Below are 57,671 nucleotides of genomic sequence, written 5' to 3' on the forward strand. Positions count from 1 at the left end.
ATTCTACATTTTTATGCCACCACTGAGTGTAGTCTTTTCCCGTTAGTGATTGAGCAATTGACTTAATATCATTGGCATTAAATGGTTTGGGCAAACGATGTTGCTTGTAAAGTTCACGATGCAGCTCGCTATAACCTGCTTTCATCCTAGAGTCACTTAATAGCTGAAAATCAAAAGCAAGTGAGGCAATAAAACCCTCTGAATAAATACTAACACTGTGGTTATGAGCAAAGTCACCGGGCATCGCTATCCAGCTTTCATGGCTTGATTCCGCGACTGATTGCACATGACGACCAGGCTTTTTGGTATGGCTATCAATGCGCCTAGCTAGATCTTCAAAAAACTCTTTATGAGTGATTAAGCCTGCTTGTAATAATAATTGGCTTTGGAAATAGCTTGTTGAACCCTCTGAAATCCATAATAAATCAGTATAATTTTCACGTTGGTAATCATACTCAGCAACGCCCTCAGGGCGGTACGCTTTAACATTCCATGTATGAACGAACTCATGAGCTGCCGTTTTTAGGAAACTCAAATATTGCTTTCTTGGAGCAAAGGAAAAGCGCTTACGTTGAATCACTGTCGAGTTTAAGTGTTCAGTAGCTCCACGAGCATCCGTCGTCGCATGTACCATAAAAACATAGTTATCAAACGGGTAGCCTTGCCAAATGTTTTGGCTCGCTCCAACCATCTGCTGTAAATCTTTAGCCATTTGAGGAGCATTGTAATTTCCCTCGCCCCAAATCACTAATTGATAGTCTTTACCGTCTTCTTCGAACTCAAATAGCTCGCTAATCCCCGTTTCAATGGGAGAGTCAACCAGCACATCATAGTTTTCGGCCACGAAGTGGTGCTCACCCTTGCGCTCCATTCCAGCATAAGATTTCCATTGTGATGGTACAGTTAACGTCACTGAGATATCTTCATCACGACGTTTGGGGTCATACATAAATACACCAGTTGCATCTAAATATGCATGACTATCATCAATATGGCGCGAACGTAAGCCTAGTTGATTGGCGTAAACAGTATACGAAACCTTGATTTCACCTTGTGTTGGATTATCAATTGTCCAACTCGCTTTATCAGTGTGTTGCCAAGACAAAGGGGTCCCTTGAGCATCTGTAGCACTGAAATGTCTAACGCCGTTAGCTAAGTCCAATATCTTATACTTACCCGTTCGCCACGCGGGCATCATCACTGTTGAACTGCCCTCACCACTGGCAGGTAAAGTCATACTAACTTTCCCTAAATGATGCTCTGGGGTTGATAAGTCAACATGGTAGTCGACCGTTGCATAAGCTTGGCTAGATGCAAAAAGTAGTGCTAATAAACTAATTTTTTTATTCATGCTCATTTTAAAGTCTAAGAAATAGAAACATGTCATATCATATACTATTTAAGACTAGATTCCTTCTCTTCAATTTATACACTCTATCTGGTTAGCTTTGTTAAAAATTATGATCAAGGTTCGACTTTTGATGATTTTTATCAATATGATGGCAATAAAACTAATGCATCAGTACGCTACACAAGATATGCTATGAAGTGTAATTTTTTCGATTTAGGTAAGTGGATAAATGCTGATACAGTTTTTCAATGAAATCATTCGACTGAATCAAGGTCAATGTAAAGCATTAGATGAAGAAATGCTTAGACTTCTTGATAACATAAAAGCACAGTCCTATCCTGAAAACGACTTCACTGAACAGCAATTTGCAGCATTAACTCAATTACAAAAAAAGTTAACTAGACGCTTGGAATCACAAAGTGATCAATTATTCTCTGACGTTGATAAAACCACAAAATCGACAGTCCTCTCTACAGAACTACAGCAGCATATCCAACAACAAAGCGATGAGTTTTCACAACAGTTCCAATCAATTAATAGTTCAGCACTGATAAAGCAAATGTCTTTAGTGATCAATCAATATCACCGTATTATTGATGAACTCACACAAACTAGTGCAAAGAGTAAGTTGCAGCCGGAGTTAGTCCAACGGGGTAAACTTAAACTGATCGAGTTAAGTAATGACACTCACTTAAACACCCCTTTTAGATCACAATTACAGGTGTTATCAACCTCTTTTAACAACATCAGCACAACCGATGCGCTCTTTGACAGCTTTGAGCAATTGTTAGTATTAATCATCAAAAGCATTAATAATGATAAAGAAGCGTCTAAATACTTTTTAAAGAGCCTAAATGTTGCATTAACGCACGTTCGAGACGCCGTCACTGACTCAATATCCCTTGCCGAACAATCTGCCGTTACAAGAGCACAATGGGATAATTCATTGTTAGCAACGGTAAATAAGTTAGATAGCACTGTTAAAGAGGCTGACTTACAACAAAACTTACAACTAAAAATTGTTGATGATATCGATTGTATTATTGACTCAATGAAACAAAAAGAAGCATTCGATAATGCTGAGCTTGAAAAGTACAATCAAAAGTTCCACGAAATGGAACGTAAACTTAAGTCCGTTGAAGAAGAAGCGAATCATTACAAATCTCAACTTGATGAGCAACGTTTACTTAACCTTCAAGATAGCTTAACCAAATTACCAAACCGTGCCGCATTAGATCAACGCTTGAAAAGCGAATACACCAAAGCGATACAATATAACCAATCTCTGTGGGTTGTTATTGTTGATATCGACCACTTCAAGCGGATTAATGATAATTACGGTCACCCTGCCGGTGATAAAACACTGCAAGTGATCGCATCTACCATCAGCCGCTCACTACGAGAAAGTGAATTTATCGCTCGCTACGGTGGTGAAGAGTTCGTTATTTTAATCCCTAAAGCAAGTCACACCGCATTAACTGAAATTCTCAATCGCGTTAGGAGAATTATCAAGGCAATACCGTTTCAGTTCAAACATGAGCAAGAAAAAGTATCGATTAGTATTTCGCTCGGCGCAACCAAGGTGCAGCTAGACGATGACGGACCTGAAGCAAGCTTTGAGCGGGCTGATAGAGCACTTTACCGAGCTAAACGTGAAGGGCGAGACCGCGTTATCATCGACTCATAACGCCCCTTCTTTTGCTCCAAATAACCTCCCGCCTTCGCTATGCATGCAATCAGCTATAATTAGAGAAGCGAAAGCCGGAGGCTTTATGATAATAAAAATTAGCCCAAGAGGAAGTCTTGAGCAACTCTCTCAAATAGAAACTGCTAAGATTCAAAAAAACGCCAGTTCAAGGTATTATCAATTATATAGAAAATGTGCGTTAGCGATTCTTTGTTCAGGAATCAAGTGTGATGACGCCCATACAATTCTCACACAATATCCAGACTTTGACATTAATGTCATTACAAGAGAGCGCGGTGTTCAGCTCGAACTGATAAACCCTCCACAGCAAGCATTTGTTGATGATGAAATCATTATTGGTCTACAAGAGCACTTATTTTCTGCGTTACGTGACATTGTCTATTTAAGTGACCACTACTATATCGATCCTCACTCCCCTGATTCCAAGAGCCAAATAATCACCAATCGAGTCTTCCGTGGCCTACGCAATGCAAAGTTAATCACCGATCCAATCGATCCTAGTATTGTCGTGTGCTGGGGAGGCCACTCTATCAGTGATGCTGAATATCAATACACTCGTGATGTCGGTTATGAGTTAGGGTTGCGTCACTTAAACATTTGTACAGGCTGCGGGCCCGGAGCCATGGAAGGCCCTATGAAAGGAGCCACTATTGGTCATGCCAAGCAACGTGTTGAAAAGCCGCGCTATATCGGTTTAACGGAACCATCGATCATTGCGGCTGAACCACCTAACCAATTAGTTAATGAGTTGGTCATAATGCCCGATATTGAGAAACGATTAGAAGCATTCATTCGAATAGGCCATGGTATTATTATTTTCCCCGGAGGCCCGGGTACGGCTGAAGAATTATTGTATTTACTCGGAATTTTATTAGACGCTAACAACGAAAACTACCCTTTCCCCTTAGTACTTACTGGACCCAAAGAGAGCAAAGATTACTTTGCTAGTATTGACCGCTTCATTAATGATACCTTAGGTAAGCAAACCAAACAGCTATATCGCATCATTATTGACGATCCAAAAAAAGTCGCTCGCGTAATGAAACAAGGAATGCTGCAAGTCCGAGACTATCGAAAACAGCGTGATGATTCCTATCGATTTAACTGGGGGTTAAACATCCCTTTAACCTTTCAAACGCCTTTTATTCCGTCGCACAGAGCTATGTCACAGCTTAAATTGGATCGAATGCAAAGCGCACAAGATTTAGCTTCAAACTTGCGTTGTGCATTTTCCGGAATTGTTGCAGGAAATGTAAAATACGATAGTATAAAAGCCATAAAGCAACACGGGCTCTTTCAACTCAGTGGCGACCCTGAACTAATGAAGAAAATGGACCAATTACTCAGTGCGTTTGTGGCACAAAATCGAATGAAGTTACCACATACCGATTATCAACCTTGCTATGAAGTATTAAAATAATTAATGACCAATACCCCACAAAATTACTCTCAGTGTAGCGCTAAGCCAGAGCCGTCACAATCTCGGCACGGTCACTCAACGCATCTAGTCGTCATCGATGCATTAAATTTAATTCGCCGAATTGATGGCGCTCTGCGAGGTTTTAAAAACCAAGGTTCTTTAGATAAAGAACAATTAATTGGCTTGACCAAACAAGCATTATCTAAACTCATCAGAGGGCATCAACCTACACATATTGCCGCAGTGTTTGACGGAGATGGTAACAATTGGCGTAAACAGCTATACCCTGAATATAAAGCAAATAGAAAACCTATGGATCCGTCCCTCGCCGCTCTATTACCTGAGATTATTCAACAATGGCAACAACTCGGTGTCATGTCACTAACGACCGCGCATGAAGAGGCCGATGATCTGATAGCGACACTAAGTTATAAAGTGACTAAACACCAAGGCCGCTGCACTGTAGTGTCCACCGACCAAGGCTTCTACCAACTACTACCGCTAGGTGTCGCGATATGGGATCACTTCGCAGGGCACTGGATAAACCAACAAAATATCCAACAGAAGTTTTCAATTTCTGCGATACAACTTCTCGATTATTGGGCAATTGTGGGCCAAAGTGGTAATAAAATCCCTGGCGTCGCAGGAATGGGTCCAAAAGCTGCATTAACTATCCTGAAGCAGCATCAAGATTTAAAAACCGCTTTTTCAATCACTCAAGGGCAAGACAAGCAGTTGCTCAAGTTGCAGCAAAATAAACATCAAGCACAATTGAGTTATCAATTAGTCCGCCTAAAACAAAATATTAGTTTAGGAATCAACCTACAACAGTTAAGATATACAGCTAAATAGCTACCTTATGAAGGGACCGCAACCAGTATGACACAGCAAAAGGAACAGTCTCTTGTTCCCGAAATATTGCAACACCAGCAGCAGTTAGATCATATTCTAACGATCTCCACGCGCGATGTGTCTTCGGTCAATAGTAAGAAATTAAATGCTCATTTAACTATTTTCAGTGATTGGCTATGGCACTTAGCCCCCGATAATATTGATGCCGCTCTCGGCTTTTTACTTCACCAAACACAGCCTGTATCAGCGGCCTGCGACACAGCTTTTAAACGAGCAGTCATCACCAGAAAGTTAGCCGAACAATTAAAGTATCATGCTTACTATGCACAAAACCTCATCAAAGCTTCCTTGATACTTGATCTGGGACTGAACCTCAACGGGGTTAACCTCAGTGAAAAACTGCGTGCCCATCAAGCCTTAACAACACAAGAAAAGAAAGTTCTACATCAATCACCAATAATTAGCGCTAACTTTTGCCACAAGCAAAAGCTATTTGATACATCGATTATCTACGGTGTCATGGAGCATAAAGAACGCCTTGATGGTAGTGGTTACCCTAAAAGAAGATCGAATAACCAGTTACGAAGGGAGGGAAAATTACTCGCAATTGTACACAGGGTGTGTGAACTGCTAACGGCCACAGAGAAACGTCCAGCTTATTCGATCAAACAAGCCTTAGGCTACTTAGCTAAGCATCCACAACACTTTTGCTCTGATATATTACGTCACGTGGTCGTCACGTTAGATAAGCCACACCCAGCTATGTCGTTAAGAATTGATAAAAAAACTGCTGGATTAATTGAGTCGATCGATTATTTAGAACAAAAAGTTCGCTACTTTACTTATCAGATCGAACACCCCCTAGAGACATTAGCCGAGCAGGTTCAAATTGCAGAGATAAATAAGACACAACAGTATTTTATTGAACCCCGAACCTTTTCCACTAAGACATTAACAACCTTGTTAGAACAACATAATACGCAGCATGTTGAAGATAACAGTGAGAAAACCTCCCGACTCCAACCGAGTATGACACTACAACGATTACTCGATTGCAGCGCCCAGGCTCAACCGGATCAAGCTTTAATTGAAGAGTACCTAAGTCAATTACCAACACTGGGGGAGTCTTTTGTTAATACATTAACCACGCTTTACCCCAATAGCCAATTTAACAGCAGTTTGCACGCCTTCAAAATGGCTGGGGCAAAGCAAGCTAGGCCACTGTTAAGTCAGCTCGCACTACAAAACCAACTTTCAGAGTATTTCTTTCCTGCATTGCCATCGTTAGATCATAAAGTTACACATGTGATCAAATTATCACGAGAAGTTGCACAATACGCGCGCAATATTGAGCCTAATCAATTAGCAATGTTTAGCTTGATTAATTTGGCCCCTCTTTATTTTGAGCGTAAAATTCATCAATTACCCGCCCGTTCCACTGTCGATATCACTGCGTGTTATCTTCATCATGGCTTTAGTTTATTTGGTTTAAATAATAGCCAAATGCAAGTAAAAATTGCCACTGCGTTAATAAAGCACTGGGATAAGCGAGCGACAAATTTAAATGCACTTCGAGCACTTTCGACACAACCAGCTAAACTTTCGAAACAAGAACAAGAACTTATCGATGGTTATCAACTAGCTCTTTTACTGACGCACCACACATTCCACGGTGTGTCGTTACAACATAAACAACTCAAGCAGAAACTCGCCCTAACCTGCCGTACTCTATCTATAAAAAAACTCGAACTAACTCAGTTGATTAACTTCTCGCTCGATCTCCAGCCAATGTGTGAACTGTAGTAAGTTTTCAAAAATTTCTTTGCCTATAATCAAATTGATTCATTATATTTGATACAAATTTGTTATACTTACTTAGATTTTAATTCTTCCATTTTTACGTCCACATAAGCGCAAAAGCTAAAAAAGATAATGGACGCCATTGTTATACGCAATATTACAATGGAAAACACAAGACAAAGGTAACAACATGACTCAAACTACGATCACTGTCATCCCTGGCGACGGTATTGGCCCAAGCATCATCGACTCTGCAATTCAAATCTTAGATAAAGTGGGTTGTAACTTTAATTACGAATATGCAAAAGCAGGTTTAGCGGCATTAGAAGAAACTGATGAGCTATTACCGCAAGCAACATTAGATATGATCGCTAAAAACAAGGTTACTCTAAAAGGCCCATTAACAACTCCAATCGGTGCTGGCTTTACTTCAATTAACGTTAGTTTACGTAAGCAATTTGGCCTGTACGCTAACTTACGTCCAGTTCGTTCATTTGAAGGAACAAAAGCGCGTTACGAAAACATCGATATCATTACTGTTCGTGAGAACACTCAAGGCATGTACTCAGGTTTAGGCCAAGTGATGAGTGAAGATGGTGCAAGCGCTGAGGCAATGAGTGTTGTAACTCGTGAAGGCGCAGAAAAAATTGTTACTTTCGCTTACGAACTAGCACGTAAAGAAGGTCGTAAAAAAGTAACCGCCGTTCATAAAGCGAATATCTTAAAAACAACATCAGGTTTATTCCTTGAAGTTGCTCGTGAAGTGGGTGCACGTTACCCAGAGATCGAATCAACAGAAATGATCGTTGATAATACCTGTATGCAATTAGTAATGAACCCTGAACAGTTTGACGTTATCGTAACAACTAACCTGTTTGGCGATATCCTATCTGACTTATGTGCAGGTTTAGTCGGTGGCCTTGGTATGGCTCCAGGCGCTAACATTGGTGAAGATGCAGCAATCTTTGAAGCGGTTCACGGCAGTGCACCAGATATTGCAGGTAAAAACTTAGCAAATCCAACATCGGTTATTCTTGCGTCAGTTCAAATGCTTGACTATCTTGGTATGGCTGATAAAGCTGAAAAAATCCTTAACGCATTAAAAGATGTAATCGCAACGGGTGACCGTACTACTCACGATCTTGGTGGTAACCACGGTACAACAGACTTCACGGCAGCAATGCTAGAGCGTTTATAATCAATGACCTGAATATAAAAGAGCCGCTCATTAGCGGCTCTTTTTTATCTTCGCATCAAACTATTGTAACAACTCAATAGAGACTGTAACTTCTTCACGGTCATGATATAAATGTTTACATTGCAGCTTATATCGCAAGCCTGCTTTTCGTAATTTAGATTCAATCAGCTCTAAACATTTGTACACTTCAACAAAACGTTTTTTCATCGGTAACTTTAAGTTAAAGATCGTTGCACGACACCAATCCTTAATTAACCAGTCAGACATTAAATCAGCAACCATGATCGGTTTTTCAACCATATCGCAAATCATCCAATCAACCGTTTTTTCGGGCTTAAATTTAAAACCGTCTTCCATGAAATGAGTCACTTGTCCCGTATCCATTAAGGATTGTGCCATCGGCCCGTTATCAATCGCGCTAACGAATAAGCCACGACGCACCAATTGGTAGGTCCAACCCCCAGGGCACGCTCCTAAGTCCACACCAGTCATGCTAGGACGCATGCTCGAGCCCTCTTCTTGCTGTTGTGGTAAAAAGAATAAAATGGCTTCCTCGAGTTTTAACGTCGAGCGACTCGGTGCATCACTAGGAAATTTTAAACGAGGGATTCCCATAAAGAATGGCGAGTTATTATCAGAGTATGAATAACCTAAGAAACCGTTACCTGAGTCAAGCATCATCAAATGCAGCACCGGCTTTTTGGGCTGTTCTTTTTTAGTTAAACACCCTTGCTTACGCAATGCACCACGCAATGGCACGGTAAATTTACGACAAAAACCAAGTAACTCTTTCGCTTCGTTAGTGTCTGGTGTTTCGATACGAATATCACCACATAACGGTAGCTTATCAGTTGAATCTAGAATGGCTGAAACGCGGTCAGTAGGCGGTAAATCTTGAAGCTTTGCTACAACGACAAACATTTGGCGAGCAAAGACAAGCTTATTAAATGATAGTGTTTTAGCTAATAGATCCGCCTGTGCTAGATCAGGGGTGATGTAATTGACATAGCCCGAATTGTCCGCCACGACACAATAACCATAAACTTCTTGCTCTGTTGCTAACTGCTGAATCTCACCAGCACATTCTTTTTCAAAGCCTCGGCGGCAATAAAGTAATAAACCATTATTCATTTCGATTCTCTACATAGCGTTCTGGCTGCTACTAACAAGCCAAGCCAAGCCACAATAAATGTCATTCCGCCAATTGGCGTTAAAAAGCCGGCAATTTTAACGCCAGTAAAGGCAAATAGATACAGCGTATAACAAAATAAGCTTATTCCCAGCGCAAATAAGATGCCGCATGTGAGCCAAATAACGCGTTTCGTATATACAAAGCCAAAAACACACGCGAGCATGGCTAATAAGGCGTAATAATGGTGCTGATTGGCTTTGTTAAACACATCAACGAGTGCCGCTGATTGCTGAACTTTCTCAGCATGACTCGCGTATGCAGCAAAAGCGGTAGCAAAGGCTCCATTTAAACCAGCAAACATCATCAACATGCGGGTGACACGATGGCTAGTCAAGATGGGCTCCTACAGGCATCTTATTACACGCCTCTTCCTGTTCAAAAAGATCTAACATCCATTCACGAAATGCTTTGATCTTACCTAACTCACTCTGATTGGTCTCGCTTACAATATAATAAGCGTTCTTACTTAATAGGAATTCTTCAAAGGGGCAAACCAAACGGCCCGCTTCAATCTCAGGACGAGCTAACACGCTATAGCCTAACGCAACCCCTTGGCCATAAATTGCAGCTTGTAATACGAGTGATGACAAACTAAAAATCGGCCCTTGATTTACATTAAGCGAGGTTGCACCAACTTGCCTGCTCCAGTTTTTCCAATCTTTACGGGATAAATCATGCAGTAACGTATGATTGGCTAAATCATGAATCGAGTTTATCGGTTTTGGACCAGTGAGTAGCGCAGGTGAACATACGGGAATCATATATTCATTACGTAGTTTATCAGCGCGTACTGACGGCCAATTACCACGGCCATAATAAATGGCGACATCGACATCATCGGTTAAAAGCCCCTCATCTAAATCGATCGCTTTAATTCGAACATCTATTTCAGGATGCAATTCACTAAACTTAGATAACCGCGGCACCAGCCATTGAATGGCAAAACTTGGCGCAGAGGCAACAGTTAAGGCACCACTGGCGGTTTTTGACAATAGTTTTTCTGTGGCATCAGATAATGAAACAAAGATATCTTTTATATCAAGAAAGTAGCTTTGCCCTTCCTCTGTTAATAGCAAGGTTCTATTTTTTCTTCTGAATAACTTAATTGATAGGTTATCTTCTAATGCCTTGATTTGATGACTAACTGCGGCCTGGGTCACAAATAATTCTTCAGCCGCTTTGGTAAAACTTAAATGGCGAGCAGCTGCTTCAAAAGCTTTTAACGCATTTAATGGTGGTAATCGCCTTGACATGCAGGCCCCTACTATTTATTAGTTTTTCTAATGCGAATTATTACATTTTATCGTTTGTTACCGCAACTTTATTTGATTACATTATCGCCATTAACAGACATTAATTATTCAATAAGGAAACAACATGAACCCCCTCAAAAACGCTAGCCTTGTAATTTTTTGCTTAACACTATCAGGTGTTGCAAGTGCTAATAGTGATGCACAATTACAAGAAAATTCTTCATTGAAGCAAGGAGAAGTTCAAGCAATGCTAGCTCATGAGATTCAGGACAATGTTGATTACCTAAAAAGTACAATATCATTTGAGCAGCCACTACTAGTTAAACCAACAGCAGTACTAAGTCGCTCAACACGCCTTGCTGCATCTAACTATATGCCAAAGCGCGTAATTAAGGCGACTCCTTAATTATATTCTTTTAACTTAAGAGGCAAAATGTTGGTTGTTGTATCATAGCCAGCTAAAAAAAGTGCTCTTTTTTGATCGCTATCGAGATTGAACTGTACGGGGGAGCTCTTCCCCGTATTGATTATTAAAGTGCTGTGCCAATAGTTATTGTTGATATATTCGCGAGAAATCGTGGTTAAAAATGTACGGATTAACAAAGTAACGTAGTCCGTGACAGGAAATAGACCTCCGGGTCGAATATCTTCATATTCGTGCTCTCCCCGGAGTCTAAAGCAAAGAACAGGCGTACCATCTCCGGCCCAATCGCGATGTAATGCATCTTCAGATAAAATACTACCATCAGCCATTAAGCGGTTACCATAAGGTTTAAAACTAAATAACAGCGGAATAGACATCGAATAACGTACAGCCTTTGAAATCTTAAAGTCAGGTGTGCGCTCACGGTCAAAGATAACTGGTTTACTGCGCCGAACGTCTGTAGCGACAATATGAAGGTCTTTTTCTAAGTCAGCAAACGTTTTATGATCAAGCATATCGTCAAGCCAATCTTCTAGCTTGTTGCCGTTACATAAACCACCATCCTTAATTAGCGATAAGATTGAAAACCCCCTAAATTGGTTAAAGTCGGTATCCATTGCTGCTTGCTTAATCTCATCAAGAGGCATTCCTGTTGCATACATGCTTGAGATAATACTGCCACCGGAGACACCAACAATATGCTCTATCGTTGTATCCATTTCCTCTAGCGCAGTGAGAATCCCTATATGTGCTGGTAGACGTGTTCCGCCGCCAGCTAGAATAGGAACCAGTGTATGATTTGCCATTTTAACCCTTAAGATAGATTCTCTCTCTTATAAGTATTAAACCTAGCAGGCGATTTTTCCACTTTAAGGGTAAATAAACTAAAAAGCTCCAGTAACCTTGGTAAAATATCACCAACGTTACTGGAGCTTAATGCATAATAGAGAGCTAATTAACCTTGAGTATCAATTACTTCAAATGATTTCACTAACTCGTCAACACCTTTCATTTGCGCTAAGAAAGGTTCTAAGCGATCAAGAGGTAAAGCACACGGACCGTCACACTTCGCTTGCGCTGGATTAGGGTGTGATTCTAAGAATAAGCCACCAATACCTTGACTCATACCAGCTAAGCCTAATTGGGTCACTTGAGCGCGACGACCACCTGCACTATCGCTACGACCGCCTGGTTGTTGAAGAGAGTGAGTTACGTCAAAAATCACTGGATAACCCATTTCTTTCATAATACCAAAGCCCAACATATCAACAACTAAGTTGTTGTAACCAAATGAAGTCCCACGTTCACATAACATCAAATTGTCATTTCCCGCTTCATTACACTTCGTTAAGATATGTTTCATTTCTTGAGGAGCTAAGAATTGGGCTTTCTTGATATTTATAACCGCGTTAGTTTTAGCCATCGCTTCTACCAAGTCCGTTTGACGAGATAAAAATGCTGGAAGTTGGATTACATCAACGATTTCAGCAACTGGAGCAGCTTGAAAAGGTTCGTGAACATCAGTAATCAACGGGACATTGAAGGTGTTTTTAATCTCTTCAAAGATCTTTAACCCTTCTTCCATACCGGGACCGCGGAATGAATTGATTGAAGAGCGATTAGCTTTATCAAATGAGGCCTTAAATACGTAAGGAATACCAAGTTTACTTGTTACTTCAACATATTTTTCAGCCACTCTCATCGCCATATCACGCGACTCTAAGACATTCATCCCACCAAATAATACAAACGGCTTATCATTTGCAACGTCGATATTACCTACTTTTATCGTTTTCTGTTCCATCATCATTCCTCTATATCAATATCAAGAGTCATTAAAATAACTCCTAACCTAATTACTGAATCGCAGCCATCACTTCCTAATGAGTTACAACGGCTTGATTTTCTAACTGCGTTAAATGCAATTTAAGCACATCCGTATTAGGATGTTCAGGGCAGTTCTCAATGAAAAACGCAAAGTCTTGTGCCGCACCCACAAAATATTCTAGTTGCTGTAAGATAAAGCCTCGCTCCATGATTAAGTCTGGATCATCAGGTAATAATCCTAATAATAATTCACTTAATAATAACGCCATTTCGAAGTCATCTTCTAACATGCAAGCCTGTTTAAGGCTGACAAGAAAACGTTTTTTAACCGTTAACTCATCGGCAATAAGTAAGTGCTCATCTTCTAAAGTGACATGGTCGCCTAAATGGCCACGCACAAGGCACTCTAAATAGTGATGATCAATAACATCACCATTTAATGGATCAATAAACTGCCCTGGTAACACGTCAATCTCGAGAATAAACGGGCCAGGAAAATCGATGATCTGATGCGAAATATTTAATGACGTCAACAAGTGAGAAACAAATAGGGTTGACAGTGCATTATTGCCGACACGGGACTCAACAAAATGATAAATGCTATTACTTTTTATTGAGAAGTAGTCATTTTGATCAATCTCAAAATCCCACTCTCCATAAAATAGTTCCTTAAACTTTTCCCAGCGTTGCTCTTCATCAATTACATGATCATTGAGTGCAGCAACCTGACCCAACAACTGCTCCAGCAGTTGTTTGGTTTGGATCAATTCCTGTTCGTCGCACAATGGCTGCGATGTCAACGTGAGTACTTCATAAAAAGTTAAGCTGTGAATGTCGGGTAATTCGTCTCTTAGTTGCACTGGGTTACCCTAAAATCAACGCCTGTTTTAAAATAGCAAGTTTGGCAGCAATCAACACCCAACCAACAGCACCAATACTCGTTAAAATACGAGTTTTAGTCGTTGTTGCACGGTACAGTGCAATGTAAGCTAAGATAATGTAGGCAATAATACAAACAACTTTTTCAGTGACCCAATGATCAACGAACGGGTATTGGCCGATAATGACACAAAGCGTTAACGCTGAGGCAAGCAAAAATGTATCTGCAATTCGCGATGTCATTTTTGCCCAGCGCAACTGATGAATGCTTTTGTTAGCAAACATTAAACCAGCACGAATAATAAAAAATAACACGCTAAACGCAACAAGGCTTAAGTGAAGGTGTTTAATCGGTAAGTAAAACTGTTCCATGAGGATATCCACATCTTAATTTAGTTGCGGACATTTTACTGACTTTACACTAGATTGCTAATTTACAGCTCTCAAATTAGTACAACCGACATTAATTGCTTAAAAAAAACACTAATTAGGGTACTTTTTAAGAATAGCTAAAAAGTCATCGATATTAGTTAAGAACAGTTCCACTAGAGCTGGGTCAAAGGCCGTAGCACTATTATCTTTGATATAATTGATACAGAAATCTAGCTCAAAAGGCGGTTTATAACAACGCTTGCTATACAGGGCATCGAAAACATCAACTAACGATACAATCCTTCCATAGATATGAATATCCTCTCCTGAGAGTGCATTAGGGTAACCTTGCCCATCCCAACGTTCATGATGTGTCAGTGAGATAATAGCTCCCACTTGCAAGATCAAGCGATTAGAGTCGTGCAAAAGATCATGCCCTATTTGAGCATGAGTCTTCATCACCTCCCAGTCTTCGCCTTCTAGTTTCTCTGGGGTATTAAGTACAGCATCGGGAATTCCGATTTTACCGACATCGTGTAACGGCGATGCTAATTTCAGTGTACGCACATCAACTGGGTCTAAACCATATAAATTACCAAGGAGTTCTGAAAATAGTGCGACACGCTTGAGATGATTCCCCGTTTCTTTAGAACGGGTTTCCAACGCATTACCTAAGCGATAAACAATTTCTCGTTGGGTGTTTTCAATTTCTTGATTCAGTAAAATATTATCATAGGCAATTTGAACATTACGAGAAAACAGCTCGATTAAATGGCGATCATGTTGACTAAGCTCAAGGGGGATGCCGCTAATAAACATGAGTGTCGAAAATTGTTGGCTGTCTTTACGGTAATAAAAAATATAGTCATCACCGAAAAGCAACTCATTATTTTTTTGCGCTTCATCGTAAAGTGGTAATAGGGCTTCAGGTAGTACATTATTCACCGACTCCCCTTCGGTCCCGGAAAAATCGCCTTGAGCGGCAACAACGGTTAAATTAGCTTCACCAACATTACCGTCTTGTCCGTGCTCTTCTGCAACCAATGAACTGAGTTCGAAACAATGTTTACCCCGTGAAAATATAGCGTTTAGTTGAATGAGTAAACCATCAATAAAGTGATTCATCGAATGAATAGAAAACAAATTACATGACGCGTCAATTACGCGTTCTAACCCTTGTCGGTTAGACTCAATCGCTGTTAAATCACGATATGAACGCAGTGCAGCTACAACAGTGGTAAATAAGCGCTGAGAGGTCAGTTCTGTCTTGGATTTATAATCGTTGATATCATAAGTGACGATCACATCACGTTCGGGAGCTTGGCCTGGCTGACCTGTACGCAATACAATACGCACTAATTGATTATTAGCTATTTCACGAGTAAAACGCGCAACTTTTAGTCCTGCATCATCAGTTTCCATGACGACATCAAGTAACATCACCGCAATTTCATGATCTTCAGTAATAATTTTTTCTGCTTCAGCACCACTATAGGCACTGATAAAATCTAATTTACGACCTTGAAACTCAAAGTCTCTTAAAGCAAGTTTGGTGACGGCATGAACTTCTTCTTCATCGTCAACAATTAGTAACTTCCAACTTTCAAGGTGTGACTCACTGACATCGTCATCTTGTGACTCATCGGCGAAAATAAATTCATCCATCGTCCATCCCTTAATTCAGCCAAGCATTGGTTATAAATTATCAGGTTAATACCTATTAAGGATAGTAAATTTATGAACTTTTTAGAAAAAATATGGACAATAAATGGAAAAAAACAACTGAACCTAGCGCAGGCCAAGCGTTACACGGTCTAGGCCAGCAAGGTCTTGTAACGTTATTACTTGATTAAAATGATGACTTTCTAAAATACTTCGTACTGCTTTTCCTTGCTCAAAGCCATGCTCAAACAGCAAAATACCTTGTGGCTTTAAGAAATGAATACTTTGTTTGGTAATATCAATGATATCTTGCAAACCATTATTTGCTGCTATCAATGCACTATGCGGTTCAAAGCGTACATCACCCTCGACTAGGTGAGGATCGCTCTCATCAATATAAGGAGGGTTTGAAACAATAAAGTCACACTGTTGTAGCCATGATTCATCAATATTAGTTAGCCAACTTGATTGAACAAAACTAACGTTTGTAAGTGCTAACTTATTCTGGTTAGTTCGAGCTAGAACAACAGCCTCATCACTATAATCGACACCAAGTATAGACCAACTCGGTTGTTCTGATGCTAGTGCTAATGCAATAGCACCAGTGCCCGTGCCCAAATCAATTCCTCGAGCGTGCGGTAATATGACGCGATCTAATATCGTTTCAACTAAGAGCTCGGTTTCTGGTCGAGGGATTAAGGTTGACGGCGCAACGGACAGTGGTAATGACCAAAACTCTTGTTCACCTACTATATAAGCAATGGGTTCACCACTGATACGGCGCTGTAGTAGCACCTCAAAGGCGGCCAACTGCTCAGGAGTCAGCTTTTTGTCTGGCCAAGTATAAAAAAAACTTCGTTCGACACCTAACACTGAACTGAGTAAAACCTGTACATCTAAAACGGCACTATCACTCTCGGGTAAACGTGCCACACTTGATGAAACCACTTCAGAAACAGTGTTAGTGCTCACTATCTATTCTCTTCTGATAGTGCAGCAAGTAAGTCAGCCTGTTGCTCATTCAGTAACGGCTCAACGACAAGGTCTAAGTCTCCCTGCATCACATCACCTAGGCGGTAAAGTGTTAGGTTGATACGATGATCACTCACGCGGCCTTGCGGGTAGTTATAAGTACGAATACGTTCACTACGATCACCACTTGCCACTAAACTACGGCGTGTTGATTCTTCTTCAACGCGACGTTTCTCATCTTCAGCCTGCTGTAGGCGCGAAGCAAGTACTGACATCGCTTGGGCACGGTTTTTATGCTGCGAGCGCTGATCCTGACACTCAACCACGGTTCCCGTTGGTATATGGGTAATACGAATAGCAGAGTCAGTCTTATTAACGTGCTGCCCCCCTGCACCTGACGCTCGGAAAGTATCAACTTTAAGATCGGCAGGGTTAATGTTAATCGCTTCTGCCTCTGGAATTTCAGGCATTACAACTACAGTACAAGCGGAAGTATGAACACGACCTTGTGATTCGGTCTCAGGAACACGTTGTACACGGTGACCACCCGATTCAAATTTCATGACGCCGTAAATGCCTTCACCAGAGATTTTAGCTACAACCTCTTTAAAGCCACCTTGCTCAGCTTCGTTTGCATTCACTAATTCAATTTTCCAACCACGATTTTCAATGTAACGGCTGTACATTCTGAATAGGTCACCAGCAAAAATAGCGGCTTCATCACCACCCGCACCAGCACGAATCTCAATAAACGCATTACGATCATCATTTGGATCTCGTGGTAATAGTAAGATTTGTAACTCACCTTCGATTTCTTCGATGGCCGCTTTTGCTGCTTTAAATTCTTCCTGTGCCATTTCACGCATATCAGGATCGTCATCTTTAAGCATCTCTTGAGCCATTTCGAAGTCACTTTGTGCACCTTTATAGGTATTAAAAGCTTCGATAACAGGGCCAAGCTGTGAGTACTCTTTATTTAAAGCACGAAATAAATCTTGATTGGCGATTGTATCAGGGTCGCCTAACGACGCCTCTACTTCTTCATGACGCTCTTGTAAGCCTTCAAGCTTAGCGTAAACCGTTGGTTTCATTATTCTGTTTTCTCATATTTAAAGCACAGGGCTTTATACTTAACTTAATTATTGTACGCCATTTAGCCCTAGCGCATTGGAAATTACCGCTAGCTTATCATGCTCTCCTGCATGACTGGCACTACTCATTGCACGGGTTGGGCAATGAATCAGTTTATTGGTCAGTTTATTGGCAAGCTCCACCATCACTTTTTCAGCATCGGCGCCTTGTGAAATTTTTTGCAGTGCTTTATCTAATAGCTCATCTTTAGAAGCAAAACTTTGTTCACGATATTGTTTAATATAATCAATCGATTTTAGAGAACGGGTCCAAGCAATAAATTCTTGCGCTTGCTCTGTCGCAATAAGTTCAGCTTCATCAGCAGCCGCACGACGCGACGCCATGTTTTGTTCGACTATACCCTGAAGGTCATCAACCGTGTAAAGATAAACATCGTCCAACTCACCTACTTGAGCTTCAATATCTCGTGGGACAGCAATATCAACTAACAGCATCGGGCGATGACGGCGCGTAGAAATAGCGCTTTCAACCATCCCTTTTCCTAAAATAGGTAAAGTACTCGCGGTAGAGGAAATAACAACATCAGCTTCAGCTAAATGCTCCGGAATCTGCGCTAAGGTGATGGCTGTGCCGCCAATATCTTGCGTCATTGATTCGGCACGAGCTAAGGTACGGTTAGCGATGGTAATATTGGTTACCCCCGCCTCCATTAAATGCTTAGCCACCAGCTCAATAGTTTCACCAGCTCCGATTAATAACACGTTGGTTTGAACTAACTCGGCAAAGATTTGTTTTGCTAAGCTCACAGCAGCAAAAGCAACAGATACTGCATTAGCCCCAATATTGGTGTCGGTACGAACTCGTTTCGCAACAGAAAAGGTACGTTGAAACAATTTATCTAACGTTAGAGCAAGTGAGCCAGAAGCCTTAGCAGTTCCATAAGCCTGCTTAATTTGGCCTAAGATTTGTGGCTCACCTAGAACAAGAGAGTCAAGGCCACAAGACACCCGCATTAAATGATTCACGGCCGCAACATCTTGGTGTAAATAAATGCTCTCTTCTAAAGCACTACGTTCAACCTGATGAAAAGTAACTAACCAATCAATCAGTTGCTGTGCTTGCATGCCATTACAATAAAGCTCGGTACGATTACACGTTGAAACAACCACAGCTTCGCTACCGTTGTTTAACGCTTTCAATTGCTGTAACGCCTCGACCATCTGGTCAGGCGAAAACGCAATTTGTTCACGTAACTCAACGGAAGCTGTTTTGTGGTTAATACCTAAGGCAACTAGAGACATTATTGGCTTCGACTAAATCATTAAAATATATTTATGAGAGCGAATTTTACATTAAAGCAAGGGCTAATTGAAAGCGACTCTAGTCGCTAAGTGAAAAAGAAGCTACTCTATAGCCTATCTATATCAAATTATTAGACCTTAATCTTGCTTAAACGATTACTATTCCTATTTATGGCATTAAGCCTTAGCGGTTGCAGCACATTTATTAAACAGCCCCCTATTGACGGTCCAATCACCCAACAATGGCAGTTTAATGGTAAATTCGCTATCCGAACCCCACAAGAAACTCAATCGGCAAAAATTCATTGGGCCCAATTAAACCAGCAATATGACATAAACCTCTATACCACTTTAGGTATTACGGTAATGAAAATTACTGGTAATGATAACTTTGTTGAAATTGATGGTATTGGCGAAGAGCCCATAACGGGCACGTCAGCAGAACAATTAATTTGGCAATTAACACGTTGGCACATTCCTGTCAGCCAATTGCAATGGTGGGTGCAAGGTAAAGTACCATACGGAAGTAATATTAATTACAATAAGTTAGGCCAAGTCACAGACGCAGAAATCATTGATAACAATGGGCAAACATGGCAATTACGCCTTGGGAAATATCAATCGGTTGATGGCAAACAGCGCCCCTATACAATTGGCTTAACCCAAGATAGACTCTTTTTAAAACTTGCAATAACAAAGTGGCAAATACAGCAATGAACACATCCCAAACTTGGCCATCACCAGCCAAATTAAACCTTTTTCTTCATATCACTGGTCAGTTAGATAATGGGTACCACAGCTTACAAACCACGTTTCAATTTCTAGATTATGGTGATGAACTGACTTTTATAGCCAATAACGATAGTAAGATATCAATATACCCTGGTGTTGAAGGTATTAACGACGAAGATAATTTAATCTATCGCGCCGCAATGTTATTAAAGCCCTTTGCAAGTATTAATGCTGGGGTAGACATCACCTTACATAAAGTCTTACCTATGGGCGCAGGCCTTGGCGGTGGCTCATCTAACGCAGCAACAACCTTAGTGGCTCTTAATCATCTGTGGCAAATCAATCTCTCGACGGCTAAGTTAGCTTCGTTAGGGTTAAGCTTAGGTGCGGATGTGCCTATTTTTGTCCATGGTTTTGCCGCCTTTGCCGAAGGCGTAGGAGAAAAACTAACGCCAGTTGAGCCGGAAGAACCGTGGTACTTGATTATTTGGCCAGGTGTTCATGTCAACACAGGGGAGATATTTTCATTACCTGAGCTACCGCGTAATACGCCAACATTAACCTTGGAGCAGTTATCAAGTGCAAGTTTAGGTAATGACTGCGAACAAGTGACAAAAAATCGCCATCCTGAGGTTGCTAAGGCCCTCGACTGGTTGATAGAATACGCCCCAGCAAAAATGACAGGGACTGGCAGTTGCGTTTTTGGTCAATTTGAGACTCAGCAGGCAGCAGAGGCTGCGTTGCAAAAATTACCAAAAGATATGCATGGATTTGTTGCAAAAGGCATTAATCAATCGCCACTAGCCACAAAATTAGCTCAGCTTACTAGCCATCATTGATGCAAAAAATTACTGTTAGCTTAAATAATTAAGTTAATGAAACTGGCGGATTCACACCGCCCACCAAACCAACGCCTGAGGTTAACGTGCCTGATATTAAATTGTTTGCCGGAAATGCCATTCCTGAACTAGCTCAAAAAATTGCTGACCGTCTTTATCTTAAACTAGGTAAAGCGACTGTTGGTCGTTTTAGTGATGGGGAAATTAGCGTACAAATCAACGAAAATGTACGTGGAGCAGATGTATTCATCCTGCAATCAACGTGTTCGCCAACGAACGACAACTTAATGGAATTATTAGTAATGGTTGACGCACTTCGCCGTGCTTCTGCTGGCCGTATTACTGCTGTGATTCCTTATTTCGGTTACGCACGTCAAGATCGTCGTGTGCGTAGTTCTCGTGTTCCAATTACAGCTAAAGTTGTTGCCGATTTCCTATCTAGCGTTGGTGTAGATCGTGTTTTAACTGTTGATTTACACGCAGAGCAGATTCAAGGTTTCTTCGATGTACCTGTAGATAACGTTTTTGGTACACCAGTATTACTAGATGACCTACAAAAACGCGACTTCCACCAGCCAATCGTTGTATCTCCAGATATCGGTGGTGTAGTACGTGCTCGTGCACTTGCTAAACTATTAGATGATTCTGATTTAGCAATCATCGACAAGCGTCGCCCACAAGCGAACGTAGCACAAGTGATGCACATCATTGGTGACGTTGAAGATCGTGACTGTATCATCGTTGATGACATGATTGATACCGGCGGCACATTATGTAAAGCGGCTGAAGCACTAAAAGAGCACGGTGCACGTAAAATTTACGCGTACGCAACTCACGCCGTATTCTCTGGCAGCGCTGTTGAAAACGTTCGTAACAGTGTAATCGATGAATTCATCGTTACTGACTCAATTCCTCTAACGGAAGAGATGAAAGCAACAGGTAAAGTTAAGATCCTTTCTTTAGATAGCATGATGGCTGAAGCCCTTCGTCGTGTATCTAACGAAGAGTCTATCTCTGCGATGTTTGATTACTAATTTTATTAGTCATTAAGCAAACCAAAAAAGGAGCCTGATGGCTCCTTTTTTATTACCTAAATATAATCTCTTGTTAAGATTAACAGGCTGTAAGTACTATTCGGGGTGGAGTAGCTATATCTCCGGCCTGCCTATAATCTACAGTACACTTTTCATTAAGCGTTGTAGGAGTGTTTTCCCCTCTATAGACAATAAAATGTCCGCCAATGATAACACTTTTAAACTCTTCATCTAAGTCAATCAATACATCCCAGCTGCCGTTACTCCCTGAGTAATCAGCAAGGGGGTATCCATGCTTTATGTCTAAAATGACTCCGTTTATCTCGACATTAACTCCCGGCATGCGTCTTAATTGTTGGTTGCCTTTTATACTCGATTTTGCGTGAACCATCATCATCGCATTCTCTATTGCCGCTTTAACTTTCAATAGGCTTGCATTTTCTGAGTCCGACTTAATGTCAATAAACTTTGGCGATACAGCCACAACCAACAAACCTAATACAATGATAATTATTACAAATTCAATCAAAGAAAATCCACAATTTTTTCTCAAAATACCTCTCAAAAACTAACTACATTATGACCAAGAACTTCACAATGAGCGCTTAGTGTCTAAAAATGCCCTAGTATATAACCAAATTCTTGCTGTGAAAATATAGATTAAATCGTATATCTCATACGTCAGATTCACTTATAACAGCTCCAACATCATTCTTTAATACTAAATACTCCCTGACTTAGAACAAATGTAAGCGTTTGGCCGCACCTAAAAAAGCATAAATGAACATATTTTTACCAGTTACCTCCAAGCACTTGCAGTAAAACGTTTTAGCCTATTTACAGCAATGTGGTGACTGTTTTTATCTCTTTTATATCCTTTAGTCTTAATTTTTGCTTTAATTAAGCAAAATTAGTAAATCGCTAAACATTTTAGCTCAGTAAAAAGGAAAAAGAGTATGAGTTCAACGACCCAGAAACCTAGAGCAGTCGATAGGTTTCTCAACAGTATTGAAAGGGTGGGTAACGCCCTCCCCGATCCAGCTATTATCTTCTTATCGGCAATGCTCATCATTTGGGGGCTATCAGCGCTGCTATCGCAATACACTTTCGGTGCTATTGACCCGCGAACTGGTGAAGCTATCATCGTTCATAACCTGTTAACCGGAGACTCTTTAGCTGGCTTCTTAGCGGGCATGGTTAAAACCTTCACCGCTTTCGCGCCTTTAGGTGTTGTGTTAGTTGCTATGCTTGGTGTCGGTGTCGCTGAACATTCTGGCTTTATTAACACGGGTCTTAAGCTGATGCTAAAGCGCACTCCAAAAGCGCTATTAACGCCATCGATCATTTTAATCGCGATTGTCAGCCACACAGCAACCGACGCGGGCTATGTATTAGTTATCCCATTAGCAGGGGTTATCTTCTTTGCCATGGGCCGTCACCCACTGGTTGGTATAGCGGCAGCTTTTGCTGGGGTAAGTGGCGGTTTTAGTGCTAACTTTATTCCATCAGGCATTGACCCGTTACTGCAAAGCTTCACCCAGAGTGCGGCACAAATCATTGATCCTGAAATTGCGGTCAATCCGTTAAATAACTGGTTCTTTACTTCCGCTTCAAGCATCTTTATTGTGTTATTAGGTTGGTATATCACTGATAAAATCATTGAACCTCGCTTAGCCAAAACACCGATCGATGGTGACACTTCAGATTTACCGACTTTTGATGAAATCACGTCAAAAGAACGTAAAGGCTTTTACTTAGCTTCTTTTGTCATGGTAGCCGGATTGGCACTATTAGCGTGGGCGAGTTGGTCAGCCGACTCACCATTGCGTGGTCCAACGGGTTCACTTGCTGATTTTAAAGCACCATTAATGCAATCAATTGTTCCGTTAATCTTCTTGCTATTTTGGATTCCCGGTGCCGTATATGGCTTCACGGTTGGAACCTTTAAAACCAGTAAAGACATGATTGACGCAATGAGTAAATCAATGGGCAGCATGGCTTATTACATTGTAATGGCTTTCTTCTGTTCATTGTTTATTGCGGCATTCTCACAATCAAACTTAGGTGCTCTATTAGCCATTGAAGGGGCAGAAGTATTAAAAGCTATGGCACTACCAAGTGCAGTGACTGTTGTTGGTATCATCTTCTTAACGGGTTTTGTTAACCTATTCGTTGGTTCAAGTTCGGCTAAATGGGCATTATTAGGCCCAGTATTTGTACCAATGTTAATGCAATTAGGTATCTCACCTGATTTAACTCAAGCGGCTTACCGTATTGGTGATTCTAGCTCGAACATTATCACGCCATTAATGCCTTACTTTCCACTAGTCGTTGTTTACTGTCAGAAGTATGTGAAGGACACAGGTATCGGTACGTTAATCGCACTAATGCTACCGTTCTCTATTGCATTCATGATTGGCTGGACAATCTTCTTATTAGCCTATTGGGCACTAGGTATTCCACTAGGATTACAATCTAGCTATACCTACGGGTTGTAGTTAAGTAACGACTCTTTAAGTTAACAAACAACACGATAAAGGAGCCAATCTAACGGCTCCTTTTTATTTACCCTCCCTCCATAGTTTTTTTCACCGAGTTATTCAATTTAAGTGTTTGCGATCCTCTAGTGCTTTAGTTACAATGTCGCGCCGAATTTTTCGGTAACGAGAAGGTTTTGGTCGCAAAAACCTTCACCATTTAAATTTAAAATATTGGAGACATCTAATGTCTGAAGCAATTACACTTGAAGCGCAAATCCGTACAGACCTAGGGAAAGGTGCGAGCCGCCGCCTACGTCACGCGAATCAAACTCCAGCTATCATCTACGGTGGCGAAACAGCTCCTGTTTCTATCACTTTAGCTCATAACAAATTATTTAAAGCGCAAGAGCAAGAGTCTTTCTACTCTCAAGTTTTAACTATCTCTGTTGATGGCAAAGAAGAAAAAGTAATCGTTAAAGCAATGCAACGTCACAGCCACAAGCCTGTTGTTAACCACGTTGATTTCCTACGCGTTGACGAGTCTCACGTTCTTCACACTTCTGTACCAGTACACTTCATCAACGAAGATGCTTCTGCTGCAGTTAAATCAGGTGGCGTTGTTGCTCACCACGCAAATGAAATCGAAGTTGCTTGTTTACCAAGTGCTTTACCTGAGTTCATCGAAGTTGACGTTGCTAACTTAGAAGTTGGTCAAACTGTTCACCTTTCAGACGTAACTTTCCCAGCTGGCGTAACTTCTGTTGAGTTAGCTAAAGGTGAAAGCCACGATCTAGCTGTTGTTTCTATTGCTGCACCTAAAGGCGCTAGCACTGAAGAAGCTTCAGAAGAAGAAGCAGCAGAATAAGTCACGAGATAACTCTTTTGAGTGACAATATTCAGCTGATAGTGGGCCTGGCTAATCCAGGTCCCGAATATGCCAACACCAGACATAATGCTGGTGCTTGGTATATTGAACAACTCGCCAATTGGCACAACACCTCTTTAAAAGCCGAGAGTAAGTTCTTTGGTCATACCGCTCGAATCAATATCGATGGTCATGATGTTAGATTACTTGTTCCAACCACCTTCATGAATCGCAGTGGCAAAGCCGTTGCAGCAATGGCAAAGTTTTATCAAATTCCGGTAGAGAATATTTTGGTCGCTCACGATGAGCTTGATCTTGATCCCGGCATTGCTAAATTCAAACAAGGCGGCGGACATGGCGGTCACAATGGTTTACGCGATATTATTAGCTCTATGGGCAATAATAAGAACTTCCATCGTTTGCGCGTTGCAATTGGCCACCCAGGGCATAAAGATAAAGTTACCGGTTATGTATTAGGTAAAGCACCTCAGGCTGAACAAGCTCTAATTGATGGTGCGATTGATGAAGCGGTACGCTCCACCAGCCTAATTTTCTCTCAAGGGTTCTTGAGTGCCAAAAACAGACTCCATGCCTACAAGGGCTAGTCTGATCCAATCAAATTAATTTTAAGGAATCACCATGGGATTCAAATGTGGTATCGTCGGTTTACCAAACGTTGGTAAATCAACACTATTCAATGCTTTAACTAAAGCAGGTATCGAGGCGGCTAACTTCCCGTTTTGTACTATTGAACCAAACACTGGTGTGGTTCCTGTTCCTGATCTACGCCTTGATCAATTAGCAAAAATAGTTAACCCAGAGCGTGTCATTGCCACGACAATGGAGTTTGTTGATATTGCAGGCTTAGTCGCCGGCGCATCCAAAGGTGAAGGTTTAGGCAACAAGTTCTTAGCAAACATCCGTGAAACCGATGCTATTGGTCACGTGGTACGTTGTTTCGAAAATGAAAATATCGTGCATGTAAGCGGTGAAGTTGACCCGTTATCGGATATCGAAGTCATCAACACCGAGTTAATGCTGGCCGATATGGACGTTGCAGATAAAGCGGTTTTCCGCCAAGCTAAAAAGGCTAAAGGCGGGGATAAAGACGCTAAGTTTGAAATCACAGTGCTAGAAAAAATCAAAGCTCACCTCGATGACGGCTTAATGCTACGCGCATTAGAGCTAGCTAAAGAAGAAAAAGCGGCGATCGATTATTTACAGTTCTTAACGATTAAACCAACCATGTATATCGCAAACGTCAACGATGATGGTTTTGAAGATAATCCAATGCTAGATAAAGTACGTGAGTTAGCAAAGACTGAAAATGCTGTTGTTGTTGCAGTTTGTGCCGAACTTGAGTCTGAAATTGCTGAGTTAGATGCTGAAGATGCAGCGGAGTTCATGGAGGACATGGGTATCGAAGAGCCGGGTCTAAACCGTGTAATTCGCTCGGGTTATGAACTACTTAACCTACAAACTTATTTCACTGCGGGTGTTAAAGAAGTTCGTGCTTGGACGGTTAATGTAGGTGCTACAGCCCCACAAGCAGCGGGTAAAATCCACACCGACTTTGAAAAAGGTTTCATTCGTGCAGCCGTTATCGGTTTTGACGATTACATCGACAATAATGGTGAATCAGGTGCAAAAGACGCTGGTAAGCTACGTGTTGAAGGTAAAGACTACATCGTTAAAGATGGTGATGTAATTCACTTCCGCTTTAACGTCTAAGTTTAATACATTTAAAATACCCTGAAAGCCCATGAAGCGCGAGTCTCATGGGCTTTTCTTTTATCGCTAAGATAGTCTAAATTTAATATTAAGGCGTAGCAAGGAAGTCATATGACGAGTTTATTTCATCAGCACGGTTCGTATGAGCTATCTGTTCGCAATAAAGTCTTTATCGCAACCTTACATGATAGTTGGAATAAAGAAACAGCACAGGCCTATAGCGAAGAGTTTAAGGAAGCCGTACAGCCCCTTACTTCTGATTCATGGGGCCATTTGGTTTTTCTCGATCACTGGCAACTTGCCACACCCGATGTAATACCTGTTATTGAAGAGCTCACACAGTGGTGTATTAGTAATAATTTAACTGCCGCGGCACAGGTTTATTCGCCATCTGAGATAAAGAAACATCAATTAGATGCCATGGTCATTGAACGACTCGGTGACTTTCAGCGTTGTGTTTTTGATAATGAACAGCAAGCTAGAGAGTGGTTAACAAAGTTAAGCTTTTTATGAATTGATAAGCGTATAGACAGACTAAATTAAAAGTGGCTATAAAAAGTTGGCTGGGATACAAGGATTTGAACCTTGGAATGACGGGATCAAAACCCGCTGCCTTACCGCTTGGCTATATCCCAACAAAAAAGATTGGTAGGTCTAAATGGTGGCTACGACGGGATTCGAACCTGTGACCCCATCATTATGAGTGATGTGCTCTAACCAGCTGAGCTACGTAGCCATTACAAAAGTTTAAGTAAACTTTACTTTAGACGAAAAAAAATCGCATTAAGCGATTATTTTTCATTTGATGGTGCGGGAAGAGAGACTTGAACTCTCACACCTTGCGATACTAGAACCTAAATCTAGCGCGTCTACCAATTCCGCCACTCCCGCATATCAAGTTTTTGCAATTATTTGGCTGGGATACAAGGATTTGAACCTTGGAATGACGGGATCAAAACCCGCTGCCTTACCGCTTGGCTATATCCCAACAAATAATTGGTTGATTTCACTTAAGTAAAATCAATGGTGGCTACGACGGGATTCGAACCTGTGACCCCATCATTATGAGTGATGTGCTCTAACCAGCTGAGCTACGTAGCCATCATAATGTTGTGAATTTAAAGTTTCACTTCTTTCGTCATTCATAGCTAACTTTAAAAAGTTGGCTGGGATACAAGGATTTGAACCTTGGAATGACGGGATCAAAACCCGCTGCCTTACCGCTTGGCTATATCCCAACTATAAATGGTGCGGGAAGAGAGACTTGAACTCTCACACCTTGCGATACTAGAACCTAAATCTAGCGCGTCTACCAATTCCGCCACTCCCGCATACTTTCGATTTAACTTAACATTTAAGCATTCGCTTATTTGCTTCGTTGTCCTCATCAAGTGCGGCGTATTATGCTGATGAGAGACGCAACCGTCAATAGTTTTTTATCAGTTTTTTTATTCTTTTTTATCAAGTGTTGATTTTGTCACCACCACGAGTGAATTTTAAGCCGTTTTACAAGCCCATTGCGTATTTCATAACCTGTTTTTTACCCCAAGTAGACTTCTCCGCCATTTTTAGCGCAGTATTACGTAAAAGCACCAAAGGCCCCTGTTCATTACTAAAGGTTAAATAAAAGAAATCCATCGCCGATTGCATTAGCAAATTATCACCACGTCTCGCTTTTTGATACTTCATTAAAGTTGCTTGCTGCCACCAGCATTCATTTGCATTGACAGCATCAGATATTGTTGAAGCTAATGCTGTAACATCTTTAAAGCCTAAATTAACACCTTGCCCTGCTAATGGGTTAATTGTATGAGCGGCATCCCCTAAGATACATAAGTTAGGTTTAACGTATTGCTGAGCATGGCGACGGGTCAAGCTAAATGAACCACTGTCATCAACCTCAAACTCGCCAAGACGCTGGGGAAACTCATTAACGATTTGCTCTTTTAGTTGTGTTAATGGTAATTGTGACAACTGACGAATACGCGCTGGCGAGTCGTACCAGACTAATGAGGCTTTATTACCTGTTAAGGGCAATAAAGCTCGAGGCCCCTGTGGAGTAAACTGCTGCCATGTAATATCTTGTTGCGACCGTTCTGTCGTTACATTTATCAACATAGCATGCTGGGCATAGTCCCATGCCGTTACGCCAATATTAGCGGCGTTGCGAACCATCGAGTTGGCCCCATCAGCCCCCACCAGCAAACGCGTATTAATCGTATTATCACCTAGTGTGACAAAGTAACTATCATCCTGGTGTGTCAATTGAGAAATATTGTAACCTTCAAATAAAGTAACGTTATCTAGTTGCTCTAGTTTGTGCCACAGGGCTAATTGAATAAGTCGATTCTCTACTATATGGCCTAAATACGGACGCACCATGGTTTCACTATCGAAGACTAAATTGGACCCTGACTGCTCCCAAGTTTCCAAAAAACGATAAGGGCAAGCTCTCATCGCCAACACATCGTCCCACACACCTATCTGTTGCAATAAATTTTCTGATGCAATACTAATTGCTGATACTCTCAAGTCCATTGCTTGCTCAGGCGAGAAAGACTTAGGCGCCTTGTGCTCGATAACCGCAATCGATAATCCAGTCGGAGCTAATGCACACGCAAGTGCACCACCGACCATACCACCACCAACAATAACAATATCAAATTGTTGCATCAAAGTTTTCCTTCCAATTTATTTTCGCTAATTCTAAGTCGTCTATAGCGAGATAGCTAATGATATTAGATAATGCACAATCAATAACTTGATATAGATTAATATGAGAACATCTCAACTACTACTCGGTATTCTTTTTATACTCTGTGCCGAGTTATCTTTTGTCTTGCTAAGTGCTCTCATTAAAGTTTTAAGTGATGACGTTTCATTAATCCAAATAATCTTCTTTCGCAATCTTTTTGCCTTACTCCCCTTGTTACCATGGCTAATTAAACACAAACAACAAGCCGTGACCACTAGCAAACTATCATTACACCTCATGCGTGGCATTACGGGGGTCACCGCGATGTTTATCTATTTCTATATCTTGAGTAATAGTAGCTTGATCAACGGTGCGATGGTGTTAATGCTTGCACCATTTTTCATCCCACTGATTGCCTTTTACTGGCTAAGGCAACCACAAAGTTTATATACTATTTTAGCAATTAGTATCGGCTTCTTTGGTGTGTTTATTTGTTTAAACACGACTCAAGCCCAAACAACTCCCCTCTCATTAATGCAAATGGGCTTAATACTATTTGGTGCCCTATGTGTCGCAATAAGTAAAGCATCCATTAGCAAAATGACCACGACAGAGCCAAGCCAGCGTATTGTATTTTACTTTTCGACTATCTCATTAATCGTATCAGCAATACTGCTACCTTTCGACTGGCAACCATTGAATTTAATGGCTCTAGGCTTATTAGTCATCTTAGGCGTGGGCGCTACTGCTGCTCAAATTTTAATGACTAAGGCTTTTACCCTTGCAGGGGCGACAACTATTGGCCTTTTTAGTTATAGTTCAATTTTGTTTGCAGCTTTGGTCGGTGCAATATTTTGGAATAATATCCCAGAATATGAGTGGTTTATTGGTGCAAGTATTATTATAGTATCAGGGATAATTGCTACGATTTTTGCGCCAAGAAGGAAATAGTAATATTTATTCAGCTAAACTGGTGTAAGAAAGAGCCTTTAAAAAAAGAGTATGACGATTATGGTTCAACAATGTAATACAATAAAAAACTATAGCAAAGTGGTGATTGCAGCATCAATTACTGTGCTAAGTAGCTTTTCCAGCCACGCATTTAACGTGCCCCAGCAATGCATCGTTGCTCCTGAGCGAACAACGCCTTGCCCAAACTTAACTTATACCAGTCTCAACGTTGGCAGTACGAATCGAATTATTTGCTTGTGTAAAACTGATAAAGCGCAGATATTAACGTTACTAAATAATAGTTCAATTGCGACCCAACGAATTCAAATCAGAAAATTACAAGATCAACACGATCTAAGTAGCCAACAGTTGAAACTACTATTTGAAAACATTAATAAATAAGCGTTATTGATCACAAAAATAATATTTAACAAAAGTCATTCCCCCGTTACACTAACTATACCGATTGATAATAGACACGTTATTATCTAATTTAGACACAATATGGACGAGCAAGTCTTGGTTGTGCCTAGCATTAATATATAGAAGAGTTTTTATGAAGAAAGTACTTAGTAGCTTAATGCTTTGTGCCGCATTTGGCGCCTCAGCACATCAAGACACAGAGCAACCCAAAAACATTATTATGATTGTTGGTGACGGTATGGGCCCAGCATATACCGCCGCTTATCGCTATTTTAAAGATAACCCTGACACACAAGCCGTAGAGCAAACCGTATTTGACCGAATATTAGTGGGTCGCTCAACGACTTATCCAGCTAAAGTCAGTGGTATCGTAACTGACAGTGCCGCTTCTGGTACGGCATTAGCTACAGGGTACAAATCATATAATGGTGCCATTGGCGTAGATGTTAATGAGACCCCAGTGAAAAGTGTAATGCACTACGCAAAGACGTTAGGTAAATCAACAGGCCTTGTCGTTACTTCTCAGATCAACCATGCTACACCTGCAAGTTATGTTGCCCATGCTAAAAGTCGTCGCATGTATAATGAGATAGCCGATCAATATTTTGATATTAAGATAGACGGTAAACATGCCGTTGATGTCATGCTTGGTGGTGGTTGGCAGTACTTTATTCGTGACGATCGTGATTTAACTAAAGAATTTCAACAAGCTGGCTATCAATATATCGATAGTTACAGCGACCTAAACACTATCAACAATAACCAAGTACTTGGCTTATTCGCAGATAAAGGTTTACCGTGGGCGTTAGATGACACCAACCGTCATCGCTTAAAAGCGATGACGGTAGCTGCCATTGACCGGTTAGACAATAATGACAACGGTTTCTTTATGCTCATCGAAGGTTCTCAAATTGATTGGGGGGGCCACGCCAATGATGTTGCCGCGGCAATGACAGAGATGGACGACCTCGCGGTCACAGTCGAATGGCTTGAAGGCTATGTTGCAAACAACCCAGATACACTAGTTGTAATGACTGCAGACCACTCTACTGGTGGCTTTACCATTGGTGCAAACGGTGAATACGCATGGCGACCACAGTTAATTCATTCGATGAAGGCATCTCCTGAAGCCATTTCAAAAGCACAGGCTAAGCTAGAAAAACTCGACACCCAGGCAATAAACGCACAACTTGGTTTTGAGTTAACCAAGCAAGAGATCGTTTTACTCTTACCAGCACATAAAACGACTCGAGACGGCAGTGATAGAAAAGCTAAACGCGCACTGGCAACCGCATTAAAAACGATTATTAGCGCGAGAACAAATACAGGCTGGACGACGAGTGGCCATACTGGCGTTGATGTGCCAGTGTTTGCTTTTGGTCGCCAACAATCACTATTCGCAGGTCAAATCGATAATACAGATATAGCGAAAAAGATCTTTACCCTACTTGGTAAAAAATAACCTTCTCACCAAGCCATAGTGCAATAACTCAAGCTTTTAACGTTTGGGGTTATTGCGCTATACTCCACCTTTTCAGCCCATAGCACGAGACACTCATGAGCACACTCTCAAACCCTAGCCAAGTATTGGTACGTAACATTGAACTATTTGAACAACAACGCGTACTCGTTGCAGGGTTTAGTGATGACAACTTTATCAATGAGTTATATGAAGCCGGCGCAAGTCAAGTAACAGCATTTGGTTTGGATTACCATAATCATAAACATGTCACTAAAACATTGAAGCATGATAATGCCAAAATCCAGTTTGGTGCCTATTTCGAAAACCCACAACAGCACAAATGGCAACAGCTTATTTTATATTGGCCGAAAGCCAAACAGCGTGCTTTATACTTACTGGCGAATTTATTGCCTCACTTAGAGACAAACGCAGAGATCTATTTTGTCGGTGATAACAAGAGCGGTGTTAAGTCTGCAGCAAAACTGATTAGCGATTTTTGCGATAAGCCTGTTAAGGTTGACTCTGCAAGACATTGTGCATTATTTCGCACCGAATATACTAAAGCGGCGCCAAACTTTGATAAAAACCAGTGGCTTAAAACCTATCAAATTCAAGCAGCGGACTTAACTGTCAACGTCACCTCTTTACCAGGAGTCTTTAGCCACGGTGAGCTGGATCTGGGTACTGAGTTACTTTTAGAAAACTTGGGCCACCTAAAAATGAAACGCACCTTGGATTTCGGTTGCGGTTGTGGCGTAATCGGCACCTATATAGGATTAAAGCGCCCAGGAATTCCATTAGAACTAGTTGATATTGATGCATTAGCATTAGAGTCCACGCGCTTAACTCTTGCAGCAAATGGAGTTGAAGGAAAAGTCTACCCTAGTGATGGTCTAAGCGATATAAAAGGTAAGATTGCTACTATTGTTTCTAATCCTCCTTTTCACACAGGAATTAAAACCGATTACAAAGTTCCTGAACAATTCATGTCCACTGCGCCACAACACTTAATGGATGGAGGCCAACTTCGAATTGTTGCCAATAGTTTTTTACGCTATGAGCCAATTTTAAAGCAGTATTTTGCGACAACAGAATCAATTATTGAAAATAGCAAATTTAAAATACTATCGGCAAAAACTTAACGAAACACCTTCAATACCACACCATACTTTCAATGCCTTGGTTCGCTCCCTTTGGGGAACGAACCAAATGATTAAATAAACCAACCCTTTCTACCTCAATTATTCCTTGATCGATAAATAGCTGACAGGGACACAATGACAGCTCATTATCATCAACAATGAAGACTGCAAATTGTTGATAATGATCTGCAATGATTACGGCCTCTTCAAGGTCCATACATACACAAAAGCTATGCTCTAAATAGTCAAACTGATGATCACTGACTAAAACGGGTAAGAATTCAAGTCCCCTTTTGTCTAAATCGTGTTCGAGCTCTCGGTTTAAACAAAAATTGCGCCATTTTAAATAAAGGTGTCCTAGGGGATTAAAAGCCGTAATCACAACAAACTTTCTCTTTAAATTCATAGGACTAGGAAATTGAAAAATACTATTTTTATAACTTTGCCATAACTTATTATAATTTCTCGTTAGAATCATCACTATACCAATATTGTTTAATCCCAATAAACCGTTTACAATCACGCTCTTTACGACTCCAATGAAAATAATTCGCAATAAGAATGTAATAATTTAACAAGCGCTGGTTACTCAAACTACCTGTTATTACAAGCGAATCAATTCAATAATGAAATGAACGGTTTGAACCTTTATTGGTCAAATAGTAATAAAATACACTATAGAACCCATTTCTTTTGATTTCGACAGCATTTAGCCGTAAAAGACATTGATTAGATTTTTCTCTGACGAGAAATTATTACTGGCACTATAATTAAATCAAGTGAAGATTAGTTTAACATAACCACCAAATTATCTTACACTTATAACACTACGTTAACTTACTAGGTAAAAAGCATGCAAAGCCCTCATATTCTTATTGTCGAAGATGAACTAGTGACAAGAAATACACTACGCTCAATTTTTGAAGCGGAGGGATATATTGTTCATGAGGCTAATGATGGTGACGAAATGAATCGTCTATTAAATCAAGAGCCAATTTCTTTAATTATTATGGACATCAATTTGCCAGGTAAGAATGGATTACTCCTAGCTCGTGAAGTACGTGAAAAAGATGACATCGCACTTATCTTTTTAACAGGTCGTGATAATGAAGTTGACAAAATCCTTGGTTTAGAAATTGGGGCAGATGATTACATTACTAAGCCTTTTAACCCTCGAGAACTTACTATTCGTGCGAGAAACTTATTAGGCCGTATTAAGGGTAGCTCTGAAGAAAAGCCAGTAAGCACTATTGAGCGCTATAAATTTAATGGTTGGATTCTAGAAGTTAACTCTCGCTCACTAATTAGCCCTACAGAAGATCAGTTTAAGCTTCCACGTAGTGAATTTAGAGCGATGGTAGAGTTTTTGGAAAACCCTGGAAAAATATTAACGCGTAGTGAGTTGTTAATGAAAATGACTGGAAGAGAGTTAAAGCCACATGATAGAACGGTTGATGTGACCATCCGTCGTATTCGTAAGCACTTTGAATCTCATCCTGCGAGCAGTGAGATTATTACAACTATTCATGGTGAAGGTTACCGTTTTTGTGGTGATACTGAAAGCGAATAACCAATACTAAAATTACTTATAGCAAAACAAAAAAGCCTTACATCATGATGTAAGGCTTTTTTGTTACTAATGCTAATTATATTTGATATAGCATTTACCCGTAGTGATAACGATTAAGCTTGCAAGAACCTTTTTAGTGCATCAATATCACTCTGATAGTATTGCTCTATGAGTTCTATCGCTTGTGGGTAGGTAGTATTCCACGATTCGGCTTCACTATGCTGTATGATCTGTGCCCAATTAGCCAGACGGTGAAGACCAATCGCACCAGCAGCACCTTTCATCTTATGCCCTTGGGCAGCGACTTCTTTATGATCTGCTGCAGATTGAAACGCTAAAAGCTCTGCTACATATTGAGGGTATTGCTGCTCAAACACATTAACACTGATAAGTAGAACATCATTACCAATAGCTTGGGTGTATTGAGTTAAAATATCCAAATCGAGTATCTGGTCTGACTCTAAACTGTTTTCTTGTTGCATCTTTAAAAACCTATTTCTTACTTAAGCATACTCTAACAATTTGACTAAACTAAAGCCACAAAACACTGAAAAGTGATGGGCTAACGTCGAGTAATATCTAATAACAGTGAAGTGAACGAACAAAATAGCTGATAGCCGTTGCCAACTTTTAACCCGCCCAGCCTAAACTCACTACTATCTGACTTAGCTAGAGTCACTGTATATTGCCGCTTACGCCCAGCAAAACCACTCCATTGAGGCTCATTAATCAGGCAAGCTTGTTGCGAAAACAGCTTAAAATTACTATTAAAGAATAAGTTGTTAAAGCTTAACGGTGCAGTATTTGCACTTGCAGGAGTCTTCTTCCACTGAGGATAAGTAACTCGCATTTGACCATTAGAAAACTCAGCAATATCGCCTGTTGTTAAATAACTATAGTTAATTTGACGTAATTCATCATCGGTACTGTGCTGTTGTGAGTCTTTTGTTTTATTTAAAACAACGACGCCTTGAGAGCCAATCACTTTAACTTTTACAGTGTCAGACTCAGGGTTAGCAAGCATAACGGCCGTGTTTTGATCGATCCCCAAACCGAACTGCTGTTCCATATCATAGACCACTCTAGCCAATCGCGCGATATTACCACGCTCTGACATATCAGTATCAAGCACGGCAAAGTCAAATAAACCAACACCACCAGGGTAATACGTGGTTAAGTTATGCTGAGATTGGCAACTTTCAAAGCGATTGCACTTTGTTGACGCTTCTAGGACATTAATACTCCCTAAATTCATCGCCTGCTCACTATTACCAGAAAGAATCACTGGAGATGTATGTGCTTGTGATACTAAAGCTCGCCCAACGGCACCAATCGCAGCAACAAATAATTTATTCATTTCAACACGACGTTTAATTAAACTTAAGTAGAGGCTTGGCTTGTTATCGCCGCTAATTAAACTCGCCCGTAGTTTTAATGGGCTATCACCAACAAACACAATAGCATCAGCAGCATTGATTGCATTAGACATTAAAAACGGCTGTTTACAAAATCGTTGCTGAATTAATAAAAGATCTTCATACACTTTTGCACGATCAAAACTGTTCAAAATACGGCCACGGTAATTTTCAAGCCACATACAGCGTTCTTTATCTGCTTTTAATTGAGTCAGCGCAGCATCAATCGGTAGCCATTTAGCATCGGCCCCAAGTTGATTAAATAGACTGGTATATGCATCAACATCATAGAAACTGTCTCTATTTCCTGCAGTGACAATTAAGATTGAAGGCTTACTTTGATTATTTTTTAGCCTTGCTTGCTCTACAATTTGTTGAAAAAGGCTATTCGAGAAAGGGGATATTTTATCGTTAACGATAGTTTGCTCTTCAATACGCTGACTAAAACTGTCTAATTGAGGCAACTCTAGAAAGTCTAAAATCATCAATCGCTCATCTTCAGATAAGCTTAACAGTAATGAGTGGCCACTCAGCTGCCTTTGGTTATGCTTTACGGTCGTCGATTTCCAAACGGCTAGTAGTTGCGGATACGATAGAACTTTCGTACCAAATTTTTTGGCTAGCTCTTGTAAGATGATAGCCATATCATAGCGAATAGTTTGACGCCCTGATTGCCAATGCTCAGTCGCAGTAGCTTTATTGACCTGCTTTATTGAGAATTTATATTTTATCGAATCACGACTTAAAGCCTGAGAAAAGCTCGTTACACTTGAAGGTGAGCAATGCGTTAATTCAGTGCTACGACAAAACTCCAACTGGCTACCTACTAGCATCAACTGATAGTCAGTCTCTTCTGCCAGCGCTTCTTTATCATTAATAAAGCAAAAAGCGATAATAAAGAATAACGATACGATTTTAGGCTGTATATCCATCTACACTTAATCCTTAATACGATTAGATATATAATTTAGCATTTATCAATTCATTAATACATTAAGATATTGGATAAAGTGTTATAAATCTATAGCCTAAATTATTATTTTTCGTTAGCATCAGTGATTAATAGTCCTGTGTGTTATTCACATGCTATAATCCGCGGCTTCCTAATATCTTTACCTGTTGTGTTTCTTGCCTAAACTCATGGTTCAATGAAGTCAACGATATTAGACATAGCTCAATCAAATGAGTAAAAAACTTACCGCCATAGCAGTACAATCGCTAGAGAATATCGCAACGCGGAACGTTTATTATTGATATTGGTCATGTACTTATTAAATATTACTTATATTCGATTGAAAAACAAAATCACTTTATAATTTATATGTTGGAGTCGTATTAATGCCCCACCAGATGCCAGATATTGCCAGCACCGCAAATGCTCAAACCGAAGGCAACATAGATTGGGTTGGCATGAGCCATATTGAAATGCCCTTAATGCTTGAGACTCAAGATGAAGCGCCGCAACGTGTTTCAGCTAAGGTTGAGACCTTTGTTAACATCATCGTACCTCAAGCAAAAGGCATTCATATGTCTCGCCTTTTCTTACGTCTTGACGAACTTTCTACTGAAAGCTCCTTAAGCCCTTCAACGCTTGAGCAAATGTTATCAGACTTTATTCAGTCTCATGATGACATTAGCGATCAAGCACAGGTGAGCTTTACTTTCGATTATCATTTACGTCGCGCTTCGTTACTAAGTAAAAAGAAGGGCTGGAAAGCTTACCCAGCGACAATTAAAGCGACCATTGATAATAATAGGGTTGAGACTGAGTTAGTCGTTGAAGTGCCTTACTCTTCAACTTGTCCGTGTTCAGCAGCTTTATCGAGACAATTAATACAAAAAGCCTTTAGCGAACGATTCGAAAACTCAGCGCTTGATAAACAACAAGTAATTGAGTGGCTAGGCACTACCGAAGGCATTGTAGCAACCCCACATAGCCAACGAAGTGTAGCGCAAGTGAAAGTGAAACTACCGCAAGATCTAGCGGAGTTTCCTTTACGCCAATTAATTGATTTGATAGAGCACGTCATGCAGACACCTGTCCAGGCTGCTGTAAAAAGAGAGGATGAGCAGGAATTTGCCCGCCTTAATGCAGCTAACCTGATGTTTTGTGAGGATGCTGTTCGCCGAGCGAAACATGGTTTAAATCAAAATGATTTTACTGACTTTTGGGTTCGTATTAATCACTATGAATCCCTTCATGCTCATGATGCTGTAGCAGTTGCCGTTAAGGGTGTTAAACAGGGCTATACTGCTTAGCGTATAACCGAACCCGCTATTTAACGTTAATAAAGCCAGAGTTACGCTCTGGCTTTTTTACACCCACAACCAAATTTTTATTCACTTATTTGAATTAAATATTTAAACAACAGTATTAACAACTCATAATTTATACCCACCAAAACCATACTAAAGTTTAACATTTACTCTACATTACGCCAACGTAAGCTTTTATATGTAATTTAATTACAAAAATCAATGATGCGTAACTATGCTTTACGCCAACGTAAAGCCCTACCAAATAATAACAATTATCATTAACACATAAACAATAAGGCAATTAAAAACAATGAGTTAACCATAAACCTTATTCCACCAAGGTATTAGACTATTGGTATATTGACTTTGGTAATATTTCACGATAATTTTAGCCATCATTTGTAAATAAATTAGCTATTGCGTCGTAGTATTTAACACTACCTTTTTGCATAGCATTTGCATAAACAAGTTATTGAGGGTAGTAAATATGGCACTCACGAGTCCTTCTTTTGAAAAAGACAACTGTGGTTTTGGTCTCATCGCTCAAATGGACGGTAACCCAAGTCACAAAATTATTCGTACAGCAATCGAAGCCTTAGATCGTATGCAACACCGTGGCGGTATCTCTGCTGATGGTATTACGGGTGACGGTTGTGGTTTATTAATGCAGGCACCTGAAGCACTATTTCAAGCGGTTGCAAAAGAAAATAATTGGTCGCTAAGCAAAAAATATGCTGTTGGTATGTGTTTCTTAAATACCGATCCATTATTAGCACAGCAAAGCCGTAAAGTTTTAACTGAAGAGCTAGAAAAAGAAACAATGGCTGTGGTTGGCTGGCGTGAAGTACCAATTAATAAGGATATCTTAGGCCCAATCGCATTAGATGAGCTACCGGTGATCGAGCAAGTATTTGTTAACGCCCCTGCAGGTTGGATCAGCCGTGATATCGAACGCCGCTTATACATGGCGCGTCGTCGTGCAGAAAAGCGTTTAACAGAAGATAAAGACTTCTATATCGCGAGCCTGTCGTCAATGGTAACTATCTATAAAGGTTTGGTTAAGCCCGTTGATTTACCTTCATTCTACTTAGACTTAGCCGATTTACGCACGCAAAGCTCTATTTGTTTATTCCATCAACGCTTCTCAACCAATACCTCACCTAAATGGCCGCTTGCACAGCCGTTTAGATTCTTAGCGCATAACGGTGAAATAAATACCATTGCTGGTAACCGCCAGTGGGCAAAAGCGCGCTCATATAAATTCAAAACGCCTTTATTACCTGATTTACAAGATGCGGCACCATTTGTTAGCGAAAGCGGTTCAGATTCTTCTTCATTAGATAATATGCTTGAGTTATTACTAATGGGTGGCATGGACTTATATCGCTCAATGCGAATGCTTATTCCACCAGCATGGCAATCGAACCCAACCATGGATGACGAGTTGCGTGCATTCTATGATTTTAACTCAATGCATATGGAACCGTGGGACGGCCCAGCTGGTGTCGTAATGACAAACGGCCGTCACGCGGCTTGTGCCGTCGATCGTAACGGCTTACGTCCAGCACGATATGTTGTTACTAAAGATCGTATCTTAACCTTAGCTTCCGAAGTAGGCATCTGGGATTACCAGCCAGATGAAGTTGCAGAGAAAGGACGTGTTGGTCCTGGTGAGTTACTAGTTGTTGATACCTACACAGGAAAGCTAACACCGACATTTGATATCGATAACGATCTTAAGAGCCGTCACCCATATAGTAAGTGGTTAGCTAATAACTCTAAACGTTTAGTCCCGTTTAGTGAACGTAATGAGTCAACTTCAGGTCACCGAAGCCTGGATGATGATAAGCTAGCGGTCTACCAAAAGCAGTTTAATTACAGCAAAGAAGAAATTCATGATGTACTAAATGTTATGGGTCGTAATGGACAAGAAGTAACGGCTTCAATGGGTGATGACGCTCCAATGGCGGTGTTATCTCGTAAGCAACGCTCTGTGTTCGATTACTTCCGCCAGAAGTTTGCTCAGGTCACGAACCCTGCAATCGATCCTTTACGTGAAGCACATACCATGTCATTAGCGACTTGTATTGGTAGTGAACAAAACTTATTCAAAGAAACGTTGGGGCACGCCCATCGGGTCTTATTCAAATCGCCAGTACTAGTATATAGTGATTTAGAACAGTTACGTAATCTTGAGGAAACACATTACTCAACCACTCAACTATCGATGAATTATGATCCAGCGATTGGTTTAGAGCAGGCGATTAATGAGTTGTGTGATAAAGCACAACAAGCTTCAGCGCAAGGCGCTGTTATTATTATCTTATCAGATCGTGATATCTCTAAAGACACTTTACCAATTCCAGCAGCAATGGCCGCTGGTGCTGTACAGCAACGCCTTGTTAATAACAACTTGCGTTGTGATACCAACATTATCGTTGAAACAGCAGCTGCTCGCGATCCTCATCACTTTGCAGTATTACTAGGTTTTGGTGTGACAGCAATTTACCCATATCTTGCTTACGAAACGTTACTTGAACAGATTGAGCTGGGCAAACTTACCGAAACACCAAAACAAGCCGTCATTAATTATCAGAAAGCCATCGATAAAGGCTTAATGAAAATCATGTCGAAGATGGGGATTTCAACGGTTGCCAGCTATCGTTGTGCTCAGTTATTTGAAGCCGTTGGTTTAGCTGATTCAGTTGTGGAACTGTGCTTTACAGGCGTAACCAATCGTATTAAAGGTGCTGATTTCGAAGACTTCGCCTACGATCAGCAAGTACTAAACAACCGTGCTTATCGCAAACGTGAGCAGGTAGAACACGGCGGCTTACTAAAATTTGACTATCGTGGTGAGTACCACTGTTTCAACCCTGACGTTGTACAGTTACTACAAACTGCCGTTAAAAGCGGTAAGTATTCCGATTACCAAGCATTTGCTAAAGCCGTTAATGAGCGCCCTGTCGCAACAATACGTGATTTATTAGCGTTAAGAACAGACCAGCAAGCAATTGATATCAGTGAAGTTGAATCAGCTGACAAATTATTTCCTCGCTTTGACAGCGCAGCAATGTCGATTGGTGCATTAAGCCCTGAAGCACATACCGCATTAGCTGTAGCGATGAATCGTTTAGGCGGTCAATCAAACTCTGGTGAGGGTGGTGAAGATCCTTCCCGCTTTAATAGTGAGCGCAATTCAAAAATCAAGCAGATCGCTTCAGGTCGTTTTGGTGTAACAGCACATTACTTAATGAATGCCGAAGTACTACAAATTAAAGTAGCACAAGGTGCAAAACCAGGTGAAGGTGGACAATTACCAGGTGACAAAGTATCAGCTGAGATTGCTGGCTTACGTTACTCGACGCCAGGTGTGACACTGATTTCTCCACCACCGCATCATGATATTTACTCTATTGAAGATTTAGCGCAGCTAATTTTCGATTTAAAACAGATTAACCCTAAAGCACTCATCTCGGTGAAATTAGTATCTGAACCGGGTATCGGTACAATCGCAACAGGTGTTGCTAAGGCATACGCTGATTTAATTACCGTATCAGGTTATGACGGCGGTACAGGTGCCAGCCCGTTAACCTCAGTTAAATATGCCGGTAGCCCATGGGAGCTAGGCTTAGCCGAAGTACAGCAAGCTTTAGTTGAGAATGGTTTACGTCATAAAGTGCGTTTACAAGTCGATGGCGGTTTAAAAACCGGGCTTGATGTTATCAAAGGAGCAATTTTAGGTGCTGAAAGCTTTGGCTTTGGTACTGCACCAATGGTTGCTTTAGGATGTAAATACCTACGTATCTGTCATCTAAATAACTGTGCTACAGGTGTTGCAACTCAAAACGAAGAGTTACGCGATAAACACTTTAAAGGCTTACCAGAAATGGTTAGCAATTACTTCGAAGCACTTGCACAAGACATTCGAGAGATCCTCGCTGGCTTAGGCATTGAAAAGCTTACAGACTTAATTGGTCGTACTGATTTATTAGAAGTGATTGAAGGACAAACACCACGCCAGAGTAAACTTGATTTATCAGATATCTTATACCAACCACAAACAAAAGAAGGTTGTGGTGTGTCATGGTCTGAAAGTAACCCTGCTTATGATGAAGGCTTAATGAACAAGCAGTTATCACAATTAACTGAACAAGCAATCAAGCAAAAGGCGGGCGGTGAATTTAACTTACCGATTCGTAATACCGATCGCTCGGTTGGTGCGAGTATCAGTGGTGAAATTGCTCGCCACCATGGCAACCAAGGGATGAGTGAAGCGCCAATTCAAATAAACTTTACTGGAACTGCAGGGCAAAGTTTTGGCGTATGGAACGCAGGTGGATTAAACATGACCATTGTTGGTGATGCTAATGATTATGTCGGTAAAGGCATGACTGGCGGCCAATTAATTGTGCATCCTCCACACGGTGTTGCTTATAAATCACATGAAGCAAGTATTGTGGGTAATACCTGTTTATACGGTGCAACAGGCGGTAAATTATTTGCTGCTGGTCAAGCAGGTGAACGTTTCGGTGTTCGTAATTCAGGTGCAATTACCGTTGTTGAAGGCATGGGTGATAATGGTTGTGAATACATGACTGGCGGTGTTGTTGTATCACTAGGTGATACGGGTGTGAACTTCGCAGCGGGTATGACAGGCGGTTTTGCTTACCTACTCGATGAGCACGAAAACATCAATGAACGAATGAATCACGAATGTGCTGAAGCGCTACCTTTAGAATACCCAGCGTATCAAGCACACCTAAAATCATTAATCGAAGAGCACTTTGCTGCAACAGGCAGTGAGCGCGCTCGTAATATTTTAGATAATTTTGAGGAGTGGTTACCTAAGTTCTTATTAGTGAAACCAACAGCAGCCGATTTAACCACCATGTTGCCAAATGCAACTAAAGTGCTAAAACTAGCAGTAAACGCGGGGTAATAAACCATGTCACAAGCAAAGAAAATTATATCGAACGTGGTGCCAGATGATTTCCAATTTATCAATGTTGGTCGTCACGATCCGCAGAAGAAACCAATTGAACAACGTAAAGAACAGTTTATTGAGATTTATAACCTATTCGAACAGCCTCAAGTTGAAGAACAAGCAGACCGCTGTTTAGATTGTGGTAACCCATATTGTCAATGGAAGTGTCCATTACATAACTATATCCCAGATTGGTTAGAACTTGCTAAGCAAGGGCGTATTATGGAAGCTGCTGACTTATGTCACCAAACTAATACGCTACCTGAAGTATGTGGCCGTGTCTGTCCGCAAGATCGTTTATGTGAAGGTTCATGTACGCTTAATGATGAGTTTGGTGCAGTAACTATTGGTAATGTAGAAAAGTACATTACTGATAAAGCATTAGAGCAAGGCTGGCGTCCAGATTTATCAGCTGTTGTTAAAACAGAAAAGAAAGTGGCAGTGATCGGTGCTGGTCCTGCAGGTCTGGGTTGTGCAGACATTCTGATACGTAATGGTGTGACTCCAGTTGTATTTGATCGTAACCCTGAAATCGGCGGTTTATTAACCTTTGGTATTCCATCGTTTAAGTTAGAAAAATCAGTAATGGCTCAGCGACGTGAATATTTCGAGTCACTAGGTGTTGAATTTCAGTTAAACACCACTGTTGGTAAAGATATCGATTTCAACGAGCTTTTAGAGCAATACGATGCAGTATTCTTAGGCATGGGAACATATACTTATATCCGTGGTGGTTTTAAAAACGAAAGCGCTGACGGTGTTTTAGATGCCCTGCCGTATCTGATCGGTAATACAAATAATTTACTTGGCCATTCTGATGCAGCAAACCCATTCGTTAGTCTTGAAGGTAAACGGGTTGCGGTGCTAGGTGGTGGTGATACTGCGATGGACTGTGTCCGTACAGCTATTCGCCAAGGTGCAACAGAAGTACGTTGTGTATATCGTCGTGATGAAGCCAATATGCCAGGTTCAAAACGTGAAGTACAAAACGCGAAAGAAGAAGGTGTCGAGTTTGTTTATAATCGCCAGCCGTTAGATATCGTTGCTCAAGATGGTAAGGTCACTGGAGTAAAACTCATTGAAACATGTATGGGTCAACCTGATGAAAACGGACGTCAACGTGCTGAAACTGTAGAAGGCTCTGAGTACGTACTTGATGTTGACGTGGTAATCATGGCCTTTGGTTTCAAACCAAATCCACAGCCTTGGTTTAAAGATTTCGGCATTGAGACCGACCAATGGGATCGCGTCATTGCTAATAGTAGTGATGTTCCATTCCAAACGACCAACGAGAAGATTTTCGCCGGTGGTGATATGGTACGTGGCTCAGACCTTGTTGTAACGGCCATTGCAGAAGGTCGTGACGCAGCTGAAGGTATTTTACAGTACCTCGATTTATAATCACTATATCGTTTAAAAGGCTCCTTCGGGAGCCTTTTTTGTTTGCACACGAGTAAGGATAAGTTAAGATCGTTGATAATAAATCATTTAAGCATATAAGAGTACACCCATGAAAGTTGGCATTATTGGCGCAATGGAACCTGAAGTTGCAGTATTACGTGAACAAATTGAAAATTTAACCACTGAAAAGTACGCTGGTATTGAGTTTTATACAGGCACTATTGCCGGTATTGAGGTTGTTGTGTCGCTCTCAGGGATCGGTAAGGTCGCCGCGAGTGTGTCAGCAACACTGCTTATCGAGAAGTATGCTCCTGATTGTGTCATTAACACAGGCTCAGCAGGAGGTTTTGATCCAAAACTAAATGTTGGTGATGTTGTGATTGGAAGCGAAGTTCGCCACCATGATGCCGACTTAACAGTGTTTGGTTATGAAATTGGCCAGCTTCCTAAAATGCCTGCGGCATTTACTCCACACCCTGAATTAGCACGCGCTGCACGAGAGGCAACAGCAATTTCACAAAATGATGTACAGATCGTTGAAGGCCTTATTGCGACTGGTGATACCTTTATGGCAGATCCTGTGCGAGTAGAGCAAGTTCGCGCAAACTTCCCGACAATGCAAGCATGTGAAATGGAAGCTGCGGCCATCGCGCAAACCTGTCACCTGTTTGAAGTCCCTTTTGTAGTGGTTCGTTCATTATCAGATATTGCAGGCAAACAAAGTGAAGTCAGTTTTGATGAATACCTAGTCACCGCAGGTAAGCACTCTGCTGATATGGTGGTTGCAATGCTACCACTATGCCAAAAAGCTAACTTAAACTAGTCACTACTCACAGATGAATATCACCCCTGAGCAATTGCAATTAACCGACCTTAGCATTCGTTTAATCATTTTACTCGGGGTGATGTTGTTAGAGCGCTTTATTACATTAAGCGCATCGGTTCACCCTGCAACATTGTTTCGTTACATCGCTGAGAACCTAGCGGCTAAAGTCAATCGACGCAATCCCGTGCATCAGAAGCTTTCAGGCGGTATCTCCACACTATTATTAGTTTCAATTAACCTCTCTATCGCTGGTAGTATTTTATACTTTGCCCGCTACCCTTGGTTCTTTGAAGCACTATTTTTGTTTCTGATACTATCAAGTCGCCCTTTACTATCTGCAGCTAAAAAAATCGAGCAAAGCTTAGACCAGCAACATAAAGTATTAGCAAGAGAACAGTTAACGACGCTATGCATTAGAGATTGTAATAACCTGTCGACCATGGGGATAGTGAAAGCGTCAATTGAAGGGTTAAGCCAACGATTAGTCCAAAGTTACTTTAGCCTGATCCTTATTTATGCGGTTGTTGGTATATACCCAACATTAATTTGTGCGACTATCGGTGCATTAGCACGTTACTGGAACCCAAAAAAAACGCTCTATCGTCATTTCGGTAAGGTCAGCACAGCGTTAGCAACGATCATTCACTTGCCCGCGCTACTTTTGACCTCACTTCATTTAGCGCTGCTTTACGGCTTTTCAAACCTTAAGCAAGGCTTGAGCCAAGCAAAACTATGGCACCGTTATGGTAACGGCTTATTGTTAGCCACCTTAGCCTTTGCGCTAAAACGACAACTCGGTGGCGCTGTGTGTTATGACAAAATAAAAATAAAGCGCGACAAACTAGGTAATAATACTCCGCCACAACTAGCAGATATCAATCATGCGATACGCGCTTGCAAACAGCTAAGAAACAGTTATCTTAGCCTGCTTTTCTTTGCTTTATTAGCAAACCTCACCCTAAGCCATATTTAATCATTTTCATACCTTACTGCTTAATAGGAGTATCTTTTGCCAGATTTTATCTTTGACGGGCCACAGCATGGGCCGATTTTTTTATTTGCTCATGGTGCTGGCGCAGATGCCGAGTCTGCATTTATGGCAGAAATTGCCAAAGGACTTGCCGAAAGTGGCATACGTGTCGCGCGATTTAACTTTCCATATATGCAACAGCGATTAGTCGATGGTAAAAAACGTCCTCCTAATCGTGCTCCGGCACTGGTTGACTTTTATGGTTCATTAATCAAAGACTTCAACCAACCTGTTTTTATCGGCGGAAAATCAATGGGCGGACGCATTGCCAGTATGGTTGCAGCCCAGCAAGACGCAGAGCTCAACCATTTTATACAAGGCGTTGTTTGTTTGGGTTACCCCTTCCACCCCATTGGTAAGCCTGAAAAATTGAGAATAGAACACCTAGAAGACATAAAGGCTCCATTGATGATTGCCCAAGGGACGAGAGATAAATTAGGCACCCAAGAAGAAGTTGCTTCTTATGCGCTTAACAAAGAAGTCAATTGGTTATGGTTAGAGGACGGAGACCATGACTTTAAGCCACGGGTTAAAAGTGGTTTTAAGCAACAGAGCCACTTAAATACTGTTATTAATAAGATTGTCAGCTTCATTAAACCAGCTTCTAACACTTAATATAGTTTTAAAAATTTAGAGCATAAAAAAAGCCAGCTGTTAAGCTGGCTTTTTAATCGCTTTAGTCAATATGACTAGCATTTCAAATTAGAAATCGTATTTGAAACCAGCGAAGACTGTACGGCCTTGGATGCTGTATAGGCTTGATGAGTACTGAGACTCAGCTACATCTCTAAAGCGTGGGTCTTCGTTTGTTAGGTTACGTGCACCAACAGTTAGACGAAGGTTATCTTGTGCTTGCCAAGTGTAGTTAATATCAAGGTCAGTATATGAAGCAATTTTAGTGTGCTGGCCACTAACTGCTGAATCATTTTCTGAAGCAATGTACTTAGTACCGTTTTCATTTAACTCAAAACGATTTAACTGAGTTGGGATGTACTTAGCTGTAAGAGTAATAGAGTGATCTTCATAGATATACGCTAAACCTAAGTTCATACGGTATTGTGGTAAACCACGTAAACCGGCTTGATCTAATAACACTTCACGTGTCTCACCGTCAGCATTCGAAGTTTCTTCTAAAGTTGAGTAGTCAAGAGTGTAGCTGATTGCTAGGTTTTGACGGAACTCACCAAATGAAGTTTCTTGTACAGCACGTAAATCAAAATCGATGAATTGAGCGCGCATTTCACCTTCGTTGATGTAAGTTGCTTGTAACTCTTCAGGAAGGTTACCGATCATAGTGATGCTAGTATTTGGCTTAAGCGTAATACCGTCTTGGTGCTTAGACCAAATGTTTGCAGCACTTTCGTAAGAAATCATATCTGAGATTTCAATGCGTTGGTAATCAAGTGTAAATGATACACCGTCAACGATTTCACCGATAATACCAAAGGCAAACTGATCTGATTTTTCTGCGTCTAGATCTTCGTTACCAACAGTTTTAGTTAGGTATTGACCCCAACCTACACCAGGAACAAATAACCATGGGAAACCTTCAGATTGTGAATAAAGGTTTGCAAAAGTAGGAGCACGGAAACCTTCACCAATGCTTGCACGTAATTTCCACTCATCGTTGATGTTATAAGTAGCGCCTAACTGTGGAGAGATGTTATCACCGAAATCGCTGAAATCATCGTAACGTGCAGCAAGTGTTACTTCTAAATCGTCAGAAAGTGGGAATAAGAATTCAGCAGCTAGTGATGTAACTTCACGCTCACCTTTAGCAGAACCACCAGCAGAACCGATTACAGCAGATGCATTACTTAAGTCATCAGCTTGTGAAACGTAAGTTGTCTCAGTACGCTCAGCGTAGAAGTAAGCACCAACATCGTTACCACCGATAGTGAATAATGAATCGATACCTAAACCAGCATTTACACTTGCGTAGTCAGTTTTGTTGAATGTAGAGATAGTGTGTGACATTAACGCGATAGAGCGCTCATCAGTTAACGTACCTTCAGCAGCGAATTGCTCCGCGAATGGACGGTTGATGTAACCACTACCTAAGTTAGTGATGTTAGCAACGTTACGGTGATAACCCACTGTCCAAGTACCCCAGTCAGTTAGACCGTCAAGGTACATGTTCATATCAAAGTTAGAACCATCTGTACGTTGATCACGAGGACCGTTGTCAGTGAAACGCCAGTAAGCGCGAGAGGCAACAACTGACTCGCCGTCAGCTAGCTCAACTGAGTCGTTAGCCATGTCAGTACCAGTAACGTTGAAGTTACCAGCTGCTGGAGCGAAACGACCCCATGAAGTAGTACGTGTCGCTAAAGTATTTAGATTGAACGTAACGTCATCATTTACTTCGTATACACCACGAGCGTATAGAGAAGAGTTCGTTAGGTTAGCAGTTTCAGCAGCGATTTTAGAGTAATCGTAACCACACATTGTGCCTGGTTGTGAACCTTCACGAACCTGAACACCGATAAAACCTAGGCTAGTATCACATTGGTCTTCTAATGCACTCCACTCAATGCGATCAAAACCACCGTCGCCATCTGTGTCAATTAGGTGACGGATGTTACGAGCGTTTGAACTGATACCTGTGTTATCAGCCCACTTTTCGCCAGCAGCTGATTTAGTGTATTCACGATCACGGCTGAAGATTACTTCACGGTCACTGAATTCAGCAGACATTACGAAGCTGCCTTTCTCACCAGAAACACCCATTACTAGACTGATTTGGTTCTCGTCACCACCTTCTTGCGATGGACGACCTACAGCACCAGCTACAGAAACACCTTCGTAATCTTTACGTAAGATTACGTTAACTACACCGCCGATAGCGTCTGAACCGTAGATTGCAGAGGCACCGTTTGAAACGATTTCGATACGGTCAACAGCAGCCATTGGGATAGCATTTAAGTTTGCAGAACCACCACCAGCAGCTGGAGATGGAGCAACACGCTTACCATTTACTAAAACTAAAGAACGGTCAGCACCTAGACCACGTAAGCTAACGCCAGCGATACCTTGTTGGCCGCCACCTGTACCTGAAGACTCAGAAGATGAACCAAATGAGTTAAAGTTTGAATCACGTAATACGTCAGCAACAGAAACTTCACCTGAAACTTCTAAGTCTTCACGACTGATTACTGTGATTGGGCTGATACCTTCCATATCAGTACGCTGGATACGAGAACCAGTTACTGCAACGCGTTCTACTTCCTCAGCCGTTGATTCATTTTTGTCAGCAGCAAATGCTACTGAAGATGTTGATGCTACACCTGCGATTAACGCAATGCGTACCGCTTTTGTAATTTTATTGTTAGTAAACATTAAGTATCTCTCAATTTTTATTATATAAAATCAATTAGCGCTAAATTGTAAAAAAGTGTTTAAGTAATCTCTCTAAGCACATTACAACTAACGTATGACCCCAATAAAATACCATCGAAATAATTTTTGTAAACTATTTGTATACAAAAGTTGTTAAAAAAATAACCACGAAAACACCCCACCCCAATAAGCGACTGTTTTTAAAGGGGTAAAAAAAATGTTTAAAAAATGTAAATAATTTTTTTTGATTGTGTTTTTTTATCATGAACAAAAAAACTGTACATATAGTAAACAAGGCAGCGTTTCATTAATGAGCTAAAACCACCTAATACTGTCATGTACCTAGCTCTCTTTAGGGTGTACTTTTTAACCTGTCTGTGTTTTTTTGTTACAAAATTGGATTTTATTAAATTATTTAGTATCGTGCCAAACCCTCACCCTTAAAGGGGTCGCAACAATTAATATCTAATAAAAATAAAGTGATACATACACCAAAATTAAAAAGCTCGCATAAAAGCCACTAGAATATTATTTAGATATCGATTACTGTATTCGGGTTTTTGACCAATGTATCTAAAGGGACTTGATATTATTGACGCAAATATCAATCCCCTAGATGATCATTACCGACTACTTTAACCGATGAAATGAAGTTTCTATGAGTGCCCATGAACAATACACGATTGGTGATTTTAAGCTTTTTGCCGATAAACGCTTATTGGTAACTTGCGATAAAGAAATAAAAATAGACGGTAAGCAAACCGCTATACTACTTTTTTTTGCACGTAACCCTAACCAGTTAATCACCCGTGAACAGCTTACAGAAAACGTGTGGCAAGGACGCTATGTATCCGATCATGCTATCAATACAAAAATATCTGAACTCAGAAAGCTGCTACAAGATGATTATAGAAACCCTAAGTACTTAAAAACGCACCATCAGCGTGGTTATGAGTTAATCGCCCCATGCTCGATGATAGAACAACTGTGCTCAATCGAACTCAAAGATACTGATGATGACATCGCAACTACTGATAAGCTTGCAACATTACCAAAGTCCAAAAGAGGAACAAAAATAACGGTATTATTCGCCAGTATTTTCTGCTTGCTTTTAATCGGGTACTTCCTACTTAATTCAACATTAAAAGAAAGCCCTCCCGCTTTAACATCAGGCTATCAATCTTATTTGCCTGTAACCATAGAGCGAGGACAAGAGTGGGCTCCAGCCCCTTCTCCAAACGGGGATTTTTTGGCATATAATCATCGTAATAATAACCTTGAACCCTGGCAATTACGAATTAAGAAACTTGGCAGCAATGAAGTTTTTCCCCTGACCTCAGGATTATTTGAATCTCACTCTCCAGTTTGGATTAAGGGCAATTCAGCCGTTGCTTATACTAAGAGTATTGAAGGTAAATGTGAGATTTGGAGTACTGAGTTTGAGTTTGACAGCAGAGAAAAAAACTCCAACTATTTAACTGATTGTGGCACAGCAGAAAACTTAGCGCCTCTCGCTATAAGCAATGATAAAGAATGGCTTTATTTTTCAAATGTAAAGTCAGCCTATAACTCAAATATCGAGCGGTTTAATTTATTAACTAATATCTCAGAGAAACTGACTACGACAGTGGATCACAAAAATGACTTTAGCTTTTCACTATCAAAAGACAATACAAAATTAGCATTTTTGAGAAAAACCTTAAGTAATCAGGTCCACCTTTATGTTTTAGATATAGACACAAAAGACAAGAGGCTTCTTAAGACCTATTTTCATACGCCGACTTATTTATCTTGGTCAAATGATAATAATAAAGTATATATAATCAATCAAAACAATAGCTTATCTGAAGTAGATGTGAGAAACAAAGAAACTGATATTGTAAAATATTTTCAGTCACCGACACGGTTTCCAGTTCTGACCCAGACTGACGATTTTTATTTAGTTGATGGGGCGTTTTTTTCAAGTGAAATAATCTCTGCCCCAATCAGCAACGATCTTTACTTTCCAACCTTTGAACAGCGAATTTATTCGAGCTATAAAGACGTAGCACCAGCAATATCTAATGATTCACAGTTTATTGCATTTACATCTAATAGAAGTGGGTTTGATCAGATTTGGCTTAAGACTGCATCTAAACAATACAGCCTAACGAACTTTAAGCAGGTGGGGACTATTAGTGATAAAAGTTTTTCTCCTGATAATCACCACCTTTTATTTATTAGAAATAATTCATTGCACCTAATAGACATCAATCAGCCAAAAGCCGATTCAAAAGTAATTTTAGATCAAACATTTAACGAAGTAAGGAGTCCTATTTGGAGTTGTGACGGTCAATCCATATTACTCTCGCTAAAGGATGACGCTAATAACTGGGCCTTGTACCGCTATAACGTTGCTGCATCTAAATTAGATAAACTCTTAACAAACATTATTACGATTAAGTCCGCTTGTAGTATCAATAAATACTTTACGTTACAGTTAGGTAAACCAACGCTTATTGAGCGTTCTGGTGATTTCAAGCAATCAAACCCGACAAACTTAATTGTTAATAGTATAAAAACTAATAACTGGCAGATAGACGCTGAGTACCTCTACCTTCTATCCGATAACCTCGTTACAAAAACAAAAATAGACACAGGGGAAGAAGCCGAAATATTTCTGCCCCTCGCGCGATATTATGACTTCGTTATCCATAAAAAACTCATATATGCCTCAAAGAAAATACCTCAAGAGACAAAGATAAAGCATTTAATTAGAAAGCAATAGAGTTGTTTTATAAGTAACATTTTTATACGTAAGCTGTTTCATACAAACTTAAAAAAAGGATATTATATGAGTTTTAATATAACCAAGTTAGCAAGTATTTTGCTAATCAGTTTATTACTGACCGTCACATCGGTAGTCGCCGCCCCCAAATACAGTGTTCAAGACTTTTTCAGCCATGGCAAGTTTCAAAATGTTATCGTGTCACCAGACGGTAAACACTTTGCAGTAACTTACCGAAAAGATACTGAAGTTCGCCTAGCGATTATAAACAGAAAGACCAATAAGGTTATATCTGGGTTCGATTACGGTGAATATAGACGTATTGGAGCGATTAGTTGGCTTAATAATGAACGAATTATATTCTCTGTGAGAAAGTTTGTAGGCTTATGGGATAAAAAAGGTGGGGCAGCCAGTCGATTTGTTGCCAATATTGATGGTACTAAACGCATCAATTTGACCAAGAAGCTTGGCGGCTTTTCTGTTGTCTCACTACTTCGCGATCAGCCAAAACACATTTTGATTGAAAAAGGACGTTATGAGGCCGGTTCGGTAAAGGCCAAACTTCAAGTGTTAGATATTTACAAAGGAACCATGAAGTTTAACCCTGACGCCCCACAGGATGATGTACATGGCTTTGTAGCAAACATTCACGGTAATCCGAGGGTCGCAATTAGCACAGAATTAGAAGATAAAAACTCTTTAGATGTAACATTCACACTACATTACAAAGATTTAGGAGATCAATGGCAAAAACTGGCTTTAGAGTCAGACGTCAAAAAGCCGCGCTTTAATGTCATTGGTTTTTCAGCTGACGATCAAAAGTTTTATTTTTCTTCTGATTATGATGACCCTGAAAACCTTAGATTAGGTGTTCATGAGTTTGATCTGTCTAAAAAGTCAGCATCATTAATTTATCGAAGCGATAAAGTTGATGTTGGTACAGCACTACGCCGCGCTCCAGATAATGGTCAACTCGTTGCATTTGGCTACGACGATGGCTTTTCTCGCTGGAAATCAATTGATAATAAGCATTGGTACAGTCAGCTTATCGCATCTTTTGAAGCTGCATTTGTTGATTCAAATGTTGTCATTACCAGCATGACTGCTGACCATAACGAAGCCGTTATTTATGTCAACAGTGATATAAACTCGGGAGAGTTTTACACTTACAACCGTAAATTCAATAAACTAAAATTTTACGCAGCCGTTCAACCAGCATTAAAAGCCCGTGACATGGCTTATATGAATCCATTCTCGATGAAAGCTCGCGACGGTGTTGAATTACATGGCTATGTGACTCTACCCAAAGGTAAAAAGAAAAACCTACCGACTATTGTCAAAATTCATGGTGGACCACACGGCCCTAGAGATAATTGGGGCTGGGATACTGAAGCTCAATTTTTAGCTCATAATGGCTACGCTGTTGTGCAAATTAACTTCCGTGGTTCGGGCGGTTACGGAAAAGCATTTGAAGAGTCGGGACACCGTAAGTGGGGTCGAGAAATGCAAGACGATGTCACCGATGCTACTCTATGGGCAATTGACCAAGGTATTGCCGATAAAGACCGTATCTGTGTTTATGGTGGTTCATACGGTGGCTACTCAACAGCGATGGCAGTCGTTCGAGAACCTGATTTATATAAATGTGGATTACCTTATGTTGGTGTCTACTCGTTACCTGAAATGAAAAAGTCCGGTGATATCCCAATTCATAAATATGGCCGACTCTTCTTAGAAAAAGTACTAGGCAACGATCAAGCTGATTTAGAAGCTCGCTCACCATCTTTTAACGTACGTAATATTAAAGCAAATCTATTCATCGCACATGGCTCTGATGATCAACGTTGCCCGATGGAACAATACGATGCTTTAACGGATGCGCTTGATGAAGCTGGCATAAAGTATAAATCGATGGTTCGTGATGAAGGACACGGCTATCAAATAGAAAAGAATCGCTATGATTTTTATAGTGCAATGCTTGAGTTTTTTGATGAGAACTTAAAATAGCGCGCCACTTTACATTGGAGCCAAAGTGAAAACTTTGGCTCTATTATTCTGAACACTTAACCACCGGCTTAATCAACTCCCCCTCTATTCCTAACTTGTAATATCTCTTCCTTAGGTGCCTTTTCCAACCTGATAAAGCTTACCTACAGCACAAAAAGCAACAAAATAAAGGTCGCTAGCAATAAGAAATTAAACCATCAAAAACAATAACTTAAAATATAATTATATAAATATTATATTATATTTATAACTTTTTGATAACTAAACATCATAAACCACCTATAGTTTGCCCCGTGTTTGGTACGACACCGTTCGTGCCTCTAAAATTAACCAAACTATTTAAAGGACATTTTATGCATTTTAAATTAATGAAGTTTGCAGCAGCCTTATTTATTAGCTTAATGCTAACTAATATTGCACACGCATCGACTAAGTATGGGGTTAAGGATTTCTTTAGCCACGGTAAATTCGAGAACGTAATCGTTTCTCCTGATGGTAAGCACTTTGCTGTTACTTACCGTAAAGATACTGAGGTTCGTTTAGCAATTATTGAACGAAAGAGCAACAAAGTTATTTCAGGTTTTGACTACGGTGAGTATCGTCGTATTGGCGCTGTTAGCTGGATTAACAATGATAGAATTATCTACTCAGTAAGAAAATTTGTCGGTTTATGGGACAAGAAAGGCGGTCCTGGTCGTACGTTTTCGTCAAACATTGACGGCAGTAAGCGAATTGACTTAACTGAAAAAGCAGGCGGATTTTCAGTTGTTTCATTACTACGTGAGCAACCAAGACACATCCTAATCGAAAAAGGTCGTTATGAAGGCGGAGCTATTAAAGCAAAACTTCAAGTTCTTGACGTTTATAAAGGTACCATGAAGTTTAACCCTGACTCTCCTAAAGAAGATGTACATGGTTATGTTGCTAATATTCACGGTAACCCTCGTGTAGCAATTAGCTACGAGCAAGAAGATAAAGACTCTATCGATGTGAACTTCACACTTCACTATAAAGATTTAGGCAACCAATGGCAGAAACTTGCATTAAGCTCAGATGTTAAAAACCCGCGTTTTAATGTATTAGGTTTCTCTGCTGACGACCAAAAATTCTACTTCTCTTCAGATTACGACGATGCTAAAAGCTTACGTATTGGCATCCACGAGTTTGATTTAACCACAAAGAAAGCAACACTCATTTACCGCAGCGATTCTGTTGATGCAGGCACTTCAAGTCGAAGAGCTCCTGACAACGGTCAGCTAGTCGCTTTTGGTTTTGACGATGGTTTTGCCCGTTGGAAGTCTATTGATAGCGAACATTGGTATAGCAAGCTAATCTCATCATTTGAAGCAGCTTTTGTAGATTCAAACGTAGTTATTACTAGCATGACTGCTGACCATAACGAAGCAGTTATTTATGTAAACAGTGACGTTAACCCAGGTGAGTTTTACACATACAACCGTAAACTAAACAAACTTAAGTTTTACACTGCAGTACAACCAACATTAAAAGCCAAAGACATGGCGTACATGAACCCATTTAAGATGGAAGCTCGTGACGGTGTTGAACTACATGGCTACGTAACATTACCTAAAGGCAAGAAGAAAAACCTACCTACAATCGTAATGATTCATGGTGGTCCTCACGGTCCTCGTGATAACTGGGGATGGAACAACGAAGCTCAGTTCTTAGCACATAATGGCTATGCTGTTGTTCAAGTAAACTTCCGTGGTTCAGGTGGCTATGGTAAAGTTTTCGAAGAGTCAGGTCACCGTAAATGGGGCCGTGAAATGCAAGATGATGTAACCGACGCGACTCTTTGGGCTGTAAAACAAGGTATTGCTGATAAAGATCGTATCTGTGTATACGGTGGTTCATACGGTGGTTACTCAACAGCGATGGCTGTAGTGAGAGAACCAGATCTGTATAAATGTGGATTACCATACGTTGGCGTATACTCTCTACCTGAAATGAAAAAATCAGGCGATATCCCAACGCGTAAAGGCGGCCGTTTATTCTTAGATAAAGTACTAGGTAGTGACCAAGCAGACTTAGAAGCACGCTCTCCATCATTTAATGTAGACAAAATCAAAGCTAAATTATTTATTGCTCATGGTTCTGATGACCAACGCTGCCCAATGGAACAGTATGACGCTTTAACTAATGCTCTTGATGATGCAGGCATTAAATATAAATCAATGGTTCGTGATGAAGGTCATGGTTACCAAATTGAGAAGAACCGTTATGATTTCTATAGCGCAATGCTAGAGTTTTTCGACGAAAACTTAAAATAGTAATCAATTAATGATGTAATAAAAAACCAAGCATTGTTTTAATGCTTGGTTTTTTTATTGTGGTTATTAGAATGAGTATTCAGCAGCTAAATAAAATGTTCTTCCGAGTGAGTCGGTATAGC

The 57,671-nt window shown here is 40.6% G+C and carries 47 protein-coding genes and 7 tRNA genes (2 of these 54 cut by a window edge); 28 read left to right on the forward strand and 26 right to left on the reverse strand.

What is annotated here, in order from left to right; all coding sequences use genetic code 11:
* Positions 1-1,357 carry the 5' portion of a M61 family metallopeptidase gene (locus Q8W26_RS07155; protein ID WP_101214799.1) on the reverse strand. Its footprint begins 425 nt before the window's first position, so the window shows 1,357 of its 1,782 coding nt (coding positions 1-1,357); its start codon is at positions 1,355-1,357; the stop codon falls past the left edge of the window.
* Positions 1,358-1,580: 223 nt separating this feature from the next.
* On the opposite strand from Q8W26_RS07155, the gene Q8W26_RS07160 reads away from it, so the two are divergent.
* From Q8W26_RS07160 to Q8W26_RS07180, 5 genes are all read left to right on the forward strand, one after another.
* Positions 1,581-3,038: a GGDEF domain-containing protein gene (locus tag Q8W26_RS07160; protein ID WP_101214762.1), complete on the forward strand. Its 1,458-nt coding sequence runs from the start codon at positions 1,581-1,583 to the stop codon at positions 3,036-3,038.
* Positions 3,039-3,123: 85 nt separating this feature from the next.
* Positions 3,124-4,479 carry a nucleotide 5'-monophosphate nucleosidase PpnN gene (gene ppnN / locus Q8W26_RS07165; protein WP_101214800.1) on the forward strand — a complete coding sequence of 452 codons (1,356 nt, stop codon included), beginning with the start codon at positions 3,124-3,126 and terminating at the stop codon, positions 4,477-4,479.
* A 3-nt stretch (positions 4,480-4,482) separates the two neighbouring features.
* Entirely contained in the window at positions 4,483-5,331 is an 849-nt protein-coding gene (gene xni, locus Q8W26_RS07170; protein WP_101214763.1) for a flap endonuclease Xni, read from the forward strand.
* Positions 5,332-5,358: 27 nt separating this feature from the next.
* Positions 5,359-7,134 carry an HD-GYP domain-containing protein gene (locus Q8W26_RS07175; RefSeq protein WP_101214764.1) on the forward strand — a complete coding sequence of 592 codons (1,776 nt, stop codon included), beginning with the start codon at positions 5,359-5,361 and terminating at the stop codon, positions 7,132-7,134.
* Positions 7,135-7,321: 187 nt separating this feature from the next.
* Entirely contained in the window at positions 7,322-8,329 is a 1,008-nt protein-coding gene (locus Q8W26_RS07180) for an isocitrate dehydrogenase (protein ID WP_101214765.1), read from the forward strand.
* Positions 8,330-8,389: 60 nt separating this feature from the next.
* On the opposite strand, the gene rlmM is transcribed toward Q8W26_RS07180, so the two are convergent.
* Genes rlmM through Q8W26_RS07195 form a run of 3 tightly spaced genes read right to left on the reverse strand, consistent with a single transcriptional unit; the run spans position 8,390 to position 10,774 of the window.
* On the reverse strand, positions 8,390-9,460 hold the full coding sequence (gene rlmM / locus Q8W26_RS07185; protein ID WP_101214766.1) for a 23S rRNA (cytidine(2498)-2'-O)-methyltransferase RlmM: 1,071 nt from the start codon (positions 9,458-9,460) through the stop codon (positions 8,390-8,392).
* Complete coding sequence (locus Q8W26_RS07190) at positions 9,457-9,855, reverse strand: DUF423 domain-containing protein (protein ID WP_101214767.1); 399 nt, start codon at positions 9,853-9,855, stop codon at positions 9,457-9,459. The genes rlmM and Q8W26_RS07190 overlap by 4 nt, the downstream gene beginning before the upstream one ends.
* Entirely contained in the window at positions 9,848-10,774 is a 927-nt protein-coding gene (locus Q8W26_RS07195) for a transcriptional regulator GcvA (RefSeq protein ID WP_101214768.1), read from the reverse strand. Before Q8W26_RS07195 ends, Q8W26_RS07190 begins: the two co-directional genes overlap by 8 nt.
* A gap of 124 nt (positions 10,775-10,898) precedes the next feature.
* On the opposite strand from Q8W26_RS07195, the gene Q8W26_RS07200 reads away from it, so the two are divergent.
* Entirely contained in the window at positions 10,899-11,180 is a 282-nt protein-coding gene (locus Q8W26_RS07200; protein WP_101214769.1) for a hypothetical protein, read from the forward strand.
* Here the strand turns inward: Q8W26_RS07200 and Q8W26_RS07205 are convergent.
* The 8 genes from Q8W26_RS07205 to hemA all read right to left on the reverse strand — a co-directional run bounded on the left by Q8W26_RS07205 (position 11,177) and on the right by hemA (position 19,303).
* Positions 11,177-12,004 (reverse strand): patatin-like phospholipase family protein, encoded by an 828-nt coding sequence (locus Q8W26_RS07205; RefSeq protein WP_101214770.1) that lies wholly within the window; start codon positions 12,002-12,004, stop codon positions 11,177-11,179. The two genes, Q8W26_RS07200 and Q8W26_RS07205, sit on opposite strands and share 4 nt — an antisense overlap.
* A 149-nt stretch (positions 12,005-12,153) precedes the next feature.
* Entirely contained in the window at positions 12,154-13,002 is an 849-nt protein-coding gene (gene kdsA / locus Q8W26_RS07210; protein WP_101214771.1) for a 3-deoxy-8-phosphooctulonate synthase, read from the reverse strand.
* A 76-nt stretch (positions 13,003-13,078) separates the two neighbouring features.
* Positions 13,079-13,885 carry a tetratricopeptide repeat protein gene (locus Q8W26_RS07215; protein WP_101214772.1) on the reverse strand — a complete coding sequence of 269 codons (807 nt, stop codon included), beginning with the start codon at positions 13,883-13,885 and terminating at the stop codon, positions 13,079-13,081.
* Between the two features lie 4 nt (positions 13,886-13,889).
* Complete coding sequence (locus Q8W26_RS07220) at positions 13,890-14,276, reverse strand: SirB2 family protein (RefSeq protein WP_101214773.1); 387 nt, start codon at positions 14,274-14,276, stop codon at positions 13,890-13,892.
* Between the two features lie 111 nt (positions 14,277-14,387).
* Entirely contained in the window at positions 14,388-15,941 is a 1,554-nt protein-coding gene (locus Q8W26_RS07225; RefSeq protein ID WP_101214774.1) for a DUF3369 domain-containing protein, read from the reverse strand.
* A 123-nt stretch (positions 15,942-16,064) separates the two neighbouring features.
* The gene (prmC, locus tag Q8W26_RS07230) at positions 16,065-16,910 is read right to left on the reverse strand and encodes a peptide chain release factor N(5)-glutamine methyltransferase (protein ID WP_305472914.1); all 846 of its coding nucleotides are present in this window, start codon (positions 16,908-16,910) and stop codon (positions 16,065-16,067) included.
* Entirely contained in the window at positions 16,910-18,001 is a 1,092-nt protein-coding gene (prfA, locus tag Q8W26_RS07235) for a peptide chain release factor 1 (RefSeq protein WP_101214776.1), read from the reverse strand. Before prfA ends, prmC begins: the two co-directional genes overlap by 1 nt.
* A 48-nt stretch (positions 18,002-18,049) precedes the next feature.
* Entirely contained in the window at positions 18,050-19,303 is a 1,254-nt protein-coding gene (gene hemA, locus Q8W26_RS07240; RefSeq protein ID WP_101214777.1) for a glutamyl-tRNA reductase, read from the reverse strand.
* A gap of 144 nt (positions 19,304-19,447) precedes the next feature.
* Here hemA and lolB point away from each other — a divergent pair, with 144 nt between their 5' ends.
* From lolB to Q8W26_RS07255, 3 genes are all read left to right on the forward strand, one after another.
* Positions 19,448-20,020 carry a lipoprotein insertase outer membrane protein LolB gene (gene lolB, locus Q8W26_RS07245; RefSeq protein ID WP_153071508.1) on the forward strand — a complete coding sequence of 191 codons (573 nt, stop codon included), beginning with the start codon at positions 19,448-19,450 and terminating at the stop codon, positions 20,018-20,020.
* Positions 20,017-20,874 (forward strand): 4-(cytidine 5'-diphospho)-2-C-methyl-D-erythritol kinase, encoded by an 858-nt coding sequence (gene ispE, locus Q8W26_RS07250; protein WP_101214779.1) that lies wholly within the window; start codon positions 20,017-20,019, stop codon positions 20,872-20,874. The genes lolB and ispE overlap by 4 nt, the downstream gene beginning before the upstream one ends.
* Positions 20,875-20,960: 86 nt before the next feature.
* Positions 20,961-21,908 (forward strand): ribose-phosphate pyrophosphokinase, encoded by a 948-nt coding sequence (locus Q8W26_RS07255; protein WP_101214780.1) that lies wholly within the window; start codon positions 20,961-20,963, stop codon positions 21,906-21,908.
* 79 nt (positions 21,909-21,987) lie between these two features.
* Here the strand turns inward: Q8W26_RS07255 and Q8W26_RS07260 are convergent, their stop codons facing one another.
* The gene (locus tag Q8W26_RS07260; RefSeq protein WP_153071509.1) at positions 21,988-22,473 is read right to left on the reverse strand and encodes a type II secretion system protein; all 486 of its coding nucleotides are present in this window, start codon (positions 22,471-22,473) and stop codon (positions 21,988-21,990) included.
* 391 nt (positions 22,474-22,864) lie between these two features.
* On the opposite strand from Q8W26_RS07260, the gene Q8W26_RS07265 reads away from it, so the two are divergent.
* The 5 genes from Q8W26_RS07265 to Q8W26_RS07285 all read left to right on the forward strand — a co-directional run bounded on the left by Q8W26_RS07265 (position 22,865) and on the right by Q8W26_RS07285 (position 27,497).
* Positions 22,865-24,406, forward strand: a complete 1,542-nt coding sequence (locus Q8W26_RS07265) for an AbgT family transporter (protein ID WP_101214782.1) — start codon at positions 22,865-22,867, stop codon at positions 24,404-24,406.
* Positions 24,407-24,632: 226 nt separating this feature from the next.
* Entirely contained in the window at positions 24,633-25,253 is a 621-nt protein-coding gene (locus Q8W26_RS07270; RefSeq protein WP_101214783.1) for a 50S ribosomal protein L25/general stress protein Ctc, read from the forward strand.
* 17 nt (positions 25,254-25,270) lie between these two features.
* Entirely contained in the window at positions 25,271-25,858 is a 588-nt protein-coding gene (gene pth, locus Q8W26_RS07275) for an aminoacyl-tRNA hydrolase (RefSeq protein ID WP_101214784.1), read from the forward strand.
* A 34-nt stretch (positions 25,859-25,892) separates the two neighbouring features.
* The gene (ychF, locus tag Q8W26_RS07280) at positions 25,893-26,984 is read left to right on the forward strand and encodes a redox-regulated ATPase YchF (RefSeq protein ID WP_101214785.1); all 1,092 of its coding nucleotides are present in this window, start codon (positions 25,893-25,895) and stop codon (positions 26,982-26,984) included.
* Positions 26,985-27,095: 111 nt separating this feature from the next.
* Complete coding sequence (locus Q8W26_RS07285; RefSeq protein ID WP_101214786.1) at positions 27,096-27,497, forward strand: hypothetical protein; 402 nt, start codon at positions 27,096-27,098, stop codon at positions 27,495-27,497.
* Between the two features lie 47 nt (positions 27,498-27,544).
* Here the strand turns inward: Q8W26_RS07285 and Q8W26_RS07290 are convergent.
* The 8 genes from Q8W26_RS07290 to Q8W26_RS07325 all read right to left on the reverse strand — a co-directional run bounded on the left by Q8W26_RS07290 (position 27,545) and on the right by Q8W26_RS07325 (position 29,657).
* Positions 27,545-27,619 (reverse strand) — tRNA-Gln (locus tag Q8W26_RS07290).
* Positions 27,620-27,643: 24 nt separating this feature from the next.
* A tRNA-Met gene (locus tag Q8W26_RS07295) sits at positions 27,644-27,720 on the reverse strand.
* Between the two features lie 70 nt (positions 27,721-27,790).
* Positions 27,791-27,875: transfer RNA gene (locus tag Q8W26_RS07300), tRNA-Leu, on the reverse strand.
* A 22-nt stretch (positions 27,876-27,897) separates the two neighbouring features.
* Positions 27,898-27,972, reverse strand: a tRNA-Gln gene (locus tag Q8W26_RS07305).
* A 36-nt stretch (positions 27,973-28,008) separates the two neighbouring features.
* Positions 28,009-28,085: transfer RNA gene (locus Q8W26_RS07310), tRNA-Met, on the reverse strand.
* Positions 28,086-28,147: 62 nt separating this feature from the next.
* A tRNA-Gln gene (locus Q8W26_RS07315) sits at positions 28,148-28,222 on the reverse strand.
* Between the two features lie 8 nt (positions 28,223-28,230).
* Positions 28,231-28,315: transfer RNA gene (locus Q8W26_RS07320), tRNA-Leu, on the reverse strand.
* A 175-nt stretch (positions 28,316-28,490) separates the two neighbouring features.
* Entirely contained in the window at positions 28,491-29,657 is a 1,167-nt protein-coding gene (locus Q8W26_RS07325; protein WP_101214787.1) for an FAD-dependent monooxygenase, read from the reverse strand.
* Between the two features lie 103 nt (positions 29,658-29,760).
* Here Q8W26_RS07325 and Q8W26_RS07330 point away from each other — a divergent pair, with 103 nt between their 5' ends.
* The 4 genes from Q8W26_RS07330 to rsmC all read left to right on the forward strand — a co-directional run bounded on the left by Q8W26_RS07330 (position 29,761) and on the right by rsmC (position 33,657).
* A complete protein-coding gene (locus Q8W26_RS07330) occupies positions 29,761-30,630 on the forward strand; it encodes a DMT family transporter (protein ID WP_101214788.1) in 870 nt (289 codons plus the stop codon).
* A gap of 51 nt (positions 30,631-30,681) precedes the next feature.
* A complete protein-coding gene (locus tag Q8W26_RS07335; RefSeq protein WP_153071510.1) occupies positions 30,682-31,032 on the forward strand; it encodes a hypothetical protein in 351 nt (116 codons plus the stop codon).
* 154 nt (positions 31,033-31,186) lie between these two features.
* Positions 31,187-32,515: an alkaline phosphatase gene (locus tag Q8W26_RS07340; protein ID WP_101214790.1), complete on the forward strand. Its 1,329-nt coding sequence runs from the start codon at positions 31,187-31,189 to the stop codon at positions 32,513-32,515.
* Positions 32,516-32,610: 95 nt separating this feature from the next.
* Positions 32,611-33,657, forward strand: a complete 1,047-nt coding sequence (gene rsmC, locus Q8W26_RS07345) for a 16S rRNA (guanine(1207)-N(2))-methyltransferase RsmC (protein ID WP_101214791.1) — start codon at positions 32,611-32,613, stop codon at positions 33,655-33,657.
* Positions 33,658-33,667: 10 nt separating this feature from the next.
* Here the strand turns inward: rsmC and Q8W26_RS07350 are convergent, their stop codons facing one another.
* A complete protein-coding gene (locus Q8W26_RS07350; RefSeq protein ID WP_305472922.1) occupies positions 33,668-34,039 on the reverse strand; it encodes a DUF3293 domain-containing protein in 372 nt (123 codons plus the stop codon).
* A 471-nt stretch (positions 34,040-34,510) separates the two neighbouring features.
* Between Q8W26_RS07350 and arcA the strand changes: the two genes are divergently transcribed.
* Positions 34,511-35,227: a two-component system response regulator ArcA gene (gene arcA / locus Q8W26_RS07355; protein ID WP_101214793.1), complete on the forward strand. Its 717-nt coding sequence runs from the start codon at positions 34,511-34,513 to the stop codon at positions 35,225-35,227.
* A gap of 113 nt (positions 35,228-35,340) precedes the next feature.
* Here the strand turns inward: arcA and Q8W26_RS07360 are convergent, their stop codons facing one another.
* Entirely contained in the window at positions 35,341-35,709 is a 369-nt protein-coding gene (locus Q8W26_RS07360; RefSeq protein ID WP_101214794.1) for an Hpt domain-containing protein, read from the reverse strand.
* A gap of 80 nt (positions 35,710-35,789) precedes the next feature.
* Positions 35,790-37,574 (reverse strand): hypothetical protein, encoded by a 1,785-nt coding sequence (locus Q8W26_RS07365; RefSeq protein ID WP_101214795.1) that lies wholly within the window; start codon positions 37,572-37,574, stop codon positions 35,790-35,792.
* Positions 37,575-37,980: 406 nt separating this feature from the next.
* Between Q8W26_RS07365 and folE2 the strand changes: the two genes are divergently transcribed.
* The 6 genes from folE2 to Q8W26_RS07395 all read left to right on the forward strand — a co-directional run bounded on the left by folE2 (position 37,981) and on the right by Q8W26_RS07395 (position 47,760).
* Positions 37,981-38,901 (forward strand): GTP cyclohydrolase FolE2, encoded by a 921-nt coding sequence (gene folE2 / locus Q8W26_RS07370; protein ID WP_101214796.1) that lies wholly within the window; start codon positions 37,981-37,983, stop codon positions 38,899-38,901.
* Positions 38,902-39,388: 487 nt separating this feature from the next.
* Complete coding sequence (gene gltB, locus Q8W26_RS07375; RefSeq protein ID WP_101214797.1) at positions 39,389-43,843, forward strand: glutamate synthase large subunit; 4,455 nt, start codon at positions 39,389-39,391, stop codon at positions 43,841-43,843.
* 39 nt (positions 43,844-43,882) lie between these two features.
* A complete protein-coding gene (locus tag Q8W26_RS07380; protein ID WP_101214801.1) occupies positions 43,883-45,289 on the forward strand; it encodes an FAD-dependent oxidoreductase in 1,407 nt (468 codons plus the stop codon).
* 109 nt (positions 45,290-45,398) lie between these two features.
* Positions 45,399-46,112, forward strand: a complete 714-nt coding sequence (mtnN, locus tag Q8W26_RS07385) for a 5'-methylthioadenosine/S-adenosylhomocysteine nucleosidase (protein WP_101215433.1) — start codon at positions 45,399-45,401, stop codon at positions 46,110-46,112.
* 13 nt (positions 46,113-46,125) lie between these two features.
* Positions 46,126-47,088, forward strand: a complete 963-nt coding sequence (locus tag Q8W26_RS07390) for a cobalamin biosynthesis protein (protein WP_101215434.1) — start codon at positions 46,126-46,128, stop codon at positions 47,086-47,088.
* Between the two features lie 36 nt (positions 47,089-47,124).
* Positions 47,125-47,760, forward strand: a complete 636-nt coding sequence (locus tag Q8W26_RS07395; protein WP_101215435.1) for an alpha/beta family hydrolase — start codon at positions 47,125-47,127, stop codon at positions 47,758-47,760.
* Between the two features lie 87 nt (positions 47,761-47,847).
* Here Q8W26_RS07395 and Q8W26_RS07400 read toward each other — a convergent pair whose 3' ends face one another.
* Entirely contained in the window at positions 47,848-50,484 is a 2,637-nt protein-coding gene (locus Q8W26_RS07400; RefSeq protein ID WP_101215436.1) for a TonB-dependent siderophore receptor, read from the reverse strand.
* Between the two features lie 658 nt (positions 50,485-51,142).
* On the opposite strand from Q8W26_RS07400, the gene Q8W26_RS07405 reads away from it, so the two are divergent.
* From Q8W26_RS07405 to Q8W26_RS07415, 3 genes are all read left to right on the forward strand, one after another.
* Positions 51,143-53,251 carry a winged helix-turn-helix domain-containing protein gene (locus Q8W26_RS07405; protein ID WP_101215437.1) on the forward strand — a complete coding sequence of 703 codons (2,109 nt, stop codon included), beginning with the start codon at positions 51,143-51,145 and terminating at the stop codon, positions 53,249-53,251.
* 66 nt (positions 53,252-53,317) lie between these two features.
* Positions 53,318-55,258, forward strand: a complete 1,941-nt coding sequence (locus Q8W26_RS07410) for a S9 family peptidase (protein WP_101215438.1) — start codon at positions 53,318-53,320, stop codon at positions 55,256-55,258.
* 353 nt (positions 55,259-55,611) lie between these two features.
* Positions 55,612-57,549 (forward strand): S9 family peptidase, encoded by a 1,938-nt coding sequence (locus Q8W26_RS07415; RefSeq protein ID WP_101215439.1) that lies wholly within the window; start codon positions 55,612-55,614, stop codon positions 57,547-57,549.
* Between the two features lie 66 nt (positions 57,550-57,615).
* Here Q8W26_RS07415 and Q8W26_RS07420 read toward each other — a convergent pair whose 3' ends face one another.
* On the reverse strand, positions 57,616-57,671 hold the final stretch of the coding sequence (locus Q8W26_RS07420; protein WP_101215440.1) for a TonB-dependent receptor domain-containing protein. The gene runs 2,821 nt beyond the window's last position; only the last 56 of its 2,877 coding nucleotides appear in the window; its start codon lies off the right edge, out of view; its stop codon occupies positions 57,616-57,618.

Origin of the sequence: Psychrobium sp. 1_MG-2023 (assembly GCF_030689115.1) — a bacterium.
GTDB lineage: Bacteria > Pseudomonadota > Gammaproteobacteria > Enterobacterales > Psychrobiaceae > Psychrobium.

Excerpts from the sequence above, each read along its gene's own strand:
- Q8W26_RS07160 (WP_101214762.1), top strand. The coding sequence starts at position 1,581 with ATGCTGATACAGTTTTTCAATGAAATCATTCGACTGAATCAAGGTCAA.
- ppnN (WP_101214800.1), top strand. The coding sequence starts at position 3,124 with ATGATAATAAAAATTAGCCCAAGAGGAAGTCTTGAGCAACTCTCTCAA.
- xni (WP_101214763.1), top strand. The coding sequence starts at position 4,483 with ATGACCAATACCCCACAAAATTACTCTCAGTGTAGCGCTAAGCCAGAG.
- Q8W26_RS07175 (WP_101214764.1), top strand. The coding sequence starts at position 5,359 with ATGACACAGCAAAAGGAACAGTCTCTTGTTCCCGAAATATTGCAACAC.
- Q8W26_RS07180 (WP_101214765.1), top strand. The coding sequence starts at position 7,322 with ATGACTCAAACTACGATCACTGTCATCCCTGGCGACGGTATTGGCCCA.
- rlmM (WP_101214766.1), bottom strand. The coding sequence starts at position 9,460 with ATGAATAATGGTTTATTACTTTATTGCCGCCGAGGCTTTGAAAAAGAA.
- Q8W26_RS07195 (WP_101214768.1), bottom strand. The coding sequence starts at position 10,774 with ATGTCAAGGCGATTACCACCATTAAATGCGTTAAAAGCTTTTGAAGCA.
- Q8W26_RS07200 (WP_101214769.1), top strand. The coding sequence starts at position 10,899 with ATGAACCCCCTCAAAAACGCTAGCCTTGTAATTTTTTGCTTAACACTA.
- Q8W26_RS07205 (WP_101214770.1), bottom strand. The coding sequence starts at position 12,004 with ATGGCAAATCATACACTGGTTCCTATTCTAGCTGGCGGCGGAACACGT.
- kdsA (WP_101214771.1), bottom strand. The coding sequence starts at position 13,002 with ATGGAACAGAAAACGATAAAAGTAGGTAATATCGACGTTGCAAATGAT.
- Q8W26_RS07220 (WP_101214773.1), bottom strand. The coding sequence starts at position 14,276 with ATGGAACAGTTTTACTTACCGATTAAACACCTTCACTTAAGCCTTGTT.
- Q8W26_RS07225 (WP_101214774.1), bottom strand. The coding sequence starts at position 15,941 with ATGGATGAATTTATTTTCGCCGATGAGTCACAAGATGACGATGTCAGT.
- prfA (WP_101214776.1), bottom strand. The coding sequence starts at position 18,001 with ATGAAACCAACGGTTTACGCTAAGCTTGAAGGCTTACAAGAGCGTCAT.
- hemA (WP_101214777.1), bottom strand. The coding sequence starts at position 19,303 with ATGTCTCTAGTTGCCTTAGGTATTAACCACAAAACAGCTTCCGTTGAG.
- ispE (WP_101214779.1), top strand. The coding sequence starts at position 20,017 with ATGAACACATCCCAAACTTGGCCATCACCAGCCAAATTAAACCTTTTT.
- Q8W26_RS07265 (WP_101214782.1), top strand. The coding sequence starts at position 22,865 with ATGAGTTCAACGACCCAGAAACCTAGAGCAGTCGATAGGTTTCTCAAC.
- Q8W26_RS07270 (WP_101214783.1), top strand. The coding sequence starts at position 24,633 with ATGTCTGAAGCAATTACACTTGAAGCGCAAATCCGTACAGACCTAGGG.
- ychF (WP_101214785.1), top strand. The coding sequence starts at position 25,893 with ATGGGATTCAAATGTGGTATCGTCGGTTTACCAAACGTTGGTAAATCA.
- Q8W26_RS07285 (WP_101214786.1), top strand. The coding sequence starts at position 27,096 with ATGACGAGTTTATTTCATCAGCACGGTTCGTATGAGCTATCTGTTCGC.
- Q8W26_RS07325 (WP_101214787.1), bottom strand. The coding sequence starts at position 29,657 with ATGCAACAATTTGATATTGTTATTGTTGGTGGTGGTATGGTCGGTGGT.
- Q8W26_RS07330 (WP_101214788.1), top strand. The coding sequence starts at position 29,761 with ATGAGAACATCTCAACTACTACTCGGTATTCTTTTTATACTCTGTGCC.
- Q8W26_RS07335 (WP_153071510.1), top strand. The coding sequence starts at position 30,682 with ATGACGATTATGGTTCAACAATGTAATACAATAAAAAACTATAGCAAA.
- Q8W26_RS07340 (WP_101214790.1), top strand. The coding sequence starts at position 31,187 with ATGAAGAAAGTACTTAGTAGCTTAATGCTTTGTGCCGCATTTGGCGCC.
- rsmC (WP_101214791.1), top strand. The coding sequence starts at position 32,611 with ATGAGCACACTCTCAAACCCTAGCCAAGTATTGGTACGTAACATTGAA.
- arcA (WP_101214793.1), top strand. The coding sequence starts at position 34,511 with ATGCAAAGCCCTCATATTCTTATTGTCGAAGATGAACTAGTGACAAGA.
- Q8W26_RS07360 (WP_101214794.1), bottom strand. The coding sequence starts at position 35,709 with ATGCAACAAGAAAACAGTTTAGAGTCAGACCAGATACTCGATTTGGAT.
- Q8W26_RS07365 (WP_101214795.1), bottom strand. The coding sequence starts at position 37,574 with ATGGATATACAGCCTAAAATCGTATCGTTATTCTTTATTATCGCTTTT.
- folE2 (WP_101214796.1), top strand. The coding sequence starts at position 37,981 with ATGCCCCACCAGATGCCAGATATTGCCAGCACCGCAAATGCTCAAACC.
- gltB (WP_101214797.1), top strand. The coding sequence starts at position 39,389 with ATGGCACTCACGAGTCCTTCTTTTGAAAAAGACAACTGTGGTTTTGGT.
- mtnN (WP_101215433.1), top strand. The coding sequence starts at position 45,399 with ATGAAAGTTGGCATTATTGGCGCAATGGAACCTGAAGTTGCAGTATTA.
- Q8W26_RS07390 (WP_101215434.1), top strand. The coding sequence starts at position 46,126 with ATGAATATCACCCCTGAGCAATTGCAATTAACCGACCTTAGCATTCGT.
- Q8W26_RS07400 (WP_101215436.1), bottom strand. The coding sequence starts at position 50,484 with ATGTTTACTAACAATAAAATTACAAAAGCGGTACGCATTGCGTTAATC.
- Q8W26_RS07405 (WP_101215437.1), top strand. The coding sequence starts at position 51,143 with ATGAGTGCCCATGAACAATACACGATTGGTGATTTTAAGCTTTTTGCC.
- Q8W26_RS07410 (WP_101215438.1), top strand. The coding sequence starts at position 53,318 with ATGAGTTTTAATATAACCAAGTTAGCAAGTATTTTGCTAATCAGTTTA.
- Q8W26_RS07415 (WP_101215439.1), top strand. The coding sequence starts at position 55,612 with ATGCATTTTAAATTAATGAAGTTTGCAGCAGCCTTATTTATTAGCTTA.